At 54.5% G+C, this 55,371-nt stretch carries 60 protein-coding genes (1 of these 60 cut by a window edge); 36 read left to right on the top strand and 24 right to left on the bottom strand.

Translation table 11 applies throughout. From position 1 onward, the window contains the following. The first annotated feature begins 15 nt into the window (after positions 1 to 15). Positions 16 to 963: a 23S rRNA pseudouridine(955/2504/2580) synthase RluC gene (gene rluC / locus CU081_RS19400; protein ID WP_032634484.1), complete on the top strand. Its 948-nt coding sequence runs from the start codon at positions 16 to 18 to the stop codon at positions 961 to 963. 95 nt (positions 964 to 1,058) lie between these two features. On the opposite strand, the gene CU081_RS19395 is transcribed toward rluC, so the two are convergent. After that, positions 1,059 to 1,643: a Maf family protein gene (locus CU081_RS19395; RefSeq protein WP_003857968.1), complete on the bottom strand. Its 585-nt coding sequence runs from the start codon at positions 1,641 to 1,643 to the stop codon at positions 1,059 to 1,061. A 140-nt stretch (positions 1,644 to 1,783) separates the two neighbouring features. On the opposite strand from CU081_RS19395, the gene yceD reads away from it, so the two are divergent. The 14 genes from yceD to ptsG all read left to right on the top strand — a co-directional run bounded on the left by yceD (position 1,784) and on the right by ptsG (position 14,110). After that, on the top strand, positions 1,784 to 2,305 hold the full coding sequence (yceD, locus tag CU081_RS19390) for a 23S rRNA accumulation protein YceD (RefSeq protein WP_003857966.1): 522 nt from the start codon (positions 1,784 to 1,786) through the stop codon (positions 2,303 to 2,305). A 16-nt stretch (positions 2,306 to 2,321) separates the two neighbouring features. Beyond that, positions 2,322 to 2,495 carry a 50S ribosomal protein L32 gene (gene rpmF, locus CU081_RS19385; protein WP_003857964.1) on the top strand — a complete coding sequence of 58 codons (174 nt, stop codon included), beginning with the start codon at positions 2,322 to 2,324 and terminating at the stop codon, positions 2,493 to 2,495. Positions 2,496 to 2,576: 81 nt separating this feature from the next. After that, positions 2,577 to 3,611 (top strand): phosphate acyltransferase PlsX, encoded by a 1,035-nt coding sequence (plsX, locus tag CU081_RS19380; RefSeq protein ID WP_003857962.1) that lies wholly within the window; start codon positions 2,577 to 2,579, stop codon positions 3,609 to 3,611. A gap of 6 nt (positions 3,612 to 3,617) precedes the next feature. Then, positions 3,618 to 4,571 (top strand): beta-ketoacyl-ACP synthase III, encoded by a 954-nt coding sequence (locus tag CU081_RS19375; RefSeq protein ID WP_003857960.1) that lies wholly within the window; start codon positions 3,618 to 3,620, stop codon positions 4,569 to 4,571. A gap of 15 nt (positions 4,572 to 4,586) precedes the next feature. Beyond that, entirely contained in the window at positions 4,587 to 5,516 is a 930-nt protein-coding gene (gene fabD / locus CU081_RS19370; protein WP_003857958.1) for an ACP S-malonyltransferase, read from the top strand. Between the two features lie 12 nt (positions 5,517 to 5,528). After that, positions 5,529 to 6,263 carry a 3-oxoacyl-ACP reductase FabG gene (gene fabG / locus CU081_RS19365; protein ID WP_003857956.1) on the top strand — a complete coding sequence of 245 codons (735 nt, stop codon included), beginning with the start codon at positions 5,529 to 5,531 and terminating at the stop codon, positions 6,261 to 6,263. A gap of 154 nt (positions 6,264 to 6,417) precedes the next feature. Next, positions 6,418 to 6,654 carry an acyl carrier protein gene (acpP, locus tag CU081_RS19360; RefSeq protein WP_003857954.1) on the top strand — a complete coding sequence of 79 codons (237 nt, stop codon included), beginning with the start codon at positions 6,418 to 6,420 and terminating at the stop codon, positions 6,652 to 6,654. A 91-nt stretch (positions 6,655 to 6,745) separates the two neighbouring features. Beyond that, positions 6,746 to 7,987, top strand: a complete 1,242-nt coding sequence (fabF, locus tag CU081_RS19355; protein ID WP_003857950.1) for a beta-ketoacyl-ACP synthase II — start codon at positions 6,746 to 6,748, stop codon at positions 7,985 to 7,987. A 120-nt stretch (positions 7,988 to 8,107) separates the two neighbouring features. Then, positions 8,108 to 8,917: an aminodeoxychorismate lyase gene (gene pabC, locus CU081_RS19350; RefSeq protein WP_022650785.1), complete on the top strand. Its 810-nt coding sequence runs from the start codon at positions 8,108 to 8,110 to the stop codon at positions 8,915 to 8,917. Between the two features lie 2 nt (positions 8,918 to 8,919). Then, a complete protein-coding gene (gene yceG, locus CU081_RS19345; RefSeq protein ID WP_022650786.1) occupies positions 8,920 to 9,942 on the top strand; it encodes a cell division protein YceG in 1,023 nt (340 codons plus the stop codon). After that, positions 9,932 to 10,573: a dTMP kinase gene (gene tmk, locus CU081_RS19340; protein ID WP_003857946.1), complete on the top strand. Its 642-nt coding sequence runs from the start codon at positions 9,932 to 9,934 to the stop codon at positions 10,571 to 10,573. Before yceG ends, tmk begins: the two co-directional genes overlap by 11 nt. Further along, complete coding sequence (holB, locus tag CU081_RS19335; RefSeq protein ID WP_022650787.1) at positions 10,570 to 11,574, top strand: DNA polymerase III subunit delta'; 1,005 nt, start codon at positions 10,570 to 10,572, stop codon at positions 11,572 to 11,574. The genes tmk and holB overlap by 4 nt, the downstream gene beginning before the upstream one ends. Positions 11,575 to 11,584: 10 nt before the next feature. Continuing rightward, positions 11,585 to 12,379, top strand: coding sequence for a metal-dependent hydrolase (locus tag CU081_RS19330; protein WP_003857943.1), 795 nt, complete (start codon positions 11,585 to 11,587; stop codon positions 12,377 to 12,379). Between the two features lie 297 nt (positions 12,380 to 12,676). Beyond that, the gene (gene ptsG / locus CU081_RS19325) at positions 12,677 to 14,110 is read left to right on the top strand and encodes a PTS glucose transporter subunit IIBC (protein ID WP_003857942.1); all 1,434 of its coding nucleotides are present in this window, start codon (positions 12,677 to 12,679) and stop codon (positions 14,108 to 14,110) included. Positions 14,111 to 14,251: 141 nt separating this feature from the next. On the opposite strand, the gene fhuE is transcribed toward ptsG, so the two are convergent. After that, positions 14,252 to 16,441 carry a ferric-rhodotorulic acid/ferric-coprogen receptor FhuE gene (gene fhuE, locus CU081_RS19315; protein ID WP_039268804.1) on the bottom strand — a complete coding sequence of 730 codons (2,190 nt, stop codon included), beginning with the start codon at positions 16,439 to 16,441 and terminating at the stop codon, positions 14,252 to 14,254. A 353-nt stretch (positions 16,442 to 16,794) separates the two neighbouring features. Between fhuE and hinT the strand changes: the two genes are divergently transcribed. From hinT to CU081_RS19270, 8 genes are all read left to right on the top strand, one after another. After that, the gene (gene hinT, locus CU081_RS19310; RefSeq protein WP_003857940.1) at positions 16,795 to 17,154 is read left to right on the top strand and encodes a purine nucleoside phosphoramidase; all 360 of its coding nucleotides are present in this window, start codon (positions 16,795 to 16,797) and stop codon (positions 17,152 to 17,154) included. Position 17,155: 1 nt separating this feature from the next. Continuing rightward, positions 17,156 to 17,530 carry a YcfL family protein gene (locus CU081_RS19305; RefSeq protein ID WP_003857939.1) on the top strand — a complete coding sequence of 125 codons (375 nt, stop codon included), beginning with the start codon at positions 17,156 to 17,158 and terminating at the stop codon, positions 17,528 to 17,530. Between the two features lie 13 nt (positions 17,531 to 17,543). Further along, on the top strand, positions 17,544 to 18,188 hold the full coding sequence (gene lpoB, locus CU081_RS19300) for a penicillin-binding protein activator LpoB (RefSeq protein ID WP_085929697.1): 645 nt from the start codon (positions 17,544 to 17,546) through the stop codon (positions 18,186 to 18,188). Next, complete coding sequence (gene thiK, locus CU081_RS19295) at positions 18,169 to 18,993, top strand: thiamine kinase (RefSeq protein ID WP_003857937.1); 825 nt, start codon at positions 18,169 to 18,171, stop codon at positions 18,991 to 18,993. The genes lpoB and thiK overlap by 20 nt, the downstream gene beginning before the upstream one ends. A gap of 11 nt (positions 18,994 to 19,004) precedes the next feature. After that, positions 19,005 to 20,030, top strand: coding sequence for a beta-N-acetylhexosaminidase (gene nagZ / locus CU081_RS19290; protein WP_058647422.1), 1,026 nt, complete (start codon positions 19,005 to 19,007; stop codon positions 20,028 to 20,030). Between the two features lie 31 nt (positions 20,031 to 20,061). Beyond that, positions 20,062 to 20,604 carry an alpha/beta hydrolase YcfP gene (ycfP, locus tag CU081_RS19285; RefSeq protein WP_006809239.1) on the top strand — a complete coding sequence of 181 codons (543 nt, stop codon included), beginning with the start codon at positions 20,062 to 20,064 and terminating at the stop codon, positions 20,602 to 20,604. A 236-nt stretch (positions 20,605 to 20,840) separates the two neighbouring features. Beyond that, complete coding sequence (locus CU081_RS19275) at positions 20,841 to 22,145, top strand: NAD(P)/FAD-dependent oxidoreductase (protein ID WP_022650789.1); 1,305 nt, start codon at positions 20,841 to 20,843, stop codon at positions 22,143 to 22,145. A 193-nt stretch (positions 22,146 to 22,338) separates the two neighbouring features. Further along, a complete protein-coding gene (locus CU081_RS19270; RefSeq protein ID WP_003857930.1) occupies positions 22,339 to 22,878 on the top strand; it encodes a glycine zipper 2TM domain-containing protein in 540 nt (179 codons plus the stop codon). A gap of 59 nt (positions 22,879 to 22,937) precedes the next feature. Here CU081_RS19270 and CU081_RS19265 read toward each other — a convergent pair whose 3' ends face one another. Further along, the gene (locus CU081_RS19265; RefSeq protein WP_100185513.1) at positions 22,938 to 23,573 is read right to left on the bottom strand and encodes a TetR/AcrR family transcriptional regulator; all 636 of its coding nucleotides are present in this window, start codon (positions 23,571 to 23,573) and stop codon (positions 22,938 to 22,940) included. Between the two features lie 245 nt (positions 23,574 to 23,818). Here CU081_RS19265 and bhsA point away from each other — a divergent pair, with 245 nt between their 5' ends. Next, positions 23,819 to 24,076: a multiple stress resistance protein BhsA gene (bhsA, locus tag CU081_RS19260; protein WP_006809234.1), complete on the top strand. Its 258-nt coding sequence runs from the start codon at positions 23,819 to 23,821 to the stop codon at positions 24,074 to 24,076. 77 nt (positions 24,077 to 24,153) lie between these two features. Here the strand turns inward: bhsA and ldtC are convergent, their stop codons facing one another. From ldtC to CU081_RS19245, 3 genes are all read right to left on the bottom strand, one after another. Beyond that, entirely contained in the window at positions 24,154 to 25,119 is a 966-nt protein-coding gene (gene ldtC / locus CU081_RS19255; protein ID WP_022650791.1) for a L,D-transpeptidase LdtC, read from the bottom strand. A gap of 145 nt (positions 25,120 to 25,264) precedes the next feature. After that, complete coding sequence (gene mfd, locus CU081_RS19250) at positions 25,265 to 28,711, bottom strand: transcription-repair coupling factor (protein ID WP_022650792.1); 3,447 nt, start codon at positions 28,709 to 28,711, stop codon at positions 25,265 to 25,267. A gap of 145 nt (positions 28,712 to 28,856) precedes the next feature. Further along, the gene (locus tag CU081_RS19245; protein WP_003857923.1) at positions 28,857 to 29,930 is read right to left on the bottom strand and encodes an acyltransferase family protein; all 1,074 of its coding nucleotides are present in this window, start codon (positions 29,928 to 29,930) and stop codon (positions 28,857 to 28,859) included. 256 nt (positions 29,931 to 30,186) lie between these two features. Here CU081_RS19245 and lolC point away from each other — a divergent pair, with 256 nt between their 5' ends. The 5 genes from lolC to cobB are packed head-to-tail and all read left to right on the top strand — an operon-like array spanning position 30,187 to position 35,126. After that, positions 30,187 to 31,386 (top strand): lipoprotein-releasing ABC transporter permease subunit LolC, encoded by a 1,200-nt coding sequence (lolC, locus tag CU081_RS19240; RefSeq protein ID WP_032645844.1) that lies wholly within the window; start codon positions 30,187 to 30,189, stop codon positions 31,384 to 31,386. Beyond that, the gene (gene lolD, locus CU081_RS19235) at positions 31,379 to 32,080 is read left to right on the top strand and encodes a lipoprotein-releasing ABC transporter ATP-binding protein LolD (RefSeq protein WP_022650794.1); all 702 of its coding nucleotides are present in this window, start codon (positions 31,379 to 31,381) and stop codon (positions 32,078 to 32,080) included. The genes lolC and lolD overlap by 8 nt, the downstream gene beginning before the upstream one ends. Continuing rightward, complete coding sequence (gene lolE / locus CU081_RS19230; protein WP_003857918.1) at positions 32,080 to 33,324, top strand: lipoprotein-releasing ABC transporter permease subunit LolE; 1,245 nt, start codon at positions 32,080 to 32,082, stop codon at positions 33,322 to 33,324. The genes lolD and lolE overlap by 1 nt, the downstream gene beginning before the upstream one ends. Before the next feature lie 54 nt (positions 33,325 to 33,378). Then, a complete protein-coding gene (gene nagK / locus CU081_RS19225; protein WP_022650795.1) occupies positions 33,379 to 34,290 on the top strand; it encodes an N-acetylglucosamine kinase in 912 nt (303 codons plus the stop codon). A gap of 14 nt (positions 34,291 to 34,304) precedes the next feature. Continuing rightward, on the top strand, positions 34,305 to 35,126 hold the full coding sequence (gene cobB, locus CU081_RS19220) for a Sir2 family NAD+-dependent deacetylase (protein WP_022647760.1): 822 nt from the start codon (positions 34,305 to 34,307) through the stop codon (positions 35,124 to 35,126). A gap of 34 nt (positions 35,127 to 35,160) precedes the next feature. On the opposite strand, the gene potD is transcribed toward cobB, so the two are convergent. Genes potD through potA form a run of 4 tightly spaced genes read right to left on the bottom strand, consistent with a single transcriptional unit; the run spans position 35,161 to position 38,969 of the window. Next, the gene (gene potD / locus CU081_RS19215; RefSeq protein WP_022650796.1) at positions 35,161 to 36,195 is read right to left on the bottom strand and encodes a spermidine/putrescine ABC transporter substrate-binding protein PotD; all 1,035 of its coding nucleotides are present in this window, start codon (positions 36,193 to 36,195) and stop codon (positions 35,161 to 35,163) included. After that, positions 36,192 to 36,983, bottom strand: coding sequence for a spermidine/putrescine ABC transporter permease PotC (gene potC, locus CU081_RS19210; protein ID WP_022650797.1), 792 nt, complete (start codon positions 36,981 to 36,983; stop codon positions 36,192 to 36,194). Before potC ends, potD begins: the two co-directional genes overlap by 4 nt. Further along, positions 36,980 to 37,837, bottom strand: coding sequence for a spermidine/putrescine ABC transporter permease PotB (gene potB / locus CU081_RS19205; RefSeq protein ID WP_017693625.1), 858 nt, complete (start codon positions 37,835 to 37,837; stop codon positions 36,980 to 36,982). Before potB ends, potC begins: the two co-directional genes overlap by 4 nt. Further along, positions 37,821 to 38,969: a spermidine/putrescine ABC transporter ATP-binding protein PotA gene (potA, locus tag CU081_RS19200; RefSeq protein ID WP_166714835.1), complete on the bottom strand. Its 1,149-nt coding sequence runs from the start codon at positions 38,967 to 38,969 to the stop codon at positions 37,821 to 37,823. Before potA ends, potB begins: the two co-directional genes overlap by 17 nt. 237 nt (positions 38,970 to 39,206) lie before the next feature. Between potA and pepT the strand changes: the two genes are divergently transcribed. After that, positions 39,207 to 40,430: a peptidase T gene (gene pepT / locus CU081_RS19190; RefSeq protein WP_023315823.1), complete on the top strand. Its 1,224-nt coding sequence runs from the start codon at positions 39,207 to 39,209 to the stop codon at positions 40,428 to 40,430. A 92-nt stretch (positions 40,431 to 40,522) separates the two neighbouring features. On the opposite strand, the gene CU081_RS19185 is transcribed toward pepT, so the two are convergent. From CU081_RS19185 to phoP, 3 genes are all read right to left on the bottom strand, one after another. Continuing rightward, complete coding sequence (locus CU081_RS19185) at positions 40,523 to 41,644, bottom strand: ribosomal protein uL16 3-hydroxylase (RefSeq protein ID WP_003857909.1); 1,122 nt, start codon at positions 41,642 to 41,644, stop codon at positions 40,523 to 40,525. 91 nt (positions 41,645 to 41,735) lie between these two features. Beyond that, on the bottom strand, positions 41,736 to 43,199 hold the full coding sequence (phoQ, locus tag CU081_RS19180) for a two-component system sensor histidine kinase PhoQ (RefSeq protein ID WP_015570801.1): 1,464 nt from the start codon (positions 43,197 to 43,199) through the stop codon (positions 41,736 to 41,738). Then, entirely contained in the window at positions 43,200 to 43,871 is a 672-nt protein-coding gene (gene phoP, locus CU081_RS19175) for a two-component system response regulator PhoP (protein ID WP_026094318.1), read from the bottom strand. A gap of 399 nt (positions 43,872 to 44,270) precedes the next feature. On the opposite strand from phoP, the gene CU081_RS19170 reads away from it, so the two are divergent. Continuing rightward, positions 44,271 to 44,663 carry a hypothetical protein gene (locus tag CU081_RS19170; protein ID WP_022650801.1) on the top strand — a complete coding sequence of 131 codons (393 nt, stop codon included), beginning with the start codon at positions 44,271 to 44,273 and terminating at the stop codon, positions 44,661 to 44,663. A gap of 87 nt (positions 44,664 to 44,750) precedes the next feature. On the opposite strand, the gene purB is transcribed toward CU081_RS19170, so the two are convergent. Genes purB through rluE form a run of 5 tightly spaced genes read right to left on the bottom strand, consistent with a single transcriptional unit; the run spans position 44,751 to position 49,086 of the window. After that, on the bottom strand, positions 44,751 to 46,121 hold the full coding sequence (gene purB, locus CU081_RS19165) for an adenylosuccinate lyase (RefSeq protein WP_022650802.1): 1,371 nt from the start codon (positions 46,119 to 46,121) through the stop codon (positions 44,751 to 44,753). Positions 46,122 to 46,140: 19 nt separating this feature from the next. Next, positions 46,141 to 46,770, bottom strand: coding sequence for a high frequency lysogenization protein HflD (hflD, locus tag CU081_RS19160; RefSeq protein ID WP_006809213.1), 630 nt, complete (start codon positions 46,768 to 46,770; stop codon positions 46,141 to 46,143). A 27-nt stretch (positions 46,771 to 46,797) separates the two neighbouring features. Beyond that, on the bottom strand, positions 46,798 to 47,910 hold the full coding sequence (mnmA, locus tag CU081_RS19155; protein WP_032628201.1) for a tRNA 2-thiouridine(34) synthase MnmA: 1,113 nt from the start codon (positions 47,908 to 47,910) through the stop codon (positions 46,798 to 46,800). A 40-nt stretch (positions 47,911 to 47,950) separates the two neighbouring features. Continuing rightward, positions 47,951 to 48,424 carry an NUDIX hydrolase gene (locus CU081_RS19150; RefSeq protein ID WP_022650804.1) on the bottom strand — a complete coding sequence of 158 codons (474 nt, stop codon included), beginning with the start codon at positions 48,422 to 48,424 and terminating at the stop codon, positions 47,951 to 47,953. Further along, positions 48,424 to 49,086 carry a 23S rRNA pseudouridine(2457) synthase RluE gene (rluE, locus tag CU081_RS19145; RefSeq protein WP_022650805.1) on the bottom strand — a complete coding sequence of 221 codons (663 nt, stop codon included), beginning with the start codon at positions 49,084 to 49,086 and terminating at the stop codon, positions 48,424 to 48,426. Before rluE ends, CU081_RS19150 begins: the two co-directional genes overlap by 1 nt. Before the next feature lie 117 nt (positions 49,087 to 49,203). On the opposite strand from rluE, the gene icd reads away from it, so the two are divergent. Next, complete coding sequence (gene icd / locus CU081_RS19140; protein ID WP_003857898.1) at positions 49,204 to 50,454, top strand: NADP-dependent isocitrate dehydrogenase; 1,251 nt, start codon at positions 49,204 to 49,206, stop codon at positions 50,452 to 50,454. Positions 50,455 to 50,529: 75 nt separating this feature from the next. Then, positions 50,530 to 50,775 (top strand): YmjA family protein, encoded by a 246-nt coding sequence (locus tag CU081_RS19135; RefSeq protein WP_022650806.1) that lies wholly within the window; start codon positions 50,530 to 50,532, stop codon positions 50,773 to 50,775. A 4-nt stretch (positions 50,776 to 50,779) separates the two neighbouring features. On the opposite strand, the gene CU081_RS19130 is transcribed toward CU081_RS19135, so the two are convergent. Further along, positions 50,780 to 52,279: an EAL domain-containing protein gene (locus CU081_RS19130; protein ID WP_022650807.1), complete on the bottom strand. Its 1,500-nt coding sequence runs from the start codon at positions 52,277 to 52,279 to the stop codon at positions 50,780 to 50,782. Between the two features lie 124 nt (positions 52,280 to 52,403). Further along, entirely contained in the window at positions 52,404 to 52,496 is a 93-nt protein-coding gene (gene yncL / locus CU081_RS19125; protein WP_071524166.1) for a stress response membrane protein YncL, read from the bottom strand. 371 nt (positions 52,497 to 52,867) lie between these two features. Here yncL and CU081_RS19115 point away from each other — a divergent pair, with 371 nt between their 5' ends. Continuing rightward, a complete protein-coding gene (locus CU081_RS19115) occupies positions 52,868 to 53,116 on the top strand; it encodes a GlsB/YeaQ/YmgE family stress response membrane protein (RefSeq protein ID WP_003857896.1) in 249 nt (82 codons plus the stop codon). A gap of 53 nt (positions 53,117 to 53,169) precedes the next feature. Here CU081_RS19115 and CU081_RS26905 read toward each other — a convergent pair whose 3' ends face one another. Genes CU081_RS26905 through CU081_RS19100 form a run of 3 tightly spaced genes read right to left on the bottom strand, consistent with a single transcriptional unit; the run spans position 53,170 to position 54,417 of the window. Next, positions 53,170 to 53,223: a hypothetical protein gene (locus CU081_RS26905; protein WP_071532068.1), complete on the bottom strand. Its 54-nt coding sequence runs from the start codon at positions 53,221 to 53,223 to the stop codon at positions 53,170 to 53,172. Between the two features lie 21 nt (positions 53,224 to 53,244). After that, complete coding sequence (locus CU081_RS19105; protein WP_015570793.1) at positions 53,245 to 53,343, bottom strand: YoaK family small membrane protein; 99 nt, start codon at positions 53,341 to 53,343, stop codon at positions 53,245 to 53,247. A gap of 45 nt (positions 53,344 to 53,388) precedes the next feature. Beyond that, positions 53,389 to 54,417: a sensor domain-containing diguanylate cyclase gene (locus CU081_RS19100; RefSeq protein ID WP_022650808.1), complete on the bottom strand. Its 1,029-nt coding sequence runs from the start codon at positions 54,415 to 54,417 to the stop codon at positions 53,389 to 53,391. A 311-nt stretch (positions 54,418 to 54,728) separates the two neighbouring features. On the opposite strand from CU081_RS19100, the gene CU081_RS19095 reads away from it, so the two are divergent. Then, positions 54,729 to 54,983, top strand: a complete 255-nt coding sequence (locus CU081_RS19095; RefSeq protein ID WP_022650809.1) for a putative hemolysin — start codon at positions 54,729 to 54,731, stop codon at positions 54,981 to 54,983. An 80-nt stretch (positions 54,984 to 55,063) separates the two neighbouring features. Then, positions 55,064 to 55,369 (top strand): hypothetical protein, encoded by a 306-nt coding sequence (locus CU081_RS19090; protein WP_022650810.1) that lies wholly within the window; start codon positions 55,064 to 55,066, stop codon positions 55,367 to 55,369. Here CU081_RS19090 and CU081_RS19085 read toward each other — a convergent pair whose 3' ends face one another. After that, on the bottom strand, positions 55,370 to 55,371 hold a 2-nt sliver of the coding sequence (locus tag CU081_RS19085; protein WP_003857886.1) for a DUF488 domain-containing protein. Its footprint extends 343 nt past the window's final position; just 2 of its 345 coding nucleotides fall inside the window; its start codon lies off the right edge, out of view; its stop codon straddles the right edge of the window (only 2 of its three bases are visible, at positions 55,370 to 55,371).

Here is a 55,371-nt window from a genome sequence, read left to right as displayed (position 1 = left end):
TTAGAATCGCCAACCATGAAAACAGAGACTCCAGCCGTAAAAATGGTTGCCATCGCCGACGACGAGGCGGGGCAACGTATCGATAATTTTTTGCGCACCCAGTTGAAGGGTGTGCCAAAAAGCATGATTTATCGCATCTTGCGTAAGGGCGAGGTGCGGGTGAACAAAAAACGCGTGAAGCCAGAGTATAAGCTCGAGGCGGGCGATGAAGTCCGCATTCCACCGGTACGTGTTGCAGAGCGTGAAGAAGAGGTCGTTTCTCCGAAGCTGCAAAAAGTCGCGGCCCTGAGAGACGTTATCCTTTATGAGGACGACCACATTCTGGTGCTGAATAAACCGTCCGGAACGGCGGTACACGGGGGGAGCGGCCTAAGCTTTGGCGTGATTGAAGGGTTACGCGCGCTGCGCCCGGAAGCGCGTTTCCTCGAACTGGTTCACCGTCTTGACCGTGATACCTCTGGCGTGCTGCTAGTGGCGAAAAAACGTTCTGCGCTGCGTTCACTGCATGAACAGCTGCGCGAAAAAGGGATGCAGAAAGATTATCTGGCGCTGGTGCGCGGCCAGTGGCAGTCCCACGTGAAAGTGGTGCAGGCGCCGCTGCTGAAAAATATTCTGCAAAGCGGCGAGCGCATTGTTCGTGTTAATCAGGAAGGGAAACCGTCTGAGACGCGCTTTAAAGTTGAAGAGCGCTACGAATTCGCCACGCTGGTGCGCTGTAGTCCGGTGACGGGGCGTACTCACCAGATTCGCGTCCATACCCAGTTTGCGGGCCATCCGATTGCGTTTGATGACCGCTATGGCGATCGCGAATTTGATAAGCAGCTGGCGGGGACGGGGCTATCGCGTCTGTTCCTGCATGCGGCAGCGCTTAAGTTCACCCATCCTAATACCGGTGAAGTTATCCGTATTGAAGCGCCGCTGGATGAGCAGCTCAAACGCTGTCTGAAAGTTCTGCGCGGCTGATTTTGTGCCGGGTGGCGCTGCGCTTACCCGGCCTACATGTTTTTCTCCCTCTCCCACAGGGAGAGGGCCGGGGTGGGGGCATCAGGCCGCAACGGTCACATCGTCAGCGGATTACACTCTTCTCGCCTTAACATCTGGCACAGCGCAATCAGCGGCAACCCCACCAGCGTATTGGAATCGCGGCCATCGAGCTTGTCGAACAACGCAATCCCTAGTCCTTCACTTTTAAAGCTCCCTGCACAGTTCAGCGGACGTTCCCGACGCACATAATCCATAATCTCCTGTTCGCTAAGATGACGGAAGTGCACATCAAACGGCTCGCACTCGGTTTGCAGATGACCGGAAGCCGAATTATAAAGCGCCAGGCCGGTATAAAAGGTCACGATACTGCCTCGCGCACGCAAAAGCTGCTGGCAGGCGATTTCTTCCGTATACGGTTTGCCGGTGATTTCGCCGTCCAGCACACAAACCTGATCGGAGCCTATAATCAGATGAGCGGGGTAACGTACGGCCAGCGACTGTGCTTTCTCTTTCGCGAGACGGGTCACCAGATGACGCGGTGACTCGCCCGGCTGTGGCGTTTCATCCACCTCCGGCGCAGCGCATTCAAACGGGATCCCGAGCTTTTCCAGCAGCATTCGGCGATAAGGTGAAGTGGAAGCAAGGACGAGATTTGGCATATTTTTATCACCAGATATAGCGTATCGATGCCAGCCATTTTAAACTACAGGCCGCAATGTGTGCGAATAATTGGCAAAAGGCAGCTCTGGTTGCCTTTTTCTTTGACTCTATGACGTTACAAAGTTAATATGCGCGCCCTATGCAAAAGGTAAAATTACCCCTGACTCTTGATCCGGTTCGTACGGCTCAAAAACGCCTCGATTACGAAGGAATCTATTCTTCCGATCAGGCTGAGCGTATTGCCGAATCTGTAGTCAGTGTGGACAGTGATGTAGAATGCTCCATGTCGTTCGCTATCGACAACCAGCGTCTCGCCGTGTTAACCGGTGATGCAAAGGTGACGGTAACGCTCGAATGTCAGCGTTGCGGGAAACCGTTTGTACAGCATGTTCACACAACGTATTGTTTTAGTCCGGTTCGTTCTGACGAACAGGCTGAAGCACTCCCGGAAGCGTACGAGCCGATTGAGGTTAACGAATTCGGTGAAATCGATCTTCTGGCGCTGGTTGAAGATGAAGTCATCCTCTCCCTGCCAGTCGTTCCGGTGCATGATTCTGAACACTGTGAAGTGTCCGAGGCGGACATGGTCTTTGGGGAACTGCCTGATGAAGCGCAAAAACCAAACCCATTTGCCGTATTAGCCAGCTTAAAGCGTAAGTAATTGAGGAGTAAGGTCCATGGCCGTACAACAGAATAAACCAACCCGTTCCAAACGTGGCATGCGTCGTTCCCATGACGCGCTGACCGCAGTTACCAGCCTGTCTGTAGACAAGACTTCTGGTGAGAAACACCTGCGTCACCACATCACCGCTGACGGTTTCTACCGCGGCCGCAAGGTTATCACTAAGTAATCACGCGTCAGCGTGATTAGGCTTAGTGAGGAACTTCCCCGTGCAAACGGGGAGTTTACCGAACCAGGCTGCGACGATACCTTGACACGTCTAACCCTGGCGTTAGATGTCATGGGGGGAGATTTTGGCCCTACCGTGACAGTGCCTGCAGCATTGCAGGCACTGAATTCTAATTCGCAACTCACACTTCTTTTAGTCGGTAATCCCGACACAATCACGCCATTACTTGCAAAAGCTGACTTTGAACAACGTTCGCGTCTGCAGATTATTCCTGCGCAGTCAGTTATTGCCAGTGATGCCCGGCCATCGCAGGCTATTCGTAATAGCCGCGGCAGCTCTATGCGAATGGCGCTGGAGCTGGTGAAAGAAGGGCGAGCACAGGCTTGCGTCAGCGCGGGAAATACTGGCGCGCTGATGGGGCTGTCGAAATTATTGCTCAAGCCGATTGAGGGCATTGAGCGTCCGGCGCTGGTGACGGTGTTACCGCATCAGCAGAAGGGCAAAACGGTGGTGCTGGATCTGGGCGCTAACGTGGATTGTGATAGTACAATGCTGGCTCAGTTTGCCGTTATGGGGTCGGTGCTGGCAGAAGACGTGCTCGGGATTAACAATCCCCGCGTTGCGTTATTGAATATTGGTGAAGAAGAGACCAAAGGTCTGGACAGTATCCGCGACGCTGCGGAAATACTCAAACAGGTCCCCTCCATCAACTATATTGGTTATCTCGAAGCCAATGAGTTGCTGACGGGCAAAACGGATGTATTAGTGTGTGATGGCTTCACCGGAAACGTGACGTTGAAGACCATGGAAGGGGTCGTACGAATGTTCCTTTCTCTGCTGAAATCGCAGGGAGACGGTAAAAAAAGGTCCTGGTGGCTGATTATATTAAAGCGTTGGTTACAAAAAAGCCTGACGCGGCGATTCAGTCACCTCAACCCCGACCAGTATAATGGCGCCTGTCTGTTAGGATTGCGCGGCATCGTGATTAAGAGTCATGGCGCCGCCAATCAGCGAGCATTTACCGTCGCGATTGAACAGGCAGTGCAGGCGGTGCAGCGTCAAGTCCCTCAGAGGATTGCCGCTCGCCTGGGATCTGTATTAGCTAAAAGTGACTGAGCGTACATGTATACGAAGATTTTAGGTACCGGCAGCTACCTGCCAAAACAAGTGCGTACCAACGCCGATCTTGAAAAAATGGTAGATACGTCTGACGAGTGGATTGTCACGCGCACAGGTATCCGTGAACGTCGTATCGCCGCGCCAGACGAAACTGTGTCCACCATGGGCTACGAAGCCGCTCAGCGAGCGCTTGAGATGGCTGGCATTGATAAAGAACAGATCGGGCTTATTGTGGTGGCGACCACCTCTGCCACGCATGCCTTCCCAAGCGCAGCGTGCCAGGTGCAGAACATGCTCGGCATCAAAGGCTGCCCGGCATTTGATGTTGCAGCAGCATGCGCGGGTTTCACCTATGCACTGAGCATCGCCGATCAGTATGTAAAATCGGGCGCCGTAAAATATGCGCTGGTGATCGGCGCTGACGTGCTGGCGCGTACCTGCGATCCAACCGATCGCGGAACGATCATTATTTTTGGCGATGGCGCGGGCGCGGTGCTGCTGGGGCAGTCCGAAGAGCCGGGCATCATCTCCACGCACCTGCATGCCGATGGCCGCTACGGCGAGCTGTTAACGCTGCCTAACGCCGATCGCGTTAATCCGGACAGTTCAATTTACCTGACAATGGCAGGTAACGAAGTGTTTAAAGTGGCCGTGACTGAACTGGCTCACATCGTTGATGAGACGCTGGAAGCGAACAATCTGGACCGTGCCGCACTCGACTGGCTGGTACCGCATCAGGCTAACCTGCGTATTATCAGCGCGACGGCGAAGAAGCTGGGCATGTCTATGGATAACGTTGTGGTGACGCTCGATCGCCACGGCAACACCTCTGCGGCATCGGTACCGTGCGCATTTGACGAAGCGGTACGCGATGGACGAATTAAACGGGGCCAACTGGTCTTGCTTGAAGCCTTTGGTGGCGGGTTCACCTGGGGTTCCGCGCTGGTTCGTTTCTAGGATAAGGATTAAAAAATGACGCAATTTGCTTTTGTGTTCCCGGGACAGGGCTCGCAAACTGTTGGGATGTTGTCTGAAATGGCAGCAAACTATCCGGTTATTGAAGAGACTTTCCGTGAAGCTTCTGACGCGCTGGGTTATGATCTGTGGGCGCTGACCCAACAGGGCCCCGCTGAAGAACTGAACAAAACCTGGCAGACTCAACCGGCACTGCTGGCGGCATCCGTCGCATTGTGGCGCGTATGGCAGCAGCAGGGCGGCAAAGCGCCGACGCTGATGGCGGGTCATAGCCTCGGTGAATACTCTGCGCTGGTCTGCGCTGGCGTGATTGCCTTCGCTGACGCGGTACGCCTGGTTGAATTGCGTGGTAAATTCATGCAGGAAGCGGTGCCAGAAGGCACGGGCGGCATGTCTGCCATCATCGGTCTGGATGATGCTTCTATCGCTAAAGCCTGTGAAGAATCTGCTGAAGGTCAGGTCGTTTCTCCGGTAAACTTTAACTCGCCAGGCCAGGTGGTAATCGCGGGTCATAAAGAAGCGGTTGAGCGTGCAGGCGCTGCCTGTAAAGCTGCGGGCGCAAAACGTGCACTGCCCCTGCCGGTGAGCGTGCCGTCTCACTGCGCGCTGATGAAGCCCGCAGCCGATAAGCTCGCGGTTGAGCTGGAAAAAATGACCTTTAACGCACCGACGATTTCCGTTGTGAATAACGTCGATGTGAAGTGCGAAACCGCGCCGGAGGCTATCCGTAACGCGCTGGTTCGCCAGCTCTACAGCCCGGTTCAGTGGACTAAAACTGTTGAATTTATGGCGTCTCAGGGCGTGGAACATCTGTATGAAGTCGGTCCAGGTAAAGTACTTACCGGTCTGACAAAACGTATTGTAGATACCCTGACTGCCTCGGCGATTAACGAGCCGGAAGCCATGAAAGCGGCACTCTCGCAATAAAAGAGGAATACCATGAGTTTTGAAGGAAAAATTGCCCTGGTGACCGGCGCAAGCCGCGGTATTGGGCGCGCTATTGCTGAAACACTGGTTGCGCGCGGCGCAACGGTGATCGGGACTGCGACCAGCGAGAATGGCGCACAGGCCATCAGCGACTATCTGGGTGCGAACGGTAAAGGTCTGGTACTGAATGTGACTGAACCAGCATCTATCGAATCTGTTCTGGAAAATATTCGCGCAGAGTTTGGCGAAGTGGATATTCTGGTCAATAATGCCGGGATCACTCGCGACAACCTGCTGATGCGAATGAAAGACGACGAGTGGAACGATATTATCGAAACCAACCTGTCATCTGTATTCCGTCTGTCAAAAGCGGTAATGCGCGCTATGATGAAAAAGCGTCATGGTCGTATTATCACTGTAGGTTCTGTGGTTGGTACCATGGGAAATGCTGGTCAGGCTAACTACGCTGCGGCGAAAGCAGGTCTGATCGGTTTCAGTAAGTCGCTGGCGCGTGAAGTCGCGTCCCGCGGAATTACTGTAAACGTTGTTGCTCCGGGCTTTATTGAAACGGACATGACGCGTGCGCTAACTGATGAGCAGCGTGCGGGTACGCTGGCGGCAGTTCCTGCGGGTCGTCTTGGCGACCCTAAAGAAATCGCCAGCGCGGTTGCATTTTTAGCCTCTGACGAAGCGGGTTACATCACTGGTGAAACCCTCCACGTCAACGGCGGGATGTACATGGTTTAATCACGATCGAAAATATTTGCGTTATTTGGGCAAATGGCCTCAAAATAACGTAAAATCGTGGTAAGACCTGCCGGGATTTAGTTGCAAATTTTTCAACATTTTATACACTACGAAAACCATCGCGAAAGCGAGTTTTGATAGGAAATTTAAGAGTATGAGCACTATCGAAGAACGCGTTAAGAAAATTATCGGCGAACAGCTGGGCGTTAAGCAGGAAGAAGTTGTGAACTCCGCTTCCTTTGTTGAAGACCTGGGCGCAGATTCTCTTGACACCGTTGAGCTGGTAATGGCTCTGGAAGAAGAGTTTGATACTGAGATTCCGGACGAAGAAGCTGAGAAAATCACCACCGTTCAGGCTGCCATTGATTACATCAACGGTCACCAGGCGTAAGTGAACATCTCCAGGCGGTCATTCGACCGCCTGAGTTTTATCTTTTGTTGTCCCACGAATCTCTTTTTTTATCCCTCCCTGGAGGACAAGCGTGTCTAAGCGTCGTGTAGTTGTGACCGGACTTGGCATGTTGTCTCCTGTCGGCAATACCGTAGAGTCCACCTGGAAAGCTCTCCTTGCCGGTCAGAGCGGCATCAGCCTAATCGACCATTTCGATACTAGCGCCTATGCAACGAAATTTGCTGGCTTAGTAAAGGATTTTAACTGTGAAGAGATCATCTCGCGCAAAGAACAGCGCAAGATGGATGCCTTCATTCAATATGGAATTGTCGCTGGCGTTCAGGCCATGCAGGATTCTGGCCTTGAGATTACGGAAGAGAACGCGACCCGTATCGGCGCCGCTATCGGCTCCGGGATTGGCGGTCTTGGTCTGATTGAAGAAAACCATACATCTCTGATGAATGGCGGCCCGCGTAAAATCAGCCCGTTCTTCGTTCCGTCTACGATTGTCAACATGGTGGCAGGTCACCTGACCATTATGTTCGGCCTGCGTGGCCCAAGCATCTCAATCGCGACAGCCTGTACGTCTGGCGTGCATAACATCGGCCAGGCCGCGCGTATCATTGCGTACGGCGATGCAGATGCTATGGTTGCGGGCGGCGCTGAAAAAGCCAGTACCCCACTGGGCGTCGGTGGTTTCGGTGCAGCGCGTGCGCTCTCTACCCGAAACGATAATCCTCAGGCGGCGAGCCGTCCGTGGGATAAAGACCGTGATGGTTTCGTGCTGGGTGACGGTGCAGGCATGATCGTACTGGAAGAGTACGAACACGCGAAAAAACGTGGCGCGAAAATTTATGCTGAAGTTGTTGGCTTTGGCATGAGCAGCGATGCTTATCACATGACGTCTCCTCCAGAGAATGGCGCAGGTGCTGCGCTGGCGATGGAAAACGCCATCCGTGATGCGGGCATTACGCCGGCACAGATTGGCTACGTTAACGCGCATGGGACGTCTACCCCTGCGGGCGATAAAGCAGAAGCGCAGGCTGTTAAGTCTATCTTCGGCGAATCTGCCAGCCGTGTGCTGGTGAGCTCCACGAAATCCATGACCGGTCACCTGCTGGGCGCTGCGGGGGCAGTAGAGTCAATCTACTCTATTCTCGCGCTGCGCGATCAGGCTGTACCACCAACCATCAACCTGGATAACCCGGATGAAGGTTGCGATCTGGACTTCGTTCCTCACGAAGCGCGCCAGGTTAGCGGTATGGAGTATACCCTGTGTAACTCCTTCGGCTTCGGTGGGACTAACGGTTCTCTGATCTTCAAAAAGGTCTGAGTCTGGTTGGTCGCTGACGATAAAAAAGGTCCGCTTGCCGGGCCTTTTTTATTAGGCGAAATCCCCTTGTCCGGCTGTCCACATCCTGCCAGACTGAGCCTCCACGCATAAGGAGCCACTATGTTTTTGATTAATGGCCTTGAGCAAGACACGCTGCCGGCAAGCGACAGGGCGACCCAGTTTGGCGATGGCTGTTTCACGACTGCGCGTATTCTCGACGGTGACATGTGCCTGCTCGGGGCCCATATCCTTCGTTTACAAAAAGCCTGCGAAACATTACTGATCCCCTTCTCGCAGTGGGACATTCTTGAAAGTGAGATGCGTCGGCTGGCGTCAGAAAAAGCAAGCGGCGTCCTGAAAGTCATTATCAGCCGCGGGAGCGGTGGCCGGGGCTATAGCGGTTCTGCCTGTCTGCATCCTACGCGGATCCTTTCCGTTTCAGATTATCCTTCCCATTATGCGCACTGGCGTGAAGAGGGCGTAGCCCTGGCGCTAAGTCCGGTACGTCTGGGAAGAAACCCGATGCTCGCTGGCATAAAACATCTCAACCGCCTTGAACAGGTGCTAATTCGTACTCATCTTGAGCAGACGGAGGCCGGGGAGGCGCTGGTTCTTGACAGCGAAGGGTACATTACGGAATGCTGTGCGGCTAATTTACTCTGGCGGAAGGGCAGTGACGTGTTCACGCCTTCGCTGGAGCAGGCCGGCGTCAACGGCATTATGCGGCAGTTTTGTATGCACCAGCTGGCACGCGCAGGCTTTCGCGTTGTCGAAGTCAACGCTAAGGAAGAGGCGCTGTTGGCTGCCGATGAAGTTGTTATCTGCAATGCGCTGATGCCCGTTGTCCCCGTTCGCGCTTATGGCCGCAAATGCTGGTCATCCCGCGAGCTGTTCCAGTTTCTGGCCCCGTTATGTGAGCAAACCAGGTAGTCATGAAGAAAATGTTACGCTTTGTCCTCCTTCTGATCGTTGCGTTAGGTATCGCTGGCGGAGCAGGAGTGTGGAAAGTCCGTCAGCTGGCGGAGAGTCAGATCTTGATAAAAGACGAGACGATTTTTACCCTGAAAGCGGGGACCGGGCGGCAGGCGCTTGGTCAGCAGCTGTATGACGACAAAATTATCAATCGCCCACGCGTATTCCAGTGGCTGCTGCGTATTGAACCGGACCTGTCCCATTTCAAGGCCGGTACCTATCGCTTTACCCCTGGCATGACCGTGCGCGAGATGCTGCAACTGCTGGAAAGTGGTAAAGAAGCCCAGTTCCCGCTGCGTTTCGTGGAAGGTATGCGTCTGAGCGATTACCTCAGGCAGCTGCGTGACGCGCCGTACATCAAGCATACGCTGAAAGATGACCGCTACCAGACCGTGGCAGACGCCTTAAAATTCGAACATCTCGAGTGGGTGGAAGGCTGGTTCTGGCCCGATACGTGGATGTATACGGCAGGCACGACGGATGTGGCCATTCTGAAGCGCGCGCACAACAAAATGGTCGCGGCGGTAGACGCTGCCTGGGAAGGGCGAGCAGAAGGCCTGCCTTATAAAGATCAAAACCAGTTCATGACGATGGCCTCGATCATCGAGAAAGAGACGGCCGTTGCTGCCGAACGTGACCAGGTTGCCTCGGTGTTTATTAACCGTCTGCGCATCGGCATGCGTTTGCAAACCGATCCTACCGTCATCTACGGCATGGGCGAAAACTACAACGGCAGGATTTCCAGAAAAGATCTGGAGACGCCAACGGCGTATAATACCTACGTGATTAGCGGCCTGCCGCCTGGACCGATTGCGACGCCGAGTGAAGCATCGTTGAAGGCCGCCGCGCACCCGGCCAAAACGCCGTATCTCTATTTTGTGGCTGACGGAAAAGGGGGGCACACGTTCAATACCAACCTGGCCAGCCACAATCGCTCCGTTCAGGACTATCTGAAGGCACTTAAGGAAAAAAATGCGCAGTAAATACATTGTCATTGAGGGACTCGAAGGGGCGGGCAAAACAACTGCCCGTAACGTGGTGGTGGATACGCTTACGTCGCTTGGCGTTGCCGATATGGTCTTCACCCGCGAGCCGGGCGGTACGCAGCTGGCGGAAAAACTGCGCAGCCTGGTTCTGGATATCAAATCCGTTGGCGATGAAGTTATTACCGACAAAGCGGAAGTGCTGATGTTCTATGCGGCGCGCGTTCAGCTGGTGGAGACGGTGATCAAACCCGCTCTTGCAGAAGGGAAATGGGTGATTGGCGATCGCCACGATCTCTCAACCCAGGCATATCAGGGCGGTGGCCGGGGTATCGACCAGACCATGCTGGCTACGCTTCGCGACGCGGTTCTGGGCGATTTCCGTCCTGACCTGACGCTGTATCTGGACGTGACCCCTGAGGTGGGCCTGAAGCGCGCCCGTGCCCGCGGCGAACTGGACCGCATTGAACAGGAATCTTTTGATTTCTTTAACCGCACCCGTGCGCGTTATCTGGAGCTGGCCGGGCAGGACAAGACCATTCGTACCATCGATGCGACGCAATCCCTTGAAGACGTTACGCGTGATATTCAGCAGACAGTTACGCAGTGGCTACAGGAGCAGCAGGCATGAAATGGTATCCATGGTTGCGCCCACACTTTGAACAGCTGATCGGCAGCTATCAGGTTGGTCGGGGGCATCATGCGTTACTGATCCAGGCGCTTCCGGGAATGGGTGATGATGCGTTGATTTACGCCATCACCCGCTTTCTGATGTGCCAACAGCCGGAAGGACATAAAAGCTGCGGTAAGTGCCGGGGTTGCCAGCTCATGCAGGCGGGCACGCATCCTGACTATTACACCCTCGAACCCGAGAAAGGCAAAAATACGCTCGGTATCGACGCGGTGCGTGAGGTCAGTGAGAAACTGTACGAATATGCGCGTCTGGGCGGGGCGAAAGTGGTGTGGCTGAAAGACGCCGCGCTGCTCACGGAAGCCGCAGCCAACGCCCTGTTAAAAACCCTGGAAGAGCCGCCAGAGAACACCTGGTTTTTCCTCTCCTGCCGCGAGCCGGAACGCTTGCTGGCGACGCTGCGCAGTCGCTGCCGTCTTCACCACCTCGCTGTCCCTCAGGAATACTGGTCGCTCGCCTGGCTTGAGCGAGAAGTGACGGTGTCACAAGACGCGGCGCGCTCGGCGTTGCGCCTGTGCAGCGGTGCGCCTGCGGCTGCGCTGGCCTTATTGCAGCCGGAGGTGTGGTCCCAGCGTGAAACGCTGTGTCGTGCGGTTGAATCAGCCCTCGACAGCCATGACTGGCTGAGCATGCTGCCAGCGCTGAACAGCGATCAGGCTCCGGAACGGCTGCACTGGCTGGCCGCACTGCTGCTGGATGCGCTCAAAATTCAGCAGGGGGCTACGCTTCTGACTAACCCTGACGTGTGGGCGTTGGTCACCACACTGGCGAATCGCCTGTCAGGGCAGTCGCTGCACGCTATCCTTCATGATATCTGCCAGAGTCGTGAACAACTTTTGACGGTAACCGGTCTCAATCGCGAGCTTTTACTGACCGACCAGTTACTGCGTATCGAACACTACCTGCAACCGGGTGTCATACCGCCGGTTTCCCACCTCTGAGAGAGACATTATGTTTTTAGTCGACTCACACTGCCATCTCGATGGCCTGGATTATCAATCCCTGCATAAAAATGTGGACGACGTGCTGGCGAAAGCCGCCGCGCGCGATGTGAAATTTTGCCTGGCCGTGGCGACCACGCTGCCGGGTTACCGCTCCATGCGTGAACTGGTAGGCGAGCGCGATAATGTCGTCTTCTCCTGCGGCGTGCATCCGCTGAATCAGGATGAAGCTTACGACGTTGAGGATTTACGCCGTCTTGCCGCAGAAGAGGGCGTAGTGGCGATGGGCGAGACCGGTCTGGACTATTTCTACACCCCCGAAACAAAACCTCGCCAGCAGGAATCCTTCCGCAACCACATCCGTATTGGCCGTGAGCTGAATAAGCCGGTTATCGTTCATACCCGCGATGCGCGCGCCGACACGCTGGCGATCCTGCGGGAAGAAAAGGTGACGGATTGCGGTGGCGTACTACACTGTTTCACAGAAGACAGAGAAACGGCGGGTAAGCTGCTTGATTTAGGCTTTTATATTTCATTCTCGGGGATTGTCACGTTCCGCAATGCTGAGCAACTGCGTGATGCGGCGCGCTATGTTCCGCTGGATCGTATTCTGGTGGAAACCGATTCCCCGTACCTGGCGCCGGTGCCTCATCGCGGCAAAGAGAATCAGCCAGCGATGACCCGGGATGTCGCTGAGTATATGGCCGTTCTGAAAGGTGTCAGTATCGAAGAACTGGCTCGCGTGACAACGAAAAACTTCGCCAGCCTGTTCCATATCGACCCCGCCCGCCTGCAATCTGTCTGATACACCTGTTATTTTTAGGCTCGTAATTAATAAGTAAAACGAGTAAAGTTCACCGCCTCATTTGGGGCGGTGATGGCGTTTTTAGACACATCCAGACATGCTTTATGTAAATATCTGCAAGTTTTTTGGCCGTCTTGAACTGAAACGTGATAGCCGTCAAACAAACTCAGAGGGAATTATTTTACTCTGTGTAATAAATAAAGGGCGCTTAGATGTCCTGTCCACGGCGCGGTACTCCCCCCGGGCCAATGCGTGAAAACGTAAAAAAAGCACAAATACTCAGGAGCACTCTCAATTATGTTTAAGAATGCATTTGCTAACCTGCAAAAGGTCGGTAAATCGCTGATGCTGCCAGTATCCGTACTGCCTATCGCAGGTATCCTGCTGGGTGTCGGTTCTGCAAACTTCAGCTGGCTGCCAGCCGTAGTTTCCCACGTGATGGCCGAAGCAGGCGGTTCTGTTTTTGCTAACATGCCGCTGATCTTCGCTATCGGTGTTGCTCTGGGCTTCACCAATAACGACGGTGTATCCGCTCTGGCGTCCGTTGTTGCTTACGGCATCATGGTGAAAACCATGGCTGTGGTTGCGCCGCTGGTCCTGCATTTACCTGCTGAAGAGATTGCCGCTAAGCACCTGGCAGACACCGGTGTTCTCGGTGGTATCATCTCCGGTGCGATTGCAGCGTACATGTTTAACCGCTTCTATCGCATCAAGCTGCCTGAGTATCTGGGCTTCTTCGCGGGTAAACGTTTTGTGCCGATCATTTCTGGTCTGGCCGCGATTTTCACCGGTGTTGTCCTGTCCTTCATCTGGCCACCAATCGGTACGGCAATCCAGACCTTCTCTCAGTGGGCGGCTTACCAGAACCCGGTTGTGGCGTTCGGTATCTACGGCTTCATTGAGCGCTGCCTGGTACCATTTGGTCTGCATCACATCTGGAACGTTCCATTCCAGATGCAGATTGGTGAATACACCAACGCAGCAGGCCAGGTGTTCCACGGCGACATCCCACGCTACATGGCGGGTGACCCAACGGCAGGTAAACTGTCTGGTGGCTTCCTGTTCAAAATGTACGGTCTGCCAGCTGCCGCAATTGCGATTTGGCACTCTGCTAAACCAGAGAACCGTGCAAAAGTGGGCGGTATCATGATCTCCGCAGCGCTGACCTCGTTCCTGACCGGTATCACCGAGCCGATCGAGTTCTCCTTCATGTTCGTTGCGCCGATCCTGTACATCATCCACGCGGTACTGGCAGGTCTGGCATTCCCAATCTGTATCCTGCTGGGTATGCGTGACGGTACGTCCTTCTCTCACGGTCTGATCGACTTCATCGTTCTGTCCGGTAACAGCAGCAAGCTGTGGCTGTTCCCAATCGTGGGTGCAGGCTACGCAGTGGTGTACTACACCGTCTTCCGCGTGCTGATCAAAGCACTGGACCTGAAAACGCCGGGTCGTGAAGATGCAACGGAAGACAGCAAAGCCGGTGCGACCAGCGAAATGGCGCCTGCTCTGGTAGCTGCTTTCGGCGGTAAAGAGAACATCACTAACCTGGACGCGTGTATCACTCGTCTGCGTGTGAGCGTTGCCGACGTTGCGAAAGTAGACCAGCCGGGTCTGAAAAAACTGGGCGCAGCGGGCGTCGTTGTTGCAGGTTCTGGTGTTCAGGCAATCTTCGGTACGAAATCCGATAACCTGAAAACTGAAATGGATGAGTACATCCGCAACAACTAAGCTGTGACCTGGGGAGACTAAGGCAGCCGAATGGCTGCCTTTTTTATTATTGCGGCTTGTGGTGCCGGGTGGCGGCTGCGCCTTACCTGGCCTACGTGATGGGTAGGCCCGGTAAGCGCAGCGCCACCGGGCTTCTGTCACTCAGAAATCGTAGCTCGCGCTCACCGAGACGTTCAGCGGCGCGCCATACACCGCATACGATCCGACGTAGTCGTAATACTCTTTGTCGAACAGGTTGTTGACGTTAGCCTGTACCGCAAAATCTTTGGTGACCTGATAACGGCTGAACAGGTTCACCAGCCCATAGCTGCCTTGCTCCGCGCGGGAACGTCCTGCCGGGCCGCCTTCCACGTCCGTCCACACTTTGTTCTGCCAGTTTACGCCACCGCCCACGGTCAGTTCCGGCAGCATTGGCAACTGATAGCGGGTGAAGAGCTTCATGGTTGTGCGCGGCTGATCGGAGCTGACGGCGTTGCCATTCTTATCTTCTGCGATGTAACGCGTCGCGCCGAAGGTCAGCTGCCAGTTATCGGTCAGGGCACCGTTGAGCTCGAACTCGACCCCTTTGCTGACCACCCCGTCCAGCGATTCATAGATCGACTCACCGCTCGGCATGTAGGTGTAGGTATTGCTGGCGACGTTATCCTGCTCAATGCGGAAAATCGCCAGTGAGGTGGTGAGGCGGGTATTAAACCAGTCTGCCTTCACCCCGGCTTCGTAGCTTTTGCCCGTGGTAGGGTCGAGATAACGTCCGTTGGCATCGCGCTTATCCTGCGGCTGGAAGATAGAGGTATAGCTGACGTAGGTCGACCAGTCCTCATTGATGTCATACACCAGGCCAGCGTACGGCGTGACATCATCTTTGGTGCTTTCCAGACGGGTATTCGGCGATCCTGCCGGGTTATAACGAATATTGTATTGGGTGTAGCGCGCGCCCAGGATCAGGTGCAGCGGATCGGCCAGCGAGAAACGAGCCGAAGAATAGGCTGAAGACTGACGAATATCATCTTTGCTGTAGAGCTTCCACGGGGTCCACTGCGGATCGGCAATGTTCCCGTTCCAGTTCTTAAAGTTGCCGACATCAACCATGCCGTATACCGCATCCGGCATGGAGTTGTCGTAATGGTTACGCTGACGGCTGAAGCTGCCGCCGAACATCATTTCATGTTGACGACCAAAGAGATCGAAGCCGCCGCGCAGGAAGGCGTCGACCGCATCCTGTTTACGTTCCCCGCGGTTCCAGCCGCCGTAACCCACCAGGCCCGCGCCGGTCTCTTTATCCGGATAGCCGGACATATACATCAGCTTAGAGTCAAAGTTGGTTTCAGCATGCATGCCGTTGATGTGCGCTTCCCAGCCATTATCGAAACGCTGGGTCAGGTTAGCGAAGATGCGGGTGCTGTCTTTATCCGAATAGGCCCAGTCAGGCGCGACGGTCTGGCTGCGATTGTAGTGGGTCTTACTTCCGTCGCTGTACCAGGTCGGCAGTCCGCCCCAGGTTGGGTCGGCGGTATGGCTTTCCTGATACTCATACCCTACCGAGAGAGTCGTGCTGTCGGTGACATCCGCGTCCATCACGCCGTAGAGGAATTTCTTCCGGTAGTGGTAGTTATCCACGAAGCTGTCGTTGTCCTGATAACCGGTGATCAGACGACCCCGTACCTTACCTGACTCTACCAGCGGCGCCTGGAGATCCAGCACGTAGCGCTGCTTGTCCCAGCTGCCGTAGCTGGCGGAGACGTTACCTTTAAATTCCGGGCTGTCCGCGTGCTTACGCACCATATTAACGTACGCCGCCGGGTTCCCCGTGCCGGACATCAGGCCGGTGGCGCCGCGAACCACTTCAATGCGGTCATAAATCGCGGTATCGGCGGCGGTATCACCAAAGTTCCACACTTCACTGATGGAGGTTGGCAAGTCGTCATAGGCGTAGTTGCTGACGAAAAAGCCGCGTGAGTAAAACACGGTACGGTCGCTGTCCTGCACCTGGGCCGTAATGCCCGTGGTGTTCGTCAGCACCTGTCCGATGGATTGCAGATTCTGGTCAGCCATACGTTGCTGGCTGATAACGCTGACGGACTGTGGGATGTCGCGGGGAACCAGCAACAGTTTGGTGCCGGTGGTGGTGGTTTTTACGCTGTAATCCTGATCCTGGCTGGCAGAAAGATCCTGTGTGTTGTCAAAACCCCCGTCAACGACAACGGTATCTTCGGTGGTTGAAGCAGCGAAAGCGGCGGTTGGCGTCAATGCCATAGCAATGCAGGCGGCCAGCAACGAAGGTGTTGCGGCAGGCTGACGTTGCCCATCCCTGGTGTGATTAATGAAAGACATCATCAAACCCTTAGTGAATGGTGAAGGTATTTCGCGACAGTCCCGCTAGCACGGGCTGACGTCGTTTTCTATGTTAAAAATGCGCATGAAAATGCAAATGCGAAATATACGCATTGTGATTAACGCTGTAAACAGATGTTTCGGGATGAACTGAAATAAGGTTTCAGAAAAGAAATGTCCTAAAGCGATGCCTCTTCAGCCAGATGGGGGACGATCAGGAAAGAAATCACGGGAGAAGGTTGAAAGGACAGGAGAAACTCGCTCATACTCTTGTCTTGTGTCACGCAGTAAATCAGACAATGTGTGTTAACAACGGACGCACGACGCCAGATTAAACTTAAAAGGAAAAGGTCATGGCTGAAGAAACGATTTTCAGTAAAATTATCCGCCGCGAAATTCCGTCGGATATTGTCTATCAGGATGAACTGGTCACGGCTTTCCGCGACATTTCTCCCCAGGCGCCGACGCACATCCTTATTATTCCCAATATTCTGATCCCGACCGTTAATGACGTTAAAACCGAGCATGAAGTGGCGCTGGGCCGTATGCTGACGGCGGCCGCGAAAATCGCTGAGCAGGAAGGGATTGCTGAAGACGGATACCGTTTGATCATGAACTGTAATCGCCATGGCGGCCAGGAAGTCTATCATATTCATATGCATCTGCTGGGTGGACGTCCACTGGGACCGATGCTGGCACATAAAGGTCTTTAATATGTTAACTGGGCGTATTGCAGCGCTGATCGTGACGCTGGTAATGGTTGGGTGCAGCGCGCGTCCAGCCATCCCGGTCAGTGAAGAACAGACGCTGGTGATGGAGTCCTCAGTGCTTGCTGCGGGCATCACGGCGGAGAAGCCTTCGCTGACCATAAGCGAAATCCAGTCTTCAGCCTCTTCTACGCTCTATAACGAAAGGCAAGAGCCAGTGACGGTGCATTATCGCTTCTACTGGTATGACGTGAGAGGTCTTGAGATGCACCCGCTTGAGGCGCCGCGCAGCGTGACCATCCCGGCAAGATCGTCGGTCACGCTCTACGGCAGCGCCAGCTATCTGGGTGCACATAAGGTGAGACTTTATCTTTATTTGTAAGGAGTGAACCTTGATTAAAACAATGAGCCGTTATGCGCTCCTGAGTGCCTTTGCACTCTTTCTGGCGGGTTGTGTGACGCGAACGGAAGAACCTGCACCGGTGGATCAGGCGAAGCCGGGAACGGAACAGCCAACAACGCCAGCGCAGCCTGTTCCAACCGTGCCGTCTGTACCGACCATTCCGGCGCAGCCTGGCCCGATCGAACATCCGGACGACACCGCACAGCCTGCGCCGCGAGTACGCCACTATGACTGGAATGGCGCAATGCAGCCGATGGTGGGCAAAATGTTGCAGGCACAGGGTGTTACGCCCGGCAGCGTGCTGCTGGTGGACAGCGTGAACAACCGTACAAACGGTTCCCTGAATGCGGGAGAAGCGACGGAAACCCTGCGCAACGCGCTGGCAAACAACGGTAAATTTACGCTGGTCTCTGCTCAGCAGCTCGCGGTCGCAAAGCAGCAGCTTGGTCTGTCGCCTCAGGACAGCCTGGGTTCGCGCAGTAAAGCGATTGGTATTGCCCGCAACGTTGGCGCGCAGTATGTCCTTTATTCTAACGCGACAGGCAACGTGAACACGCCGTCGTTGCAGATGCAGTTAATGCTGGTTCAGACCGGCGAAATTATCTGGTCAGGTAAAGGTGCCGTTACGCAACAATAAGCGCACGCGTCATGAGGTCCTGACGCGTTATTTCCCTCAATACCATGTTATCGCGCCGCAAGCCCCCGCCGGGCTTGGCGGCGCGAGTTGCATTATTGAGCATGGCGACCATCGGCTGGTTTTACGTCAGCATCACGATGCCGCCGCGCCTGCCTCCCATTTTCGTCGCCAGTTCCGCGCCCTGAAGCGCCTGCCCGCCGACCTTGCGCCACAACCTCATCTCTTTATTAGAGACTGGATGGCGGTGGCGTTTATTGCGGGTGAGATCAAAAGCGAGCTTCCCGATACGCCTGCGCTGACAGCCATGCTGTATCATCTGCATCGCCAGCCGCGTCTGGGCTGGCGGGTAACGTTACTTCCTTTGCTGGATCACTACTGGCAGCAGGCTGCGCCTGGACGACGCACGCCCTACTGGCTGGCGCAGCTTAAGCGGTTGCGTAAAGCGGGAGAGCCGCAGGCGTTACGTCTGGCGCCGCTGCATATGGATGTCCACGCGGGGAATATCGTTCATACCACGGCAGGCGAGAAACTTATCGACTGGGAATATGCCGGAGACGGTGACGTGGCGCTCGAACTTGCTGCGGTCTGGATGCCTGATGAGGCGTCGCGCGAGCAGCTGATAACCGCCTATGCCCGAAACGCCAACATCAATGCGCTCACCCTTGCGCGGCAGGTCGCGCGCTGGCGTCCGTGGGTGTTGATGCTGATGGCGGGATGGTTTGAAATGCGCCTTCAGCAGACAGGTGACAAACAATTTATTGCGCTGGCAAATGATGCCTGGCGTCAGTTACAAACGAAAGGATAAGAGAGGTTGGTGTGGGTCCAGTAATGTTGGATGTCGAAGGATTTGAGCTGGATGCGGAAGAGCGCGAAATTCTGGCGCATCCGCTGGTAGGGGGGCTGATTCTTTTCACCCGCAATTATCATGATCCGGAGCAGTTGCGTGAGCTGGTTCGCCAGATCCGTGCGGCGTCGCGCAATCACCTGGTGGTGGCCGTAGACCAGGAAGGTGGGCGTGTGCAGCGTTTCCGCGAAGGGTTTACCCGTTTACCCGCCGCGCAATCTTTTGCTGCGCTGCTGGGGATCGAAGAGGGCGGTCAACTGGCGCAGGATGCCGGCTGGCTGATGGCCAGCGAGATGATCGCCATGGATATCGACATCAGCTTCGCCCCGGTGCTGGACGTAAGACACATTAGCGCGGCAATTGGTGAGCGTTCGTATCATGACGATCCGCGTATTGCGCTGGCAATGGCGACGCGCTTTATTGACGGTATGCATGCTGCGGGCATGAAAACCACCGGCAAACATTTTCCGGGCCACGGGGCGGTGACGGCGGATTCCCATAAAGAAACCCCGCGCGATCCGCGCCCGGAAGCAGACATTCGCGCTAAAGATATGTCGGTTTTCCGCTCGTTGATCGCTGATAACAAGCTGGATGCCATCATGCCTGCGCACGTCATATACAGTGAGGTCGATCCGCGTCCAGCCAGCGGCTCTCCACACTGGCTGAAAACCGTGCTGCGTCAGGAGTTAGGCTTCAATGGCGTAATTTTCTCTGACGATTTATCCATGGAAGGGGCGGCGATTATGGGTAGCTATGCCGAACGTGGGCAGGCTTCGCTGGATGCGGGTTGCGATATGATCCTCGTCTGCAATAATCGTAAAGGGGCGGTGAGCGTGCTGGATAACCTGTCGCCGATCAATGCTGAACGTGTTACACAATTGTATCATAAAGGTTCATTTAGTCGTCAGGAGCTGATGGACTCGGCGCGCTGGAAAACGGTAAACGCCCGGCTTGAAGCCCTGAACGAGCGCTGGCAGGCACATAAAGCAGCCCTTTAATTCATCCCGGAAGGCGTAGCGTGGTGAGACGATGATCATCTATTTACACGGTTTTGACTCAAACAGTCCTGGTAATCATGAGAAAGTGCTGCAATTGCAGTTTATCGATCCGGATGTCCGGCTGATCAGTTACAGCACACGTCATCCGAAGCATGACATGCAGCATCTGCTTAAAGAAGTGGATAAAATGTTGCAGCTCAATATCGACGATCGCCCGCTGATCTGCGGCGTGGGGTTAGGAGGATACTGGGCAGAGCGCATCGGTTTTTTGTGCGATATCCGTCAGGTCATTTTTAATCCTAACCTGTTTCCGAACGAAAACATGGAAGGCAAAATCGATCGCCCGGAGGAGTACGCCGACATCGCCACCAAATGCGTGAGCAATTTCCGTGAAAAGAACCGCGATCGGTGTCTGGTGATCCTCTCCCGCAACGATGAAGCGCTGAACAGCTCCCGCGCCGCCGAGCTTCTGCACCATTACTACGAAATTGTCTGGGACGAAGAGCAGACCCACAAGTTCAAAAACATTTCCCCGCACTTGCAGCGTATTAAAGCCTTTAAAACGCTGGGCTGATCTCCCTGAACCTGATAAAGGCCCGGTACGTGAAAGCGTACCGGGCCTCTTTTTTGTCAGAATTGTCTACTTTTAAACCATCAAAACTTGATACATATCAATTTTGGTATGACCAATGCGCCTGACGTGCTATTCTCAATGAATCTGAATGGTTTCAGTGCAGTAACCTGTTGTTAATTAAGGGTTATTTATATGACTTTTAATTAACAATTGGTTAATAATTTGAGGGGGTCACGTTGACTACGCCATTGAAAAAGATAGTGATTGTCGGCGGTGGTGCTGGCGGACTGGAGCTGGCGACGCAGCTGGGTAAGAAACTGGGTCGCGGTAAGAAAGCCAAAATCACGCTGGTGGATCGTAACCACAGCCATCTGTGGAAGCCGTTACTGCACGAAGTGGCGACCGGGTCGCTGGATGAGGGCGTGGATGCGCTCAGCTATCTGGCGCATGCGCGTAACCATCACTTCCAGTTCCAGCTGGGTTCGGTGGTGGATATCAATCGTGAAAACAAAACCATCACGCTGGCTGAGCTGCGTGATGATAAAGGCGAGTTGCTGGTTCCTGAGCGCAAGCTGGCCTACGACACGCTGGTGATGGCCCTGGGCAGTACCTCCAATGATTTCAACACCCCAGGCGTAAAAGAGCACTGCATCTTCCTGGATAACCCGCATCAGGCGCGTCGTTTCCATCAGGAGATGCTTAACCTGTTCCTGAAGTACACCAACAACATGGGTGCTAACGGCAAGGTCAACATTGCTATCGTGGGCGGCGGCGCAACGGGCGTTGAATTATCGGCGGAGTTGCACAATGCAGTCAAGCAGCTGCATAGCTACGGCTACAAAGGGCTGACTAACGAAGCGCTGAATGTGACGCTGGTGGAAGCAGGTGAACGCATTCTGCCTGCGCTTCCGCCGCGTATTTCCGGCGCGGCGCACAACGAGCTGACTAAACTGGGCGTGCGCGTGCTGACCCAGACCATGGTGACCAGCGCGGATGAGGGCGGCCTGCATACCAAAGACGGCGAGTACATCCAGGCCGACCTGATGGTCTGGGCTGCGGGGATCAAAGCGCCTGATTTCATGAAAGATATCGGTGGGCTGGAGACAAACCGCATTAACCAGCTGGTGACAGAGCCGACGCTGCAAACCACGCGCGATCCGGACATCTTCGCCATCGGCGACTGTGCCTCCTGCGCACGTCCGGAAGGCGGATTTGTCCCGCCTCGCGCTCAGGCTGCGCACCAGATGGCAAGCCTCGTGCTGCATAACATCCTGGCGCAGATAAAAGGCAAACCGATGAAAGCCTATGTCTACAAAGACCACGGCTCTCTGGTGTCGCTCTCAAACTTCTCCACCGTGGGCAGCCTGATGGGTAACCTGATGCGCGGCTCCATGATGGTGGAAGGGCGCATCGCCCGCTTCGTGTACATTTCTCTGTACCGTATGCACCAGATTGCGCTGCACGGCTACTTCAAAACCGGCCTGATGATGCTGGTTGGCCGCATCAACCGCGTGATCCGTCCACGCCTGAAGCTGCACTAATTTCTCTCTCCCTCCGGACCCTCCGGAGGGAATTCTTAGCACATCATGCTGTGCATTTCCCTCCTGACGCTTAAGAGTTCTCTTAAACCCACGTTGTCCCGGCCAACAACCCTGATTTTGATCCTTTATCTTATTGGCGAAGCGTTTATTGCGCTGCAAAATTGCTACCAATTGCAACAAAGGAGGAAGTCCCGTGAATAAATCAATGTTGGCGGGTATAGGGATTGGCGTCGCAGCTGCGTTAGGTGTGGCTGCCGTTGCCAGTCTGAACGTACTTGATCGTGGCCCGCAGTATGCGCAGGTGGTTTCCGCTACACCGATCAAAGAGATGGTCAAGACGCCTCGTCAGGAGTGCCGTAATGTTTCTGTCACCCATCGTCGTCCGGTTCAGGATGAAAACCGTATCGCTGGCTCCGTGCTGGGCGCGGTTGCTGGTGGGGTGATTGGTCATCAGTTTGGTGGCGGCCGTGGTAAGGATGTCGCGACGGTGGTTGGTGCGCTGGGTGGCGGTTATGCCGGTAACCAGGTGCAGGGCGCGATGCAGGAAAATGATACCTACACCACAACGCAGCAGCGCTGTAAAACCGTGTATGACAAGTCTGAAAAAATGTTGGGCTACGACGTAACCTACAAAATTGGCGATCAGCAGGGCAAAATCCGCATGGATAAAGATCCTGGTACGCAGATCCCTCTCGACAGCAATGGTCAGCTGATACTGAATAACAAAGTGTAAAAAAGATGTTCTCTGAACTTAGCTCCTCATGCGCTCAGGCTGAGGAGCTTTTTTTTGCGTCAGAGTTTAAGAAGTTCAGGCCACAGGCGCAGCGTTGTGTGCGTAATCCCCTGCAATTTTTCCAGCGTCGCGCCTTCACGGGCGCTGATGGACATCCCCTGTAAAATACAGCTCAGATACTGGGCCAGCTCCTGCGGACGGCAATGCGCCGGGATTTCGCCGCGCAGCTGACGCTGAGCCAGAAACGTGCTGAGCGTCTCCTCCTGCATCGCATGTCGCGATTTGACCGTGTTGGCAATCTCTTTAGACGATGCCGCGAGGGTCGCGGAGGTGTTGATCATAAAACACCCCGCAGGCGTGTCCTTGCTGGTATAGCAGGTCGCGATTGCCGTGAAATAATCCTGTAATGCCTGCTCAACCGTTTTTTCTTCACAGAATAGCTGGGCTTCATGTTTTGCCGCGAAGCGCGAGATGTATCTGTCCAGAACGGCCCGGAATAAGCCTTCTTTGTTGGTGAACTCTGCGTACAGGGTAGGGGCTTTAGCACCCGTAGCTTCCACGAGATCGGAAAGCGACGTGGCTTCATACCCATGCTGCCAGAAGAGCGTCATGGCCTTATCGAGCGCCGCATCCCTGTCGAACACTTTTGGTCGGTCACGGCTTTTCTTTGCGCAACGCGTGACATCGGTTGTCATGTGCCGTTGGTCCTCTGTTGTTTTGTTGAATAGTCATTATAAAAATAAACGTCTGCAACGACCAGCGGTGATTTCTGAAAAAAAATTTAATTTTATCTTTTTGAAATATAAGGCAAATGAAATTAATTTAACGACCATTATAAAAATGAGTTGACGTGTGACCTGGATCACATCTATCATTTACCTATCGATCGTTAACTAAATAACTAACGACCACTACATCATCTGCCTAAAGGTATAAAATCATGAAAAACGTTAAAACCCTCATCGCTGCCGCCGTTCTGAGTTCACTCTCTTTCGCAAGCTTCGCTGCTGTTGAAGTGCAATCCACTCCAGCAGACCAGCAGAAAGTCGGTACCATCTCTGCCACTGCCGGGACTAACCTGGGCTCTCTGGAAGATCAGCTGGCGCAAAAAGCTGACGAAATGGGTGCGAAATCATTCCGCATCACCTCTGTGACCGGTCCTAACACCCTGCACGGTACCGCAGTTATCTACAAATAAGCGTAACGCAACCCTCCGTTATGCCACTGCAATAAAAAACGCCCTGCTGATGCAGGGCGTTTGTCGTTATTGCTGCTTTACATTGACTGCTGAGCAACCTCATGATGCCGCGTAACATCGGTTGGCATCCCCGAACGTGCTTCCATCGCCCGCTCCATCACTGCGCCATCGGTGTTGGCATTCGTTTTAAAGCTCACCATTGAGGCATTCAGATTAATCGGCAGCGTCTGCGGATCGTCATTGATGTTTTTCGATAGCGGCTGGTGGATCTCAACCAGACGGACGCCACCTGGCTCTTCAGACACTTTAATCGGCGTATTAATGATATTCACTTTCGTGCCAGGGGCGATCACGCGGTAGAGCGTTTTGATATCGTCATCGCGCAGGCGAATGCAGCCGGAGCTGACGCGCATCCCGATCCCGAAATCCGCATTCGTTCCGTGCAGAAGATAAACCCCACCATATGCCGCCAGGCGAATTGCATGATGTCCCATCGGATTATCCGGGCCAGCAGGTACCACGGCGGGCAGGTCGATACCTTGAGCTTTATAACGGGCGCGAATGTTTGCCGTCGGGGTCCAGGTAGGATTAGCGCGCTTATCAGAGACGGTGGTGACCATGGTAGGTGTGAGCGTATCGCCCCCCAGTTGACCAATACCGATAGGGTAGACGGTCACTTCGTTCTTGCCCGGCGGGTAGTAATACAGACGTAGCTCGGCGAGGTTAATCACAATGCCCTGACGCGGCGCGTCCGGCAGGATGGTTTGCAGCGGAATCGTCAGTACGCTGCCCGCCCGGGGCACGTACGGATCTACGCCCGGGTTGGCCTGCAACAGCGCCAGGAACCCGACGTTATATTTTTTGGCAATCGCTTCCAGCGAGCCGCCATCGTTTTCAACCACGTGAAAGCGGTTTTCACCTACGACGTTGCTGCCGGCGGGCGGAAGAGGCCAGGTATTGGCGCGAGCAGGGAGCGCGACGGCAACCGTCGCGGCCAGCGCAACCAGAGTTAACCAGCGGGTAAAACGCGAAGAAATCATCATTATGATAATCCATACAAATGATAAGGTTATTGTTTTATAAGGCGTTAATGATAATTATGGCGAATGTATAGTCGGGAAGATCGGGCGAAGTGCAAAGAGTTTGTAAATTGTCCCCCCGCCAGCCGGGCGCTGGCGGGGGAAACCGTTATGCGATGGCGTTCTCTTCCAACTGACGCATAAAGTTACGCACCCAGTCCATGCGGGTTTTACGTTCCGTCAGATCCTGAGTAAATTTCAGACGCGTAGGGCCATCAAGACGGAAATGCTGCGGCTGTTTTTGCAGGAGGCCAATCAGCCACATCGGATCGACGTGGTTCTTTTCGGCAAACTCAATTACGCCGCCTTTCTCATTGCCTTCAAGTTTGCGAATGCCCAGCTTCTGCGCCTGCTGACGCAGGCGGGCAATATCCAGCAGGTTGCGCGCCGCATCGGGCAATATCCCAAAACGGTCAATCAGTTCGACTTTGATCTCTTCCAGCTCGCCTTCGCTTTTCGCGCTGGCAATGCGTTTGTAGAACGACAGACGGGTATTCACGTCAGGAATAAAATCATCCGGCAGCAGGGAAGGCATGCGCAGTTCCACTTCGGTCTGCTGGCTGGTGAGATCTTCCAGAGACGGTTCACGTCCGGCTTTAAGCGCGTCGACGGCATTTTCCAGCAGCTCCATATACAGCGAGAAACCGATGGTTTCCATGGAACCGCTCTGGTCTTCACCCAGCAGCTCACCGGCGCCGCGGATCTCCAGGTCGTGGGTCGCCAGCGCAAAGCCAGCGCCCAGATCTTCCAGCGAGGCGATCGCTTCCAGACGCTTTTGCGCGTCGGTGGTCATTGCCTTCGGATGCGGCGTCAGCAGCCAGGCGTAGGCCTGATGGTGCGAACGCCCGACCCGCCCGCGCAGCTGGTGCAGCTGGGCCAGGCCGAAGTGATCCGCCCGTTCGATGATGATGGTGTTCGCCGTCGGAATGTCGATTCCGGTCTCAATGATGGTGGTACACACCAGCACGTTGAAACGCTGGTGGTGGAAATCGTTCATCACCCGCTCCAGCTCGCGCTCGCGCATCTGGCCGTGACCAATGGCGATGCGCGCTTCCGGCACCAGCTCTGCCAGCCTGTCGGCGGCTTTCTGAATATTTTCAACGTCGTTGTACAGGTAATAGACCTGGCCACCGCGCAGCACTTCGCGCAGGATCGCCTCGCGCACCACCAGATTGTCGTACTCGCGAACAAAGGTTTTCACCGCCAGACGGCGCGCCGGTGGGGTAGCGATTATCGACAGATCCCGCATGCCGCTCATCGCCATGTTCAGGGTGCGCGGGATCGGCGTTGCGGTCAGGGTCAGAATATCGACGTTGGCGCGCATGGCTTTGATGCGCTCTTTGTGGCGCACCCCGAAGCGGTGCTCTTCGTCGACGATCAGCAGCCCCAGATCTTTCCACTTCACGTCACTTTGCAGCAGCTTGTGAGTGCCGATCAGAATATCAATTTTGCCTTCACTTGCCTGTTCCAGGATCTGCGTCTGCTCTTTGGCACTGCGGAAGCGGGACAACATTTCGATACGTACCGGCCAGTTGGCGAAGCGGTCGCGGAAGTTGTCGAAGTGCTGCTGGGCAAGCAGGGTGGTCGGCACCAGCACCGCCACCTGCTTGTTGTTCTCAACCGCCAGGAAAGCGGCGCGCATCGCCACCTCGGTTTTACCGAAGCCCACGTCACCGCAGACTAAGCGATCCATCGCCAGCGGCTGGCACATGTCACTCAGCACGGCGTTGATGGCCTGGGCCTGATCCGGCGTAGTTTCAAACGGGAAGCTGTCGCAGAACAGCTGGTACTGCTCTTTATCATGCTTAAACGCATAGCCCTCTTTGGCCGCACGCTGAGCGTAAATATCCAGCAGCTCGGCGGCCACGTCGCGCACTTTTTCCGCCGCTTTCTGGCGTGCACGCGCCCAGGCATCGCCGCCCAGCTTGTGCAGCGGCGCATTCTCTTCCGCACCCCCGGCGTAGCGGCTGATCAGATGCAGGGACGACACCGGAACATACAGCTTGGCGTCGTTAGCGTAGGTCAGCATCAGGTATTCACCTTTGATGCCACCTGCTTCGAGGGTAGTCATCCCCTGATAGCGACCCACACCGTGTTCCAGGTGAACAATCGGCTGACCGGGGTGCAGTTCGGCCAGGTTGCGGATCAGGGTGTCCGGGTTGATGGTGCGACGGCTGTCCTGACGACGGCGCGCGACGCGCTCGCCCAGCAGGTCGCTTTCACATATCAACGCCAGGTTATTGAGCGTATCAATGAATCCGTGTTCGGCGGCGCCGATCATCAGGTAACGGCCATTTCCGGTCGCTTCGCTCAGGCGAAGAATACGCTTTGGCGCGACTTTGATCCTTCCCAGCAGTTCGCCCAGCGCTTCACGGCGACCTTCACTTTCAACGGAGAAGACCACCGGCCCGGTGAAGGACTCAAGAAACTTGCGCAGATTATCGAGCGGGTATTTCTGCTGCGCCTGAACGGCCAGGTCAGGCAGCATCCGGAAGGCGAGGTTAGTGTTGGCGGCCTTATCGGCAAGCGAATCGGTTTTGAGCTGCATACGCGGCCAGCGTTTCAGCTCGGCGTTGAGCTCGTCGGTACGCAGCCACAGCATTTCCGGCGGCAGCAGCGGACGCATCGGGTCAACGCCCCGGTTTTCAAAGCGGGCGCGCGTTTCGCTTTCAAAGCGGCTGGCGCTGGCGTCGATATCCCCGGTGTTAACAATCAGCGTATTTGCCGGGAAGTAGCTGAACAGCGCCGGCAGCGGTTCGTTAAAGAACAGGGGCTGCCAGTACTCGATCCCGGCCGGAAGGGTGCCTTTGCTGACTTGCTGGTAGATATGTTCGGCATCACGCTTCACGTCGAACCTGTCGCGCCACTGGCTGCGGAACAGTTCGATGGCGGTTTTATCCGTCGGGAACTCATGGGCGGGCAGCAGATTAATAGAGTCCACTTCCTCCAGCGTGCGCTGGGTGTCGGCGTCGAACACGCGCAGGCTGTCGATCTCATCATCGAAGAAATCCAGACGGTACGGCTGGTCGCTGCCCATCGGATAGAGATCAAGCAGCGCACCGCGCGTCGCGTATTCGCCGTGCTCCATCACCTGATCGACATGTCGATAGCCGGCTCCATCCAGCTGCACGCGCAGGGCATCGCGCGACAGGCGCTGGCCTTTTTTCATCACCAGCGCATGGCCGTGCAAATAGCTGTGCGGGCAGACGCGCTGCATCAGGGTATTCACCGGCACAATCAGCACGCCGCGCTGCATGGTGGGGAGCTGATACAGCGTCGACAGGCGCGAGGAGATGATCTCCTGGTGCGGAGAGAAACTGTCGTAGGGAAGCGTTTCCCAGTCGGCCAGGCTGAATACCAGACTGTCGGTGAACTGACGAATTTCGTCGTGCAGGCGCAGGGCGTTTTGCATGTCCGGGGCAACCAGCACCACCGGCCCTGGATGCCGCTCGGCAATTTCCGCCACCAGCGTGGCGCAGGCCGCGCCTGTCAGTTCGCCCAGCTGGCGTTGGTCACCTGCTTTTACAGGCAAGGAAAAACGATAGTGTTCAGGCATGGCTATGTCAGAGTCTCTTGGGGATATACCAACAGTATTGGGGCATATCACTGATACGCAATGTCTTTATTATCCTCGATCGTTATGCATAAGCAAATCGTAACCGCACAAGAGGGAAAGTGCCCCCGGATGGGGGCCGAGGAGATTAACGGGTAGCAGTCTGTGGAGAAAGCCGCGCGGGAGGGGAGAAGAAAAGGTCGCCAAAGAGGGCGGTTGAGAGCTTACGTGCCCCCAGCCCAACCAGCGTGCAGACGAGCAGGCTGATAAACGGATAGACCAGAATCAGCGTTAACTCCGCCCAGATCGGCCAGTACGCCGCATTCATTTCGCGAATCAGGAGCAGGCTAAACGCCTCAATTAAAATGCGGTGGGTGGTATAAATCGCGATGGTGTTTGAACCGATGACGTTCAGCAGATTATTGGGATGAACGGCATAACGCTGCTCGAAGCTGTAAAAGAGCTTCATGATGACTACGATCGACAGCAGTGAGAGCGGCAGAGGAACATTAGCGAACCACAGCACTACCGACACCGCGCCAGAGGCGATAAGTACCAGCCAGCTGCGGCGCAAATTCATCCCTTTCATCCACGCCATCAACTGCGCGCCGTACCATGCGCCGAGGCTGTAGTAGATCATGTTGCGCACCACGCTGTTCATTCCCCACCACGGTAACGGCAGGAAGTTGATGGCGATGCTTGCCAGCGCCAGAATCCCCAGCATCGGCAGTTTCCAGCGGCTCAGCAGCTTACAGAGCGTAAAGTAGACCACTAACGCGTACAAATACCACAGGCTGGTGCTGGCCGTGAGCATTCCCAGTACAAACCCTGAAACGGAATCGGCGTAGGCCGCATTGGATGCTGTCGCCAGTTCTCGCTCGGGGGCGAGCCAGGCATTCAGATGGGTCAGCGCCTGCCATTGCAGGACGCCCCACAGGGCCAAAACCCAGACGATGCTCCAGAGCCGCTTGTCGAGACTGGTGCGCCAGTTCACCTCGTCAATATAACGACGGATCAAATAGCCGGAGATAAAGAAAAACACCGGCATACGGAACGGGGCAAGGTAAAGATTAAAGTAGACCCAGCATTTGGCGAGCAGGCCCGATAACGGATGCTGTAGCCCGTCAAGGTGAGGATAAAAGGTGATCACCGAGTGGTAAATTACCACCAGGCAGATGCACAGGCCTTTTATCTGGTTAATCCATAATGCTTTTTGTTTCATGGTGCGTGACGACCTTGTTGCCATAAACGAAACGCCGATTGTTGTAAAATGAAGCCCTGATGTAATGGGTAACAGTCTGTATCAGGACGATTTTCGGAAAAGGTGGAGGCTGTCTGGCGGAAGTTCAGTCAGTAGCATGATGATTTATCTGAATTTTTCGGAAAAATGATTACCGAATCTTACGGTTTCAGTCATTTACGCTTAACGGATTCGCTTATATACTCGTGGGTCTGCTATCAGCAAACAGACGGATTTCATGTATCAACCTGTCGCACTCTTTATAGGCTTACGTTACATGCGTGGGCGCGCCGCGGACCGCTTCGGTCGCTTTGTCTCCTGGCTTTCGACTATTGGCATTACGCTTGGCGTGATGGCACTGGTGACGGTGCTTTCCGTCATGAACGGCTTCGAGCGCGAGCTGCAAAACAATATCCTGGGGCTGATGCCGCAGGCCGTTCTCTCTTCCACTCAGGGTTCCGTTAATCCGCAACAGCTGCCGGAAAGCGCGGTGAAGTTACAGGGTGTCACGCGCGTTGCGCCGCTCACGACGGGCGATGTGGTGCTGCAAAGCGCCCGTAGCGTGGCGGTCGGGGTGATGCTGGGGATCGATCCCGCGCAAAAAGATCCGCTGACGCCGTTCCTGGTCAATGTGAAACAAACCGACCTGGAAGCGGGTAAATATAACGTCATCCTCGGCGAGCAGCTTGCCGGGCAGCTCGGGGTCAACCGTGGCGATCAGCTGCGCATGATGGTGCCGTCAGCCAGTCAGTTTACGCCGATGGGGCGTCTGCCAAGCCAGCGCCTGTTCAACGTGATTGGCACGTTTGCGGCGAACAGCGAAGTTGATGGTTACCAGATGCTGGTGAACATTCAGGACGCCTCGCGTCTGATGCGCTACCCCGCGGGAAATATTACCGGCTGGCGTCTGTGGCTTGATGCGCCGCTGAAGGTGGATACCCTCAGCCAGCAGTCGCTACCGGAAGGGACGAAATGGCAGGACTGGCGCGACCGGAAAGGCGAACTGTTCCAGGCCGTGCGCATGGAGAAAAACATGATGGGGCTGCTGCTGAGCCTGATCGTGGCCGTTGCCGCGTTTAATATCATCACCTCGCTCGGGCTGATGGTGATGGAGAAGCAAGGCGAAGTCGCCATTCTGCAAACCCAGGGGCTGACTCCGCGCCAGATCATGGCGGTATTTATGGTCCAGGGCGCCAGCGCCGGCATCATCGGCGCGCTGCTCGGCGCGGCGCTGGGGGCGCTGCTCGCCAGCCAGCTCAACAATCTCATGCCGATTATCGGCGCGCTGCTTGATGGCGCGGCGCTGCCGGTGGCTATCGAGCCGCTCCAGGTGGTCGGTATTGCGCTGGCCGCGATGGCCATTGCGCTGCTTTCTACGCTTTATCCTTCCTGGCGGGCTGCCGCCACTCAACCCGCTGAGGCTTTACGTTATGAATAAGATCCTGTTGCAGTGCGACAACCTGTCCAAACGCTATCAGGAAGGCACTGTGCAGACCGACGTGTTGCACAATGTGAGTTTTAGCGTGGGCGAAGGCGAGATGATGGCGATTGTCGGCAGCTCTGGCTCCGGTAAAAGTACGTTGCTGCACCTGCTTGGCGGGCTGGACACGCCAACCGAAGGCGATGTGATCTTCTCCGGGCGGCCGCTGAGTAAAATGTCGTCTACGGCGAAAGCCGAGCTGCGTAACCGTGAGCTGGGTTTTATCTACCAGTTCCACCATCTGCTGCCGGACTTTACGGCGCTGGAAAACGTCGCAATGCCGCTGCTGATTGGTAAAAAGAAACCCGCGGAAATTAATGCCCGCGCCAGCGACATGCTAAAAGCGGTAGGGCTGGGTCATCGCGGGAATCACCGTCCGTCTGAGCTTTCCGGCGGTGAGCGTCAGCGTGTGGCCATCGCCCGTGCGCTGGTCAACAACCCGCGCCTGGTGCTGGCGGATGAACCGACAGGTAACCTCGATGCGCGTAACGCAGACAGCATTTTCCAGCTTCTCGGCGAACTGAACGCCGCGCAGGGAACCGCGTTTCTGGTGGTCACCCACGATTTACAACTGGCTAAGCGGATGGGGCGTCAGCTGGAAATGCGCGACGGTCGTCTGAATGCTGAACTGACGCTGATGGGAGCGGAGTAATGGCTTCACCGTTATCGTTACTCATCGGGTTACGCTTTAGCCGCGGTCGTCGCCGGAGCGGGATGGTATCCCTTATCTCCGTGATCTCCACCATCGGTATCGCCCTGGGCGTGGCGGTGTTGATTGTGGGCTTAAGCGCCATGAACGGCTTTGAGCGTGAACTGAATAACCGCATTCTGGCCGTTGTCCCTCACGGTGAAATCGAGCCGGTTAACCAGCCGTGGTCCAACTGGCAGGATGCCCTGAACAAAGTGGAAAAGGTGCCCGGTATTGCGGCGGCTGCACCTTACATTAACTTTACCGGGCTGGTAGAGAGCGGGGTAAACCTGCGCGCCATTCAGGTGAAAGGGGTAAATCCTCGTCAGGAAGAGCGTCTGAGCGCGCTGCCGCGCTATGTGCAAAATGGCGCATGGGCAAACTTTAAGGCCGGCGAGCAGCAGATTATCATGGGCAAAGGCGTTGCCGATGCGCTGAAGGTGAAGCAGGGCGACTGGGTCTCGATCATGATCCCGAACGCCAGCGCTGATCACAAATTGCAGCAGCCTAAGCGCGTACGTCTGCACGTCACCGGTATTTTGCAGCTGAGCGGCCAGCTCGATCACAGCTTCGCGATGGTGCCGCTGGAAGATGCACGCCAGTATCTGGATATGAGCGACAGCGTGACGGGCATTGCCATTAAGGTTAACGACGTCTTCAACGCCAATAAACTGGTGCGTGACGCTGGCAGCGTGACCAATAACTATGTCTACATCAAAAGCTGGATCGGCACTTACGGGTATATGTACCGTGATATCCAGATGATCCGCGCGATTATGTATCTGGCGATGGTGCTGGTGATTGGGGTGGCGTGTTTTAATATCGTCTCGACGCTGGTGATGGCCGTTAAGGATAAGAGCGGCGACATCGCCGTGCTGCGTACCTTAGGGGCGAAAGACGGTCTTATTCGCGCCATCTTCGTCTGGTACGGTTTACTGGCGGGGCTGTTTGGCAGCCTCTGCGGCGTGGCGATCGGCGTGGTGGTTTCCCTTCAGCTGACGCCGATTATCAACGGGATTGAAGCGCTTATTGGCCATCAGTTCCTGTCAGGCGATATCTATTTTATTGACTTCCTGCCGTCTGAACTGCACTGGCTGGACGTTATTTATGTGCTGGTTACAGCACTTTTACTGAGTCTGCTGGCAAGCTGGTATCCGGCGCGTCGCGCTAGCCGAATTGATCCGGCGAGGGTATTAAGTGGCCAGTAATTTCGTCATGGTTTAGCGGTCTTTTGGCCGCTGAATCAAACAGAGGAATGCATCATGTATTACGGATTTGATATTGGCGGCACCAAGATTGCGCTCGGCGTGTTCGATAAAGATCTTAAGCTACAATGGGAAACCCGCGTCCCCACGCCGCGCGAAAGCTACGATGAATTTTTAACCGCCATTGCCGCACTGGTGGCGCAAGCGGATGAACGCTTTGGCGTCAAAGGCAGCGTTGGCATTGGTATTCCGGGTATGCCCGAAACCGACGATGGCACGCTGTACGCGGCCAACGTGCCTGCCGCCAGCGGCAAACCGCTGCGGGCCGATCTCTCCGCGCTCCTTGAACGCGACGTGCGTTTAGATAACGATGCCAACTGCTTCGCGCTCTCTGAAGCCTGGGATGATGAATTCCGTCGCTTCCCGCTGGTGATGGGGCTGATCCTCGGAACGGGCGTCGGTGGCGGGATTGTCATTAACGGTAAGCCCATTACCGGGCGCAGCTATATTACCGGCGAATTTGGCCATATCCGCCTGCCGGTGGATGCTCTGGAGGTCGTCGGACGTGATTTCCCGCTGACCCGCTGCGGCTGTGGGCAGCACGGCTGTATTGAGAACTACCTATCAGGCCGCGGGTTTGCATGGCTTTACGAACACTTCTATCATCAGAAACTTGAGGCCCCTCAAATCATTACCCTGTGGGAGCAGGGGGATGCGCAGGCGCGTGAGCACGTCGAGCGCTATCTGGATCTGCTGGCGGTGTGTCTGGGGAATATCCTGACTATCGTCGATCCGGATCTGCTGGTGATCGGGGGAGGGCTGTCAAATTTCACTGCGATTACGGAACAGTTGTCCGGGCGTCTGACCCGACATTTATTGCCGGTCGCCCGCGTGCCGCGCATTGAGCGTGCGCGACACGGGGACGCAGGAGGCATGCGCGGAGCCGCATTCCTTCATCTCACCGATTAGTTTACGAGGTTATTATGCTGTCGCGTCGCCAGGGTCGACTCAGCCGTTTTCGCAAAAATAAACGCCGCTTACGTGAACGCCTGCGTCAGCGGATCTTTTTCAGAGACAGGATGATGCCAGAAGCGATGGATAAACCCAGAGTGGTGGTGTTGACCGGGGCGGGGATCTCCGCCGAATCCGGTATTCAGACTTTCCGCGCAGCGGATGGACTGTGGGAAGAACACCGAGTTGAAGATGTGGCGACGCCGGAAGGTTTCGCCCGCGACCCGGCGCTGGTGCAGGCGTTCTACAACGCCCGCCGTCGCCAGCTTCAGCAGCCGGAGATTGCGCCGAATGCGGCGCACCTGGCGCTGGCAAAGCTGGAGGAGGCGCTGGGGGATCGTTTTCTGCTGGTCACGCAGAACATCGACAACCTTCACGAAAGGGCCGGAAACCACAACATCATTCACATGCACGGCGAACTGCTCAAGGTGCGGTGCGCCTGGAGTGGTCAGGTGCTGGAGTGGAAAGAGGACGTGCTGGACGAAGACCGCTGCCACTGCTGTCAGTTCCCTTCGCGTCTGCGTCCGCATGTGGTCTGGTTTGGCGAAATGCCGCTGGGAATGGATGAGATCTACAGCGCCCTGGCCATGGCGGACGTCTTTATCGCCATTGGTACTTCGGGACATGTCTATCCGGCGGCGGGATTTGTTCACGAAGCGCGACTTCAAGGTGCCCATACGGTGGAGCTTAATCTGGAGCCAAGCCAAGTCGGGAGTGAGTTTGAAGAGAAACATTACGGTCTGGCGAGCGAGGTGGTGCCAGCCTTTGTGGATAAACTCCTGAAGGGGCTATAAGAGTAACGGGCGACATTGCGTCGCCCGTTATGCATTAACGGCCTGCTTTGAGCTTCTGATAATATTCTTCATACAGGCGGCTCGCGTCACCGACGTCGTTCTGCCATTCCCCTTTGCTGATGGTTTCAGCGTCCGGATAAAGCGATTTATCATTTGCCACTTCAGGGCTTAAAAGCTTCCGTGCGGCCAGGTTTGGCGTCGGGTAGCCGATAGTTTCCGCCACCTCTTTTGCCACATCCGGGCGCAGCAGGAAGTTGATCAGCTTCAGGGCACCCTCGACGTTTTTCGCATTCGCCGGGATCGCAAGGCTGTCCATCCAGAAGATGCCGCCCTCTTTCGGCCAGACCACCTCCAGCGGCGTCCCGGCCTGACGCGCCACAAACGCAGAGCCGTTCCAGACCATCCCCAGATTCACTTCACCTTCCATATACGGGTTAGCCGGGTTATCCGAGTTGAACGCCGCCACGTTTGGCATCAGCTTTTTCAGTTCGTTATACGCTGCTTCGATTTCTTTCGGATCGGTGGTGTTGCCGGAATAGCCGAGTTTACGCAGCGCCACCTGGAACACTTCGCGCGCATCGTCGGTTAACAGCAGGCTGCTTTTGTATTCCGGCTTCCACAGGTCAGCCCAGGATGAAACCGTTTTGGGATCAATGGCATCGCTGTTGATGCCAATTGCCGTCGCGCCCCAGATGTACGGAATGGAGTAGTCGTTGTTCGGGTCGAACGGCTTGTTTAGCATCTCAGGATCGAGGTTAGAAAAATTCGTTAGCTTCGTTTTGTCGATCTTCTGGATCATGCCTTCTTTGCGCATCTTGTCGACGAAATAGGTCGACGGCACCACCAGGTCATACGCGCCATCTTTATAGGTTTTGAGCTTGGCGTACATGGTTTCATTCGACTCGTAGGTCGAATAGATCACCTTGATGCCTGTCTCTTTGGTGAACTGCTCCAGCAGGCCCGGCGGCACATACTCGGTCCAGTTGTAGAAATAGAGCGTTTTGCTGTCATCAGCATGCGCAGCGCCCATTCCGAGCACCAGTGCCGCAGCGGCAAGCATTTTTTTCATTTCTGTGTCCCCTGAGATTTTGTTTTATCACGAGCAATAACCTGGCTGGCAATCACCAGAACCAGCGATAACACCAACAGAATAGTCGCCAGCGCGTTCACTTCGGGTGAAACACCGACTTTAACCATTGAGTAGATCTTCAACGGCAGAATTTCATAGCTCGGCCCGGTGACGAAGGAGGACACGACCACGTCGTCCATCGACAGGGTAAAGCTGAGCAGCCATCCTGCTGCCACGGCGGGCATCGCCAGCGGCAGAATGATTTTGCGCAGAATGGTCATCTCGCTGGCACCCAGATCTTTCGCCGCTTCCAGCATGCGTACGTCGAACCCTTTCAGACGCGCGTAGACGGTTACCACCACAAACGGCAGACAGAAGGTGATATGCGAGAACAGCAGCGACCAGAAACCGAGCTGGACGCCCAGCAGCATAAACAGCACCAGCAGTGAAATGGCCATCACGATATCCGGGGACATCATCACCACAAACAGCATACCGCTGACGAACGGCTTACCGCGAAAACGGTAGCGGTACAGCGCCACGGCGGTCAACGAGCCAATCAGCGTCGCGAAGGTGGCAGAGAATACCGCCATCGTCAGCGAGTGCTGAGCGGCCTGTAGCAGGCTGTCATTGTTCATCAGCAGGCCATACCATTTGGTGGTAAACCCTTGCCAGTTGATCCCGAAGCGCGAGCTGTTAAAGGAGTTCACGATCAAAATGATTATCGGAATATAAAGATACGCATAAATGGCGGTCGTAAAACCACCGCGAAGCAGTCGACCGATCATTCCAGCTCCACCTTCTTATTCAGCAGGCGTGAGGCACGCCAGTAAACCAGCAGCATCAGCCCCATCACCACCGTCAGCGTTATGCTGGTGGCCGAGCCGAACGGCCAGTCGCGAATGTTAAGGAACTGGCTCTTAATCACGTTACCGATCAGCAGGTTTTTCGCCCCGCCCATCAGGTCCGAGACGTAGAACAGCCCCATCGCAGGCAGCATGACCAGCAGACAGCCGGCGATAATACCCGGCATGGTCAGCGGAATAATGATGCGGACAAAGGTTTGTAACTTACTGGCGCCCAGGTCTTTCGCTGCTTCCAGCAGCGGTTTATCGAGCTTTTCAATGCTGGAGTAGAGCGGCATCACCATAAACGGCAGCAGGATATAGACCAGGCCGACAATCACCGCGCCCGGGGTGAACATGATGCGGATCGGCGTCTCGATCACCCCCAGCCACAGCAGAAACTCGTTCAGATAACCTTTGGTGCTGAGGAAGATTTTCAGCCCGTAGATGCGGATTAACGAGTTGGTCCAGAACGGCACAATCAGTAAAAACAGCAGCAGCGGCCGCACTTTTTGCGGCAGACGGGCCAGGAACCAGGCGAACGGATACCCCAGTACCAGGCAGGCGAGGGTGGCAATCAGCGCCATATTGAGCGAGTGCAGCAGCACGTCAAAATAGAGCGGATCGAGCAGGCGCGCGTAGTTGTCCAGCGTAAAGACCATCGCCACGAAGTTCGCGTCGTCGCGGGTGAGGAAGCTGGTCACGATGATCATCAGGTTGGGAAGAAAGACAAACAACACAAGCCAACCGACGATCGTGGCAATCACCACATTCTGGAACTTACTTGTGTTCTTCATCAGCCAGTACAACCTCCCAGCTTTCTACCCAGTTGATGACCATTTTCTGATCCAGCGAGTGGTCGAAGTCCGGATCGTCCTCGTTAAAGAATTCGCTGACCATCACCATTTTGCCGTTTTCCAGTTCGACCACGGATTCGAGGGTCATCCCTTTGTAGTTACGTTCGCGAACGTAACCGATCAGACCTTCGACATCAGCCGTGTCGTGGATCTCATCAACGCGGAGATCTTCCGGGCGCAGCAGGACGTTGAGCCTTTGCCCCTTTTCCACGGCAAAGTTCACCGTGATGTTGCATTCGCGGCCTTCCACGTTCGCGCGCACGCGCTGCTCGTCCAGACGCTCAATCACCGTGGCGTTGAAAATATTGATTTCACCAATGAAGCTGGCGACGAACAGGTTTTTTGGCTCTTCATAAATTTCACGCGGGGTGCCATCCTGCTCAATCTTGCCGTCGCGCATCACCACGATACGGTCTGACATGGTCAGGGCTTCTTCCTGATCGTGCGTGACAAACACGAACGTAATCCCGAGCTTACGCTGAAGTGCTTTCAGCTCGTTCTGCATCTGCTTGCGCAGCTTGTAGTCCAGCGCGGAAAGGGATTCATCCAGCAGGAGCAGGCGAGGTTTGTTGACCACGGCGCGGGCAATGGCCACACGCTGCTGCTGACCACCGGAAAGTTGATGAGGCTTGCGCTGGGCGAATGCCTCCAGCTGCACCATGCGCAGGGCTTCGGTAACCCGAGGCGGGATCTCGCTGGCCGGTGTTTTTTGCATCCGCAGGCCAAACGCCACGTTCTCAAACACGGTCATGTGCGGGAACAGGGCATAGCTCTGGAAGACGGTATTGACGTGGCGATCTTCGGCAGGAACCTGGGTAATGTCCTGGTTCTCAAGATGGATATGGCCGTTATCGACGCTTTCCAGCCCGGCGATAAGGCGCAGGACGGTGGTTTTGCCGCAGCCGGAGGGGCCGAGCAGCGTGAGAAACTCACCGTCATTGATGGTCAGATTAAGGTCGGAAATGACATCTTTGCCATCGAAACTTTTACGAATTCGTTCCAGTTGCACCAGCGGTGAAAGGGAACGGGGTTGTGTATTCAATTTTCGCGCTGTCCCATATAGACGCCTCAGGCAGCAGACTGAAGCGGGGTTTGTGTGTAACCACCTTGGTGACTCGTAATGAGGGCGGACATTCTACGGCAAACCCATTGAATCGCCAATCCTTCTCACTTATTCATAAGCTACATTTATTAACGCAGAACGATATAAACGTAAAAAGTTCTCGTTTGCGGGATAAAAGTGACCTGACGCAATATTTGCGTTTTGCTGCTTAATGATAATGTTGTCACAAAAAGTGAGGGTGACTGCATGGATAAACTACTTGAGCGTTTCTTACATTACGTTTCGCTGGATACCCAATCTAAGCCGGGGGTCCGACAGGTGCCAAGCACCGAAGGCCAGTGGAAGCTGCTAAATCTGCTGAAAGAGCAGATGGAGGCTATGGGGTTGGTTGACGTCACGCTCAGCGAAAAAGGGACCGTGATGGGAACGCTGCCGGCGAATATTGACGGCGATATCCCGGCAATTGGCTTTATTTCTCATGTCGATACCTCACCTGATTTTAGCGGTAAACACGTTAATCCGCAGATTGTTGAAAACTACCGCGGCGGTGATATAGCACTGGGCATTGGCGACGAAGTGCTGTCGCCAGTGATGTTCCCGGTACTGCATCAGCTGCTGGGGCAGACGTTAATCACCACCGACGGCAAAACCTTGCTGGGGGCCGATGACAAAGCGGGCATCGCCGAGATCATGACGGCGCTGGCGGTGCTGAAGGGCAAAAATATCCCGCATGGCGATATCCGCGTGGCCTTCACGCCGGATGAAGAGGTTGGAAAAGGCGCGAAACACTTTGACGTTGAGGCGTTTAACGCGCAATGGGCCTACACCGTTGACGGTGGCGGCGTGGGTGAACTTGAGTATGAAAACTTCAACGCGGCATCGGTAACGATCAAAATCGTCGGGAATAACGTGCACCCGGGCTCTGCGAAAGGAGTGATGGTGAATGCACTGTCGCTGGCTGCGCGTATTCATGCGGAAGTGCCCGCCGAAGAGAGCCCGGAGATGACGGAAGGGTATGAGGGTTTTTATCATCTGACCAGCATCAAGGGGACCGTGGACAGCGCGCAGATGCACTATATTGTCCGCGATTTCGACCGCAAAGCCTTTGAAGCGCGCAAGCGTAAGATGATGGAGATCGCGAAAAAAGTCGGCAAGGGGCTACATCCGGATTGCTATATTGAGCTCATCATCGAAGACAGCTATTACAATATGCGCGAGAAGGTGATGGAACATCCGCACATTCTTGATATCGCCCAGCAGGCGATGCGCGATTGTGACATCGAGCCGGTGATGAAACCGATCCGTGGTGGAACCGATGGTTCACAGCTGTCGTTTATGGGCCTGCCGTGCCCGAACCTGTTTACCGGTGGATATAACTACCACGGCAAGCATGAGTTCGTGACGCTGGAAGGGATGGAGAAAGCGGTGCAGGTGATTGTGCGGATAGCGGAGTTAACCGCGAAGCGGTAAAAAAAGCCCGGTGGCGCTTCGCTTACCGGGCCTACAGGAACGGCTTTTGTAGGCCGGGTAAGGCGTAGCTGCCACCCGGCAAACATCATGGTTCAGTCCTCAAAAAACCAGTACCCGCTGTTAACCAGCGCGGCCAGCATGGCGAGGAAGGAGGGATCGTCCAGCGCGTCGCCAAAGGTATCCGCAGTCAGCACCATATGGCTGGCAATCGCTTCCAGCGCCGGGCGATGCGGAGAGTCCAGGCGCTCGCCGTTGACGAATACCTCTTCACCAATGCGCAGTACACGTAATCCGCCCAGACGAACCAGCTTATCGCCCTGCTGGAGCGCATCATAAATTTCATCTGCCTGATAAGGCGGCTCTGGCGGTGCGACGTCCAGTTCGTGACGCGACTGGCTGATAAACTCGCCAAACCACTGTCTGAAGTGCTCCGGTTCGTTGATCAGATCCAGCATCATCCCGCGCAGCTTATCCAGCTCCTCTGGCAGAATATCCGCCGGATGCTCACGCGCCGGAACGTCCGGATCGCTGTAACGGTAACTGCCCAGCTCACGCTGTAAAACATAGTCAGCAAATCCGCTGATCATCTCGCGCCCGCTTGGCGCGCGGAAACCAACCGAATAGTTCAGCGAGTTTTCCAGGGAATAACCTTCATGCGGGAAGCCCGGTGGGATATAAAGAATGTCACCTGGCTCCAGCTCTTCATCAATGATCCCTTCAAACGGATCAACCTGGAGCAGATCCGGGTGCGGGCAGTGCTGTTTCATTGGCACTTTTTCGCCCACGCGCCAGCGACGGCGACCGGTACCCTGAATGATAAACACGTCGTACTGATCCAGATGCGGACCCACGCCGCCACCGGGAACGGAGAAGGAGATCATCAGATCGTCCATTCGCCAGTCTGGCAGGGCGCGGAAGGGACGCATTAAGGCTGCGGTAGGTTCGTGCCAGTTATTGACCGCCTGCACCAGTAAAGACCAGTTGTTTTCGCCCAGGTGATCGTAGCTTTCAAAGGGACCGTGGCTGACCTGCCATTTCCCGTCCTGGTGGCTTACCAGACGGCTGTCTACCTCGTTTTCCATCGCCAGACCAGCGAGTTCGTCAGGAGAAATAGGGTCGATAAAATTGCTGATCCCGCGTTTAAGAACGACCGGGCGTTTTTGCCAGTAACGTTCAATAAAGTCGGGCCAGTTAAGCGTTAATTGATAATCCATATTTATGTATTCCGCAGGCTCTTACTGAGTCGGATTATAACGGAAGCCCCGCTCCCTGGCTGCGAGATCCGCGTATTTTTCACATTCCGGGTCAACTATCGTTCGATACGGGATGCTGGCGGCCAAAAATGACTTCCATCCGGGCTCCGCCCAGCAAACTTTCACCGGTTTCAATCTTGCCCTCGTACTGATCGACAATTTCCCTGGCGACGGATAATCCGACGCCCTGGCCTGGCCGCAGCGTATCGGCGCGCTGGCCGCGATCGAACACCACTTCGCGTTTATTACGGGGAATGCCAGGACCATCATCCTCAACGATAATATGCAGTTCGTTATCCGTTACCCGCGCGGAGACCTCGACAAACTCCAGACAATATTTGCAGGCGTTATCGAGCAGGTTTCCCATCACTTCCATAAAGTCATTCTTCTCGCCAACAAAGCTAATTTCCGGTGAGATATCCAGACTGATGTTGACCCCTTTACGCTGGTACACCTTGTTCAGCGCCGAGGTGAGGTTATCCAGCAGCGGGGCTACCGGGTGCAGTTCACGGCTCAACAGAGCGCTTCCGGAGCGCATGCTCGCGCGGTGCAGGTAATAGCCGATCTGCTGTGAAATACGGCTGATTTGTTCCAGCATCACCGGCTCTGCATCATCCACGCTCATTTTCGAACTGCGCATGGAACGCAGGGTACTCTGCATCACCGCCAGCGGGGTTTTCAGGCTGTGCGTAAGGTCGGTGAGCGTCGTGCGATACTTGTCGTAGCGTTCACGTTCGCTTTTCAGCAGGCGGTTGAGGTTGCGCACCAGGCTGGTCAGTTCGCGCGTAGTTTCCGGGTTCAGCTTCTCGCGGTGATGTTCCTCCAGCTCGCGTACCTCTTTGGCAAGGGATTCAATCGGGCGGAGGCTCCACCATGCAGCAACCCACAGGAGAGGGATCACCAGCAGCAGGTTGGCAGCCAGAACATACACAAACCAGTTCCATACCATATATGAGCGTTTCAGCTCAACCGGGATGGTATCGATCACCACAATGGTTAACTGCGGCATGTTCAGGGTGGCGGGATAAAGGTTGATGGCCACAGAGTGGGTCATCTCCGTGTCGTCATCTTCGGCACGGATCTCATTAAGCTTGATCTGTAAGGCGCGATCGTCACGCAGCAGGCTGCTGGTGGAGTTGAGATCGGCTTCTATTTCATGAAAACCGTTGGTTTTCAGCCATTCCGGACGGATGCGCTTTTTCAGCCACGGGACATCGCGCTGGGCCCACAGCAATTTCCCTTTTTCATCGTAGATCAGCGCCAGCGTCGGGCTCTGCTGATTCAGGTTTTCCGGCATCTCGACGGTAATTCGGTTGTTCTCCCACTTCGCCAGGGTATAAAACAGGTTACTTTCGCCGCGAAGCAGGCGGAAGGTGGTTTTATCGAAGCTCACGCTATACCCGACCAGCGCCACCATCCCGTAAGAGAGCGACAGCACCAGCACGACGGCGGCGGTTGCCAGCAAAAAGCGAACCCGCAGCGAAAGGGGTAAAATGTGACGCAAAATCCCTTTCATTTAGCGTAATTCAAACAGGTAGCCCTGACCACGCACGGTGGTGATCACGTCATGCGGGTACTGCGCCTGAATTTTTTTACGCAGGCGGCCCATCAGCACGTCAATGGTGTGGCTTTCGCGCAGTTCGGCATCCGGATAGAGCTGAAGCATCAGGGAATCTTTGCTCACCACTTTACCGTTGTTACGGATCAGCGTTTCCATGATGGTGTATTCGAATGCGGTCAGCTTGATCACTTCATCATTAATAGAAAATTCGCGGCGGGAGAGATCCACCTGGAATGGCGGCAGAGAGATCACCTGCGACGCCAGCCCGCTGTTGCGGCGCAGAAGCGCCTGCATACGCGCGGCGACTTCTTCAATATGGAAGGGTTTGGTCACGTAGTCATCCGCGCCAGCGCTCAGGACTTCAACCTTGTCCTGCCAGCCTTCACGGGCAGTTAGCACCAGCACCGGCAGGGAAACGTCATGGCTACGCCAGCGGCGGATAAGGGACAATCCGTCTTCATCCGGTAGCCCTAAATCGACAATGGCGATGTCCGGCAGGTGTTCATTGAGATAATAATCGGCCTCTTTTGCGTCTTCAGCATCGTCCACCTGATGACCCATCTCCTGAAGTTGAACTTTCAGGTGATGACGTAGCAATGCGTTATCCTCAACAACCAGTACGCGCATCATCACTTCTCCCTTTATAAATGGTATGAATAGTTTAACGCTGATTATTCAGGTTGACACCAGCGCGATGAAATTAAATGATTTTTTTGCATGCTCCAGAACACAGGGGGCATGACGCCAGGCGCGGGTAATATAAACGGACTTGTTTTCGCAAGCTTCTGCAATCCGGATAAAACAGCCATCCGTTTATGAAATGTTGAAGGCGAGTCGCTTTTTTGACAGAAGGGTCACGCCAGTTTTGTAAAGATTGCCCTTTTTTTTGTAAGGATGTTCTCACTATGTATGCCTTTGTCTATGCTTATTTTATGGTGCGAAATTAGATTTGCATAACATAAGATGTGCCAGAAAAGCAGCATTTTTACACGACAAAACAGCAATATAGCGAGTAAAGAGGGTTTTATGGAATGGAAGGTTGTTGAGACTATTGCGAGCCCGGAAAGCGGAACTATCTTTTGCAAAGTTGAAACACAGTATGGCCTGAATTATATCCTGTGGTTAAAGGGAGATTATTACGTTCGTACAGGTGAAATCATCACCACCTCAAACCAGGGGATCCTGATTAACGATCGACGCCGTAGAGTATGGATAGCGCAGGCAATGCCCTTTACATCCATAGGCTGGATGGGGTTCAAACAGAAAAACGCGTGTCCAGGCAACCGGCAAGAGATGGATCGTCCGTGCACGGCTGAAACCCCGTGCCAGTTCAAACTGTGCCCGTTCGGCTTAAAACGATATATTCCGGAAAGTTATTCCACAACGAAAATTAACAACCATCCTGACGGCAGGCTTTAATCCCGGCAAAACAGGTAATGTGACGTGAAAACATCAACTCGATGATGAAAAACAGCCCCCTTTCCGGATGGAAAGGGGGAAGGGCGATTACTTCAGCTCGTCAACCATAGTGATGGCACGGCCAATATAGTTTGCCGGGGTCATCTCTTTCAGGCGCGCTTTTTCTTCTTCGGGCAGCGCCAGACCATCGATAAACTGTTTCATACCCTCAGCATCAACGCGTTTACCGCGGGTCAGCTCTTTGAGTTTCTCGTACGGTTTTTCAATGCCGTAACGACGCATCACGGTCTGAATCGGCTCCGCCAGCACTTCCCAGTTGTGATCCAGCTCGTCCAGCAGACGGTCGCGGTTAACTTCCAGTTTGCTCACACCTTTCAGGGTGGACTGGTAGGCGATCAGCGCGTAGCCAATACCTACGCCCAGGTTACGCAGCACCGTGGAGTCAGTCAGGTCGCGCTGCCAGCGGGATACCGGCAGCTTGCTCGCCATATGCTGCAACACGGCATTCGCCAGACCCAGGTTACCTTCGGAGTTTTCGAAGTCGATTGGGTTCACTTTGTGCGGCATGGTGGACGAACCGATTTCCCCGGCGATGGTTTTCTGCTTGAAGTGGTTCAGGGCGATGTAACCCCATACGTCACGATCGAAGTCGATCAGGATGGTGTTGAAGCGCGCAATGCAGTCAAACAGCTCGGCGATGTAGTCGTGCGGCTCAATCTGGGTGGTGTACGGGTTCCACTGGATCCCCAGAGAGGTCACAAACTCTTCGCTGAACTGGTGCCAGTCCACTTCCGGGTACGCGGCGATGTGGGCGTTGTAGTTACCCACAGCGCCGTTGATTTTGCCGAGGATCTCAACCTGCTCCAGCTGACGATACTGGCGTTCCATGCGGTACGCCACGTTCGCCATCTCTTTACCCATGGTGGATGGGGTTGCTGGCTGGCCGTGAGTACGGGACAGCAGCGGAATGTCGCGGTATTCCACGGACAGCGCTTTCACCGCATCAATGATTTTACGCCAGTAAGGGAGTACCACCTCTTTCCGCGCGGTAGAGAGCATCAGCGCGTGAGACAGGTTGTTAATATCCTCAGACGTACAGGCGAAGTGAATAAATTCAGATACCGCGTGCAGGGCAGGGACGCATGCCACTTTCTCTTTCAGGAAGTATTCAACTGCTTTCACGTCGTGGTTGGTGGTGCGTTCGATGGTTTTAATGCGCGCGGCATCTTCTTCGCTGAACTCAGCAACGATTTTATCAAGGTAATCGTTTGCCTTTGCGTCAAAAGCAGGAACTTCCTTGATTGCTGTCTGGGCGGCCAGCTTTTGCAGCCAGCGTACTTCAACCTGAACACGGAACTTCAGCAGGCCATATTCGCTGAAGATCCCGCGCAGCGCGCTGACTTTATCGCCGTAGCGTCCATCGACAGGGGATACGGCGGTCAGTGAGGATAATTCCATAATTCGCAACTCCGGGAGGTTAACAATGAGCAAGAATTTGTTTTGCCTGAGTCGTCAGGCGATGACGAGAAAACATTAACTGTAGGCGGCCACCGCCGACCTGTTGCCACAGCACGGCGGCACGGATGCCTGCCAGCAGCGAAGCGCGTACCTTCGCCTGTACCTGTGGGCTTTGCAATACGGCAGGCGAACCGGTGACCTGAATACGCGGGCCGAGCGGGCTAATCACGTCAACATAGATACCGGCCATCGCGCTCAGCAGGGTCTCAGACTGGAGGTCAAAGTGGTCGAGCTGGCGCTGTAGCCCGGCGATGCGATCGCCCAGGGTATTCATTGCGCCTTTTGCCGCGTTCAGCTTACGTTCCAGCACCATCAGGCTTAAGGTGTAGCGGGTCAGTTCCGCATTCAACCCCTGACGGTTGCTGGCGTTGAGCACGCCGAGCAGAGTTTCAAGACCGAGACGAAGATTGGTTTCACTGCCGCCAAAGACGCCCAGCGTGGAGCCTGGGTTGAGGTCGATAACGCTGTTAAGTGAAACGTGCAGGGCGTCAGCGTCGCAATGACCCTGATGCGCCAGCTGTTGCACCAGACGGGCTGACTGGCAAATTCCCGCCAGCGCCAGGGTGATGTCGTAATAGTTCTTCGCCACACGGTCTCCTTTATGTGTGCAAACGGTTTAAACAGCAGGCAGCGGCAGGCGCTGTTCAATGATCCCACCGCCGAGGCAAATTTCGCCGCTGTAGAAAACAGCAGACTGGCCAGGGGTAACGGCGGAAACCGGCTCGTCGAAACGCACGTCAATGCGATCGTCATCCAGTGCGGTTACGGTGCAAGGGATGTCCGTCTGGCGATAGCGCGTTTTCACTGTGCAGCGCAGCGTGCCTTCCAGCGGCTCGCGATCGACCCAGTGCAGCTGTTGCGCGATCAGTCCAACGGACATCAGGCGCGGGTGGTCGTGACCCTGAGCCACAACCAGAATATTGTTTTCGACGTCTTTGTCGACCACATACCACGGATCTTCGCTGCCCTCTTTGGTGCCGCCGATACCCAGACCTTTACGCTGGCCGAGAGTGTGGTACATCAGTCCCTGGTGCTGACCAATCTCATCACCGTCAACGGTGACGATTTTGCCCGGCTGTGCAGGCAGGTAGCGCCCCAGGAACTCGCGGAATTTACGCTCGCCGATAAAACAAATACCGGTGGAGTCTTTTTTCTTCGCGGTGATCAGATCCAGATCTTCAGCAATCTTACGCACTTCCGGCTTTTCCAGCTCGCCGACCGGGAACAGACTTTGGGCAATCTGTTCGTGGCTCAGCGTATAGAGGAAGTAGCTCTGATCTTTGTTGCCGTCCAGACCGCGCAGCAGCTGGCTTTTGCCATTCACATCCGCGCGACGCACGTAGTGGCCGGTCGCAATGTAGTCTGCGCCCAGGTCTTCCGCAGCGAATTCCAGGAAGGCTTTGAATTTGATCTCTTTGTTGCACAGGATATCCGGGTTTGGCGTGCGGCCCGCTTTGTACTCTTCGAGGAAGAGTTCAAAAACATTGTCCCAGTATTCTGCGGCAAAGTTAACGGTGTGCAGTTCGATGCCGAGCTTATCGCACACGGCCTGCGCATCGGCGAGATCCGCAGCGGCAGTGCAGTATTCCTCGCCATCGTCTTCCTCCCAGTTCTTCATGAACAGGCCCTCCACCTTATAGCCCTGTTGCTGCAACAGGTAGGCGGAAACGGAGGAATCGACACCGCCGGACATGCCGACGATTACTTTTTTCTGGCTGTTATCTGACATGGAATACTCACGACATTGAACTTCAAGGCGGCGTATTCTATCACGCCCCCCCACCATTGACACCCTCTGTAAACGGCCAGTTAAATTCTGCAATGACATCCAGCGGCAGGCGCGCCGTAGACTGCCAGCAGCGGATGCTTTCCGCAACCAGTGGCGAGCGCAGGTTTGGCGCGTTCAGGATCTCCTCTGCGGTCACCCACAGGCAGCGATCGATATCGTCGTCGTGCGGTTCAGTGGCGCACGTTTCGTTAAGCTCAACGGCGAATAAAAAGCGCAGGAAAGGTGTCTGGTCAGGCGCTATCCACTGATGCATACGGATAAAGTGCTGCGGTTCGGCGCGGATACCCGTCTCTTCCCAGAGCTCGCGTTTCGCTGCCTGCAATAAGGTTTCATTGGCTTCAAGATGCCCGGCTGGCTGGTTCCACAGCGCTTTGCCGTTAATGGTCTCTTCCACCACCAGGAATTTCCCCTGCGCGTGGACCACGCAGGCGACCGTAACATGAGGTTTAAACATCAGTTCTCCTTAGGGGTAACATCCCGCCATTCCCCGTTTGCCAGCGAGTCCAGCGTATAGCTGCCCATGGCGTAGCGAATGAGTCGCAGGGTAGGGAAGCCCACATGCGCAGTCATGCGCCTGACCTGTCGGTTGCGGCCTTCATAAAGGGTGATTTTAAGCCAGCTGGTAGGAATGGATTTACGCTCACGAATCGGCGGGTTGCGCGGCCACAGCCACTCGGGTTCATTCACACGTTCAATACCAGCCGGCAGGGTGGGACCGTCGTTCAGCGTTACGCCGTTGCGCAGCTTTGCCAGCGACGCGTCGTCCGGCTCGCCTTCAACCTGCACATAGTAAATTTTTCCGGTACGTTTGCCCGGCTGAGTAAGCCTGGCCTGGAGCACGCCGTCATTGGTAAGGACCAGCAGCCCCTCGCTGTCGCGATCCAGGCGTCCCGCTGCGTAGACTCCCTGTACGGGGATAAAGTCCTTCAGCGTGCTGCGCCCGGCCTCGTCGGTAAACTGCGGCAATACATCGTAGGGTTTATTGAACAGTATGACCCGCGTTGGCTGGGGTTCTGGCGTTCTTCTGGTGGCTTGTCGTGAGCTGAATCGCTCAACCCGGTGTTTTCTAAAAGAAGTTTTCGTCATGGTATTTTCAGGCGTTATCAATTGCCGCATTATAGCCTAATAACGAAGACCTTTCATGGCGTCGGACAATCAGGTACTATCGGAAGGCTCATTACAATTTATTAACATAAGATCAGTAACAACCAGAAGCGCTCGAAGGAGAGGTTAATGGAAAGCAAAGTAGTTGTTCCGGCGGAAGGTAAAAAGATCACCCTGCAAAACGGCAAGATTAACGTTCCTCACAACCCGATTATCCCGTTCATCGAAGGTGACGGTATCGGTGTAGACGTTACCCCGGCGATGCTGAAAGTGGTTGATGCCGCTGTTGAGAAAGCCTACAAAGGCGAGCGTAAAATTTCCTGGATGGAAATTTACACCGGTGAAAAATCCACTCAAGTTTATGGCCAGGACGTCTGGCTGCCAGCCGAAACGCTGGACCTGATCCGCGACTATCGCGTTGCTATCAAAGGCCCTCTGACCACGCCAGTTGGCGGCGGCATTCGCTCCCTGAACGTGGCGCTGCGTCAGGAACTGGATCTGTATGTGTGTCTGCGTCCGGTGCGTTACTACCAGGGCACCCCAAGCCCAGTTAAGCACCCGGAACTGACCGACATGGTTATCTTCCGTGAAAACTCTGAAGACATCTACGCGGGTATCGAATGGAAAGCGGACTCTGCTGACGCAGAAAAAGTGATTAAATTCCTGCGCGAAGAGATGGGCGTGAAGAAAATTCGCTTCCCTGAGCATTGCGGCATCGGCATCAAGCCGTGCTCCGAAGAAGGGACCAAGCGTCTGGTGCGTGCCGCCATCGAATACGCTATCACCAACGATCGTGACTCTGTGACCCTGGTGCACAAAGGCAATATCATGAAGTTCACCGAAGGCGCGTTCAAAGACTGGGGCTACCAGCTGGCGACCGAAGAGTTCGGCGGTGAACTGATCGACGGCGGCCCATGGCAGAAAATTAAGAACCCGAACACCGGTAAAGAGATCATCATTAAAGATGTGATTGCCGATGCGTTCCTGCAACAGATCCTGCTGCGTCCTGCTGAGTATGACGTGATCGCCTGTATGAACCTGAATGGTGACTACATCTCCGATGCGCTGGCAGCACAGGTGGGTGGTATCGGTATCGCCCCGGGCGCGAACATCGGTGACGAGTGCGCCCTGTTCGAAGCCACTCACGGTACTGCACCGAAATACGCAGGCCAGGATAAAGTCAACCCAGGCTCTATCATTCTGTCCGCAGAGATGATGCTGCGTCATATGGAATGGTTCGAAGCCGCAGACCTGATCGTTAAGGGTATGGAAGGCGCGATTAACGCGAAAACCGTCACCTATGACTTTGAACGTCTGATGGAAGGCGCTAAACTGCTGAAATGCTCAGAGTTTGGCGACGCGATTATCGCGAACATGTAATCCACTCGCTGGGTTAAATGACAACGGGAGCCTGAGGGTTCCCGTTTTTTATGCACACAAGACGGAAACAACGCTATGACCCATGATATCCCGCTCAAGTATTATGACATCGTCGACGAGTATGCGACTGAAACGGCGAAACCGGTAGAAGAGGCAGAGCGTACGCCGCTGGCACACTATTTCCAGCTGCTGCTCACTCGCTTATACAACAATGAGGAAATCAGTGAAGAGGCGCAGCGGGAGATGGCTGTCCAGGCGGAGATAGACGAAGCGCGCATTGACGATATTGCGAACTTCCTGAATCAGTGGGGCAATGAATAACGCGTCATCGCGCTGAGTCTGCCAGCAGCCTGGCGAGGTCGTGCCGGGTTAGCGACTTTGAAAAGTACCAGCCTTGTACGAGGGCATCGGGGTATCTCTGCGCGATGAACTGAAATTGTGTTTCGCTTTCAACCCCTTCAAAAACCAGGGTTTTGTTCAGTTTAGCGAGCGCGTCGCTGAAGATCACCAGGATATCCTGTTTATAGTGCTCGCTGATGCCGTCCACTAACGACTTATCTACCTTGATTTCGTCATATTTGAGATTTGTGAGCCTGGCAAGATTAGAGTTTTGCACGCCAAAATCGTCTATTGAAATTTTGACGCCTGCCGATTTAAGCTCCTCACAAAACTCTTCAAGGATGGCCGAGGTGGAAACGCCATTCTCGGATAACTCAACTTTGATTAACGATAAAGGAATCGCGTTCTCTGAGCATGCATGACGTAATACCGACAGGAATTTGCCGTCTTCAATTTCCGTCCGGCCAACGTTCAGTGAAATCATTAACTGATGTTCAGCGGCCAGCGCGGCAATTTCCGCCAGGGATTTCTTTATCATGTTCTGATAATAAACGTTATACAGGCCAATTTTTTTGATTAACGGGATAAACAGCTCAGGAGAAACCTCTTTGTGATTGTTATCCTGCCATCTTGATAACACTTCAACCCCGACGATTTTCTTATCAGCAACCCGAATAACAGGCTGAAAATGAACGCTGATGGTATTCGCTTTTACCGCTTTGACCAGCGTTCGTTCCAGAGAACGTCGGTCTTCATAAAGTCGAAGAGAAAACAGCGTCAGGGATACCCAGATAAAGTATAAAAACAAGCACAGAAGCACCATCACTACGTGGGAGAGCGAAGCCAGTCCGGCATCGTGGTGTGTGACGGTAACGCACAAATCCCAGCGTGTACTGCACTCTGTCACAGCCAGCGTAAATAACAGAGACTGTAAGCGGCTGAAGTTTTCTGATGGCGGCGTAACGGTGAAAAAGGTGCGGCCGAAATCTTTAGTGGAAGAACGAAGCGAATAGTTGGCGGTAACGGGGGCAAATTTATCGTAGGCTGAACGGGAGGTGAAAATAATAAGGTGGTTATAAATTGTCGCATTACCGATAAAGAAATCTTTCTGCGAAAACTGCGCCAGACTGAATCCGTTCTGGGTTTTATGCAGCTCAGGGGGAAGGGCGATGGGATTTGCCAGCTTGCCCCAAAACGCGGTGCAGGTGATTTTCCCCTTTTCAATAAACCCCACATCGGCGAAATAGAGACTACGCATCTTTAATTTTCGGTAGACGTTCAGACTGGCGCTATCGCATCCCTGCGCGGAGGTATTTTTAAGCGTACTGGCGATATTTTGCGTTAACTCTTCGGAATAGCTTAAGAGCGTGTGGGAGATCTCCCTCTGCCGGTTCTTTTGCTGCTCAACGATAATGGCGTTAACCGCATACAGCGACAGGACGACCATTAGGGTTGAGATGATAGCAACGGCAATGGCCTTCTTCATTTTCCTGCTGTCCCGCCACGTCCTGAGGTGCAGGGATCTTATCACAGGTCATAAAAGCTACAAGTATGAGAGTTGAGCCGGCACGGAATCGGAAGGAAATCCACCCTGCCAGGCTCCTTTCAACTCAGAACCACTCAAACCGTGTTGAGAGCAGTAACAGTAGCGTACTGGCAGAAACAAGATTAAGGCAGATGACGAACTTGCTCGATACGTTCATGTTATCAACGCTTTTTGGTTATTCAGAAGCCACAGAGAATAGCGTTTCACCTCCACAGAAAAAACGCCAGATTTTGGTGGGTTGAGGCAAAAAAAAAGCCCACTAAAAAGTGGGCAAGAAATACTGGAAGCAATGTGAGCAATGTCGTACTGAATACCTGAGTTATTTGCTCAACTATTCAGTAATGAGAAAGATAATCTTTCTCAGTAGAAGATGCAACCCCAGGATGAGTGTGGATCGACATTTTTTACTGCTCATATTTTACTCAAACGAGCCGTGTGATTCTTATCACAAATTTCCTTTCTCAGATCCTGTGCTATCCTTTTCTGTGTCGTTGATTTAATGACAAAAACCATACAGAGAGGAAAGCTATGGGAATTTTATCCTGGATTATCTTTGGGCTGATTGCGGGGATCCTGGCGAAGTGGATTATGCCGGGCAAAGATGGCGGCGGTTTCATCGTCACGATCATTCTGGGGATTGTGGGTGCAGTCGTCGGCGGCTGGATCAGTACCCTGTTCGGCTTTGGCAGAGTTGATGGCTTCAACTTCGGCAGCTTTGTCGTCGCGGTGATTGGCGCGCTGGTTGTTCTGTTTATCTACAGAAAAATCAAAAGCTAAATCTGACCTGTGTTAAAAAAGGCTGCCTGACGGCGGCCTTTTTACTTTGGGCGTTACCACCAGCCTAACTGCGTACCGGCGACGGCCACGATGGCGACAATCAGCATGATGATGGTCGTTTTTCTCATTTATGCCCCCGGCGCGGCGTAACCGCCAAGGAAAAACCAGCCTAAAAACACCACCGCTGTGATAAAAATAACCACCGGAAAGAGGATCCCTATTCTCATGCCATCACCTGTTTGAGTTTGTATAAGGCCGTAGAGTGTACGGTTTTAATCTAACGCGACAAAGCCTGTTTTGCTTTTTCCTTTTTTATCCTGATACATCGCGAGGTCCGCGGTGCGCAGGGCGCTATCTTCATCCGTGCTGTGAGGATCAACAATAACGACGCCAAGGCTTGCACCGGGATAAAGAATGGTGGCATTGCCTAACCCGTATTCGCCCGCAATAAGACCATTGAGGCGGGTTTTGATTGCGTTGATCTCTGTACTGGCGTCGCCATCAACGCTGTGACTCAGGCTGGCAACCAGAAATTCATCGCCGCCGAGCCGGCCAATAATCTCATCCTGCGTTTGCTCGTGAGTCAGTCGCTTGCCGACCTGTACGAGAAAGCGATCGCCCGCCTCATGCCCGTACTGGTCATTGATTCGCTTGAAATCATCGAGGTCAATAAAGGCAATCATGACGTTGCGGCTAAGATGGCGCGCCAGTGAGAACAGGGTGGTAAGGTTTTCAAAAATGGCGCGACGATTCGGCAGGCCGGTAAGGGCGTCGGTGTAAGAGTGGGCAATGAGCGCCGCATTTGCTTCACGAAGCTGAAGCACAAGCGACTCTTTCTGAATGTACTGACCAATTAACCCTGCAAAGAGCCTGATCACCTGCTCGCCACGCTCGCTGAACTGTTTCTGTGCGGTGCTGGCAGCGCAAAGCGTGCCGTACAGAGAACCGTCAGCCAGGTGAACCGGCACGCTCATATAGGTTGTAATACCCAGTGCTTTTGCCGCTTCACACTCCGGCCAGCGGTCGGGCACCTCGTTACTGAACAAAGTGTCGCTATCCATGGCGCGCTTACAGAGCGTTTCGTCCCAGGGCACGCTGAACCCTTCCGGGATTTGCATTTGCTTGCTGTTACGGGCATATAAAATGTGCTGCAAACGCGCGTTAATATCGATTTTGGTCAGGTAGGTTGATTCCATATCCGTCACAATTTCCAGCATTTCCAGTAGCTGACGCACCAGACTGTCGAGAGATTGTTCAGTGGAGAGGGTTTCTGAAACACGGGCAAGAATGATATCTGACATGAGGCAGGTTGACTCCCATGCAGAAGACCTCTGTATCTGCATGTTATGCTGAAAATTTAGACTCCGGTCATAGTAAAACATGAACAGGATTAATTTTATAGATTCTTCTGAAAGCGGATGAGGGAGAGGCTAAAAAAAGCCCCGATGTTGAGATCGGGGCAAAACATCTTGATTACGGAATGATGTTCTCTGGTCAGTGTGAGAACAGGTATCACTATAAGAGGGAATCGTGCAGGTTTAATGGAGAAATCATGGAGAAAACGGCGATGACCCGTTACTCTGACGTTTTTACACCCTGAAGGATCATGATAATGAAATATCTTCTCCTGGCGCTGGTTGTACCGCTGGCCGCCTGCTCAACAAAGACCACCCCTCCTGATGCGCCTCAACCGCCGCACGCTATTGGTATGGCAAACCCGGCGTCAGTGTACTGTCTGGAGAAAGGGGGAGAGCAAATCCCTGTTCAAAGCCCGCAGGGTGTACGTACCGAGTGCAAATTACCAGGCGGGGAAGTGATCGATGAATGGGATCTCTACCGACGCGATCACCCGCAACCAACCAGATGACAAGGGCAATAAAACTGCGATACACTTCTCTTTAGGATTATTCTTAGCCAGTTTCTGGCAGTACGTTTGCGAGAAGAAGTATGTTTCAGTTAAAACCGGGCAGCATGGCGATGATCGTGGGTGCGCGTACGGCGGCAGGCCGTCGAAATATCGGTAAATCCGTGGAGCTGTTTGGCCTTTGTCAGCCGGGCCAGCGTTTTGTAAACCCGGTTAACGGCGTCATGACGCAATTACCTGATACATCAGCACGTGCGCTGTGGCTGGTCACCGGTGATGTTTACGCCTTTGATAACCAGCACGGTTTTGCGTTTGTTCGCCCGGAACATTTGATGCCGCTAACTCCCGACGAGATGCCACACAACGTGGATGAGCTGGCGATCGGTTAATC

The sequence above is a fragment of the Enterobacter sp. CRENT-193 genome (assembly GCF_002787395.1).
GTDB classification, from domain to species: domain Bacteria; phylum Pseudomonadota; class Gammaproteobacteria; order Enterobacterales; family Enterobacteriaceae; genus Enterobacter; species Enterobacter hormaechei_C.
Note: the sequence above shows the minus strand (reverse complement) of the source record. Positions and strands in the feature narration are given on the sequence as shown.

What these genes read in the sequence shown, in the direction of transcription:
- yceD (WP_003857966.1), top strand. Translation starts at nt 1,784, where the DNA reads ATGCAAAAGGTAAAATTACCCCTGACTCTTGATCCGGTTCGTACGGCT.
- nagK (WP_022650795.1), top strand. Translation starts at nt 33,379, where the DNA reads ATGTATTACGGATTTGATATTGGCGGCACCAAGATTGCGCTCGGCGTG.
- ycfP (WP_006809239.1), top strand. Translation starts at nt 20,062, where the DNA reads ATGATCATCTATTTACACGGTTTTGACTCAAACAGTCCTGGTAATCAT.
- pabC (WP_022650785.1), top strand. Translation starts at nt 8,108, where the DNA reads ATGTTTTTGATTAATGGCCTTGAGCAAGACACGCTGCCGGCAAGCGAC.
- CU081_RS19105 (WP_015570793.1), bottom strand. Translation starts at nt 53,343, where the DNA reads ATGAGAATAGGGATCCTCTTTCCGGTGGTTATTTTTATCACAGCGGTG.
- fhuE (WP_039268804.1), bottom strand. Translation starts at nt 16,441, where the DNA reads ATGTCTTTCATTAATCACACCAGGGATGGGCAACGTCAGCCTGCCGCA.
- hinT (WP_003857940.1), top strand. Translation starts at nt 16,795, where the DNA reads ATGGCTGAAGAAACGATTTTCAGTAAAATTATCCGCCGCGAAATTCCG.
- phoQ (WP_015570801.1), bottom strand. Translation starts at nt 43,199, where the DNA reads ATGAAAGGGATTTTGCGTCACATTTTACCCCTTTCGCTGCGGGTTCGC.
- rluE (WP_022650805.1), bottom strand. Translation starts at nt 49,086, where the DNA reads ATGCGGCAATTGATAACGCCTGAAAATACCATGACGAAAACTTCTTTT.
- CU081_RS19185 (WP_003857909.1), bottom strand. Translation starts at nt 41,644, where the DNA reads ATGGATTATCAATTAACGCTTAACTGGCCCGACTTTATTGAACGTTAC.
- lolE (WP_003857918.1), top strand. Translation starts at nt 32,080, where the DNA reads ATGGCTTCACCGTTATCGTTACTCATCGGGTTACGCTTTAGCCGCGGT.
- pepT (WP_023315823.1), top strand. Translation starts at nt 39,207, where the DNA reads ATGGATAAACTACTTGAGCGTTTCTTACATTACGTTTCGCTGGATACC.
- icd (WP_003857898.1), top strand. Translation starts at nt 49,204, where the DNA reads ATGGAAAGCAAAGTAGTTGTTCCGGCGGAAGGTAAAAAGATCACCCTG.
- CU081_RS19095 (WP_022650809.1), top strand. Translation starts at nt 54,729, where the DNA reads ATGAAATATCTTCTCCTGGCGCTGGTTGTACCGCTGGCCGCCTGCTCA.
- CU081_RS19305 (WP_003857939.1), top strand. Translation starts at nt 17,156, where the DNA reads ATGTTAACTGGGCGTATTGCAGCGCTGATCGTGACGCTGGTAATGGTT.
- CU081_RS19100 (WP_022650808.1), bottom strand. Translation starts at nt 54,417, where the DNA reads ATGTCAGATATCATTCTTGCCCGTGTTTCAGAAACCCTCTCCACTGAA.
- lolD (WP_022650794.1), top strand. Translation starts at nt 31,379, where the DNA reads ATGAATAAGATCCTGTTGCAGTGCGACAACCTGTCCAAACGCTATCAG.
- phoP (WP_026094318.1), bottom strand. Translation starts at nt 43,871, where the DNA reads ATGCGCGTACTGGTTGTTGAGGATAACGCATTGCTACGTCATCACCTG.
- potD (WP_022650796.1), bottom strand. Translation starts at nt 36,195, where the DNA reads ATGAAAAAAATGCTTGCCGCTGCGGCACTGGTGCTCGGAATGGGCGCT.
- CU081_RS19150 (WP_022650804.1), bottom strand. Translation starts at nt 48,424, where the DNA reads ATGTTTAAACCTCATGTTACGGTCGCCTGCGTGGTCCACGCGCAGGGG.
- potB (WP_017693625.1), bottom strand. Translation starts at nt 37,837, where the DNA reads ATGAAGAACACAAGTAAGTTCCAGAATGTGGTGATTGCCACGATCGTC.
- CU081_RS19395 (WP_003857968.1), bottom strand. Translation starts at nt 1,643, where the DNA reads ATGCCAAATCTCGTCCTTGCTTCCACTTCACCTTATCGCCGAATGCTG.
- tmk (WP_003857946.1), top strand. Translation starts at nt 9,932, where the DNA reads ATGCGCAGTAAATACATTGTCATTGAGGGACTCGAAGGGGCGGGCAAA.
- purB (WP_022650802.1), bottom strand. Translation starts at nt 46,121, where the DNA reads ATGGAATTATCCTCACTGACCGCCGTATCCCCTGTCGATGGACGCTAC.
- fabD (WP_003857958.1), top strand. Translation starts at nt 4,587, where the DNA reads ATGACGCAATTTGCTTTTGTGTTCCCGGGACAGGGCTCGCAAACTGTT.
- yncL (WP_071524166.1), bottom strand. Translation starts at nt 52,496, where the DNA reads ATGAACGTATCGAGCAAGTTCGTCATCTGCCTTAATCTTGTTTCTGCC.
- acpP (WP_003857954.1), top strand. Translation starts at nt 6,418, where the DNA reads ATGAGCACTATCGAAGAACGCGTTAAGAAAATTATCGGCGAACAGCTG.
- CU081_RS19135 (WP_022650806.1), top strand. Translation starts at nt 50,530, where the DNA reads ATGACCCATGATATCCCGCTCAAGTATTATGACATCGTCGACGAGTAT.
- CU081_RS19170 (WP_022650801.1), top strand. Translation starts at nt 44,271, where the DNA reads ATGGAATGGAAGGTTGTTGAGACTATTGCGAGCCCGGAAAGCGGAACT.
- CU081_RS19115 (WP_003857896.1), top strand. Translation starts at nt 52,868, where the DNA reads ATGGGAATTTTATCCTGGATTATCTTTGGGCTGATTGCGGGGATCCTG.
- CU081_RS19090 (WP_022650810.1), top strand. Translation starts at nt 55,064, where the DNA reads ATGTTTCAGTTAAAACCGGGCAGCATGGCGATGATCGTGGGTGCGCGT.
- CU081_RS19130 (WP_022650807.1), bottom strand. Translation starts at nt 52,279, where the DNA reads ATGAAGAAGGCCATTGCCGTTGCTATCATCTCAACCCTAATGGTCGTC.
- holB (WP_022650787.1), top strand. Translation starts at nt 10,570, where the DNA reads ATGAAATGGTATCCATGGTTGCGCCCACACTTTGAACAGCTGATCGGC.
- mnmA (WP_032628201.1), bottom strand. Translation starts at nt 47,910, where the DNA reads ATGTCAGATAACAGCCAGAAAAAAGTAATCGTCGGCATGTCCGGCGGT.
- CU081_RS19330 (WP_003857943.1), top strand. Translation starts at nt 11,585, where the DNA reads ATGTTTTTAGTCGACTCACACTGCCATCTCGATGGCCTGGATTATCAA.
- potC (WP_022650797.1), bottom strand. Translation starts at nt 36,983, where the DNA reads ATGATCGGTCGACTGCTTCGCGGTGGTTTTACGACCGCCATTTATGCG.
- CU081_RS19245 (WP_003857923.1), bottom strand. Translation starts at nt 29,930, where the DNA reads ATGAAACAAAAAGCATTATGGATTAACCAGATAAAAGGCCTGTGCATC.
- rluC (WP_032634484.1), top strand. Translation starts at nt 16, where the DNA reads ATGAAAACAGAGACTCCAGCCGTAAAAATGGTTGCCATCGCCGACGAC.
- ldtC (WP_022650791.1), bottom strand. Translation starts at nt 25,119, where the DNA reads ATGATGATTTCTTCGCGTTTTACCCGCTGGTTAACTCTGGTTGCGCTG.
- CU081_RS19265 (WP_100185513.1), bottom strand. Translation starts at nt 23,573, where the DNA reads ATGACAACCGATGTCACGCGTTGCGCAAAGAAAAGCCGTGACCGACCA.
- rpmF (WP_003857964.1), top strand. Translation starts at nt 2,322, where the DNA reads ATGGCCGTACAACAGAATAAACCAACCCGTTCCAAACGTGGCATGCGT.
- lolC (WP_032645844.1), top strand. Translation starts at nt 30,187, where the DNA reads ATGTATCAACCTGTCGCACTCTTTATAGGCTTACGTTACATGCGTGGG.
- fabG (WP_003857956.1), top strand. Translation starts at nt 5,529, where the DNA reads ATGAGTTTTGAAGGAAAAATTGCCCTGGTGACCGGCGCAAGCCGCGGT.
- CU081_RS19375 (WP_003857960.1), top strand. Translation starts at nt 3,618, where the DNA reads ATGTATACGAAGATTTTAGGTACCGGCAGCTACCTGCCAAAACAAGTG.
- ptsG (WP_003857942.1), top strand. Translation starts at nt 12,677, where the DNA reads ATGTTTAAGAATGCATTTGCTAACCTGCAAAAGGTCGGTAAATCGCTG.
- yceG (WP_022650786.1), top strand. Translation starts at nt 8,920, where the DNA reads ATGAAGAAAATGTTACGCTTTGTCCTCCTTCTGATCGTTGCGTTAGGT.
- cobB (WP_022647760.1), top strand. Translation starts at nt 34,305, where the DNA reads ATGCTGTCGCGTCGCCAGGGTCGACTCAGCCGTTTTCGCAAAAATAAA.
- mfd (WP_022650792.1), bottom strand. Translation starts at nt 28,711, where the DNA reads ATGCCTGAACACTATCGTTTTTCCTTGCCTGTAAAAGCAGGTGACCAA.
- bhsA (WP_006809234.1), top strand. Translation starts at nt 23,819, where the DNA reads ATGAAAAACGTTAAAACCCTCATCGCTGCCGCCGTTCTGAGTTCACTC.